64 protein-coding genes and 1 tRNA gene (1 of these 65 running past the window's edge) are annotated in these 55,133 nt (G+C 55.4%); 58 read left to right on the forward strand and 7 right to left on the reverse strand.

What is annotated here, in order from left to right:
• From J0X12_RS11630 to J0X12_RS11810, 37 genes are all read left to right on the forward strand, one after another.
• On the forward strand, positions 1–679 hold a 679-nt coding region (locus J0X12_RS11630; RefSeq protein ID WP_273543421.1), incomplete at its 5' end, for an EF-Tu C-terminal domain-related protein.
• A 57-nt stretch (positions 680–736) separates the two neighbouring features.
• Positions 737–1,051: a 30S ribosomal protein S10 gene (gene rpsJ, locus J0X12_RS11635; RefSeq protein WP_161315724.1), complete on the forward strand. Its 315-nt coding sequence runs from the start codon at positions 737–739 to the stop codon at positions 1,049–1,051.
• A 5-nt stretch (positions 1,052–1,056) separates the two neighbouring features.
• Positions 1,057–1,821 carry a 50S ribosomal protein L3 gene (gene rplC, locus J0X12_RS11640; protein ID WP_207045900.1) on the forward strand — a complete coding sequence of 255 codons (765 nt, stop codon included), beginning with the start codon at positions 1,057–1,059 and terminating at the stop codon, positions 1,819–1,821.
• Between the two features lie 12 nt (positions 1,822–1,833).
• Complete coding sequence (gene rplD, locus J0X12_RS11645) at positions 1,834–2,454, forward strand: 50S ribosomal protein L4 (protein WP_207045901.1); 621 nt, start codon at positions 1,834–1,836, stop codon at positions 2,452–2,454.
• The gene (locus J0X12_RS11650; protein WP_207045903.1) at positions 2,451–2,744 is read left to right on the forward strand and encodes a 50S ribosomal protein L23; all 294 of its coding nucleotides are present in this window, start codon (positions 2,451–2,453) and stop codon (positions 2,742–2,744) included. Before rplD ends, J0X12_RS11650 begins: the two co-directional genes overlap by 4 nt.
• A 3-nt stretch (positions 2,745–2,747) precedes the next feature.
• On the forward strand, positions 2,748–3,584 hold the full coding sequence (gene rplB / locus J0X12_RS11655) for a 50S ribosomal protein L2 (protein WP_207045905.1): 837 nt from the start codon (positions 2,748–2,750) through the stop codon (positions 3,582–3,584).
• Positions 3,585–3,593: 9 nt separating this feature from the next.
• The gene (gene rpsS / locus J0X12_RS11660) at positions 3,594–3,872 is read left to right on the forward strand and encodes a 30S ribosomal protein S19 (protein WP_207045907.1); all 279 of its coding nucleotides are present in this window, start codon (positions 3,594–3,596) and stop codon (positions 3,870–3,872) included.
• A 2-nt stretch (positions 3,873–3,874) separates the two neighbouring features.
• Positions 3,875–4,255 carry a 50S ribosomal protein L22 gene (rplV, locus tag J0X12_RS11665; RefSeq protein WP_207045916.1) on the forward strand — a complete coding sequence of 127 codons (381 nt, stop codon included), beginning with the start codon at positions 3,875–3,877 and terminating at the stop codon, positions 4,253–4,255.
• Positions 4,255–4,965 carry a 30S ribosomal protein S3 gene (gene rpsC, locus J0X12_RS11670; RefSeq protein WP_207045918.1) on the forward strand — a complete coding sequence of 237 codons (711 nt, stop codon included), beginning with the start codon at positions 4,255–4,257 and terminating at the stop codon, positions 4,963–4,965. The genes rplV and rpsC overlap by 1 nt, the downstream gene beginning before the upstream one ends.
• Positions 4,966–4,981: 16 nt before the next feature.
• Complete coding sequence (gene rplP / locus J0X12_RS11675) at positions 4,982–5,401, forward strand: 50S ribosomal protein L16 (RefSeq protein WP_161315716.1); 420 nt, start codon at positions 4,982–4,984, stop codon at positions 5,399–5,401.
• Between the two features lie 2 nt (positions 5,402–5,403).
• Complete coding sequence (gene rpmC, locus J0X12_RS11680; protein ID WP_207045920.1) at positions 5,404–5,595, forward strand: 50S ribosomal protein L29; 192 nt, start codon at positions 5,404–5,406, stop codon at positions 5,593–5,595.
• Positions 5,596–5,606: 11 nt separating this feature from the next.
• On the forward strand, positions 5,607–5,831 hold the full coding sequence (rpsQ, locus tag J0X12_RS11685) for a 30S ribosomal protein S17 (protein WP_207045923.1): 225 nt from the start codon (positions 5,607–5,609) through the stop codon (positions 5,829–5,831).
• A 47-nt stretch (positions 5,832–5,878) separates the two neighbouring features.
• Positions 5,879–6,247 (forward strand): 50S ribosomal protein L14, encoded by a 369-nt coding sequence (rplN, locus tag J0X12_RS11690; protein WP_207045925.1) that lies wholly within the window; start codon positions 5,879–5,881, stop codon positions 6,245–6,247.
• Positions 6,247–6,570, forward strand: coding sequence for a 50S ribosomal protein L24 (rplX, locus tag J0X12_RS11695; RefSeq protein WP_207045927.1), 324 nt, complete (start codon positions 6,247–6,249; stop codon positions 6,568–6,570). Before rplN ends, rplX begins: the two co-directional genes overlap by 1 nt.
• Before the next feature lie 11 nt (positions 6,571–6,581).
• Positions 6,582–7,130 (forward strand): 50S ribosomal protein L5, encoded by a 549-nt coding sequence (gene rplE, locus J0X12_RS11700; RefSeq protein WP_207045929.1) that lies wholly within the window; start codon positions 6,582–6,584, stop codon positions 7,128–7,130.
• A gap of 18 nt (positions 7,131–7,148) precedes the next feature.
• Positions 7,149–7,454 carry a 30S ribosomal protein S14 gene (gene rpsN / locus J0X12_RS11705; RefSeq protein WP_207045938.1) on the forward strand — a complete coding sequence of 102 codons (306 nt, stop codon included), beginning with the start codon at positions 7,149–7,151 and terminating at the stop codon, positions 7,452–7,454.
• A 12-nt stretch (positions 7,455–7,466) separates the two neighbouring features.
• A complete protein-coding gene (gene rpsH / locus J0X12_RS11710) occupies positions 7,467–7,865 on the forward strand; it encodes a 30S ribosomal protein S8 (protein WP_207045940.1) in 399 nt (132 codons plus the stop codon).
• Between the two features lie 8 nt (positions 7,866–7,873).
• Positions 7,874–8,407: a 50S ribosomal protein L6 gene (gene rplF, locus J0X12_RS11715; RefSeq protein WP_207045942.1), complete on the forward strand. Its 534-nt coding sequence runs from the start codon at positions 7,874–7,876 to the stop codon at positions 8,405–8,407.
• A gap of 9 nt (positions 8,408–8,416) precedes the next feature.
• Positions 8,417–8,779: a 50S ribosomal protein L18 gene (gene rplR, locus J0X12_RS11720; RefSeq protein ID WP_207045944.1), complete on the forward strand. Its 363-nt coding sequence runs from the start codon at positions 8,417–8,419 to the stop codon at positions 8,777–8,779.
• An 11-nt stretch (positions 8,780–8,790) separates the two neighbouring features.
• On the forward strand, positions 8,791–9,342 hold the full coding sequence (gene rpsE / locus J0X12_RS11725) for a 30S ribosomal protein S5 (protein WP_207045947.1): 552 nt from the start codon (positions 8,791–8,793) through the stop codon (positions 9,340–9,342).
• Positions 9,335–9,523: a 50S ribosomal protein L30 gene (gene rpmD, locus J0X12_RS11730; protein ID WP_207045949.1), complete on the forward strand. Its 189-nt coding sequence runs from the start codon at positions 9,335–9,337 to the stop codon at positions 9,521–9,523. The genes rpsE and rpmD overlap by 8 nt, the downstream gene beginning before the upstream one ends.
• Positions 9,524–9,556: 33 nt before the next feature.
• Positions 9,557–10,036: a 50S ribosomal protein L15 gene (gene rplO / locus J0X12_RS11735; RefSeq protein ID WP_207045950.1), complete on the forward strand. Its 480-nt coding sequence runs from the start codon at positions 9,557–9,559 to the stop codon at positions 10,034–10,036.
• 48 nt (positions 10,037–10,084) lie between these two features.
• Positions 10,085–11,431 carry a preprotein translocase subunit SecY gene (secY, locus tag J0X12_RS11740; RefSeq protein WP_207045952.1) on the forward strand — a complete coding sequence of 449 codons (1,347 nt, stop codon included), beginning with the start codon at positions 10,085–10,087 and terminating at the stop codon, positions 11,429–11,431.
• The gene (locus tag J0X12_RS11745; protein WP_207045954.1) at positions 11,428–12,078 is read left to right on the forward strand and encodes an adenylate kinase; all 651 of its coding nucleotides are present in this window, start codon (positions 11,428–11,430) and stop codon (positions 12,076–12,078) included. The genes secY and J0X12_RS11745 overlap by 4 nt, the downstream gene beginning before the upstream one ends.
• A gap of 104 nt (positions 12,079–12,182) precedes the next feature.
• Positions 12,183–12,551 carry a 30S ribosomal protein S13 gene (gene rpsM, locus J0X12_RS11750; RefSeq protein WP_207045955.1) on the forward strand — a complete coding sequence of 123 codons (369 nt, stop codon included), beginning with the start codon at positions 12,183–12,185 and terminating at the stop codon, positions 12,549–12,551.
• 1 nt (position 12,552) lies between these two features.
• On the forward strand, positions 12,553–12,942 hold the full coding sequence (rpsK, locus tag J0X12_RS11755; protein WP_207045960.1) for a 30S ribosomal protein S11: 390 nt from the start codon (positions 12,553–12,555) through the stop codon (positions 12,940–12,942).
• 98 nt (positions 12,943–13,040) lie between these two features.
• The gene (locus J0X12_RS11760) at positions 13,041–14,054 is read left to right on the forward strand and encodes a DNA-directed RNA polymerase subunit alpha (protein ID WP_207045961.1); all 1,014 of its coding nucleotides are present in this window, start codon (positions 13,041–13,043) and stop codon (positions 14,052–14,054) included.
• A 30-nt stretch (positions 14,055–14,084) separates the two neighbouring features.
• Complete coding sequence (gene rplQ / locus J0X12_RS11765) at positions 14,085–14,519, forward strand: 50S ribosomal protein L17 (RefSeq protein WP_207045962.1); 435 nt, start codon at positions 14,085–14,087, stop codon at positions 14,517–14,519.
• 154 nt (positions 14,520–14,673) lie between these two features.
• Positions 14,674–16,089 carry a DegQ family serine endoprotease gene (locus J0X12_RS11770; RefSeq protein WP_207045964.1) on the forward strand — a complete coding sequence of 472 codons (1,416 nt, stop codon included), beginning with the start codon at positions 14,674–14,676 and terminating at the stop codon, positions 16,087–16,089.
• Complete coding sequence (locus J0X12_RS11775) at positions 16,086–17,402, forward strand: replication-associated recombination protein A (RefSeq protein WP_207045965.1); 1,317 nt, start codon at positions 16,086–16,088, stop codon at positions 17,400–17,402. Before J0X12_RS11770 ends, J0X12_RS11775 begins: the two co-directional genes overlap by 4 nt.
• Complete coding sequence (crcB, locus tag J0X12_RS11780; protein WP_353890843.1) at positions 17,399–17,776, forward strand: fluoride efflux transporter CrcB; 378 nt, start codon at positions 17,399–17,401, stop codon at positions 17,774–17,776. The genes J0X12_RS11775 and crcB overlap by 4 nt, the downstream gene beginning before the upstream one ends.
• The gene (locus tag J0X12_RS11785; protein WP_207045969.1) at positions 17,776–18,774 is read left to right on the forward strand and encodes an RluA family pseudouridine synthase; all 999 of its coding nucleotides are present in this window, start codon (positions 17,776–17,778) and stop codon (positions 18,772–18,774) included. The genes crcB and J0X12_RS11785 overlap by 1 nt, the downstream gene beginning before the upstream one ends.
• Before the next feature lie 387 nt (positions 18,775–19,161).
• Positions 19,162–20,835 carry a 2-isopropylmalate synthase gene (gene leuA / locus J0X12_RS11790; RefSeq protein WP_207045971.1) on the forward strand — a complete coding sequence of 558 codons (1,674 nt, stop codon included), beginning with the start codon at positions 19,162–19,164 and terminating at the stop codon, positions 20,833–20,835.
• A gap of 55 nt (positions 20,836–20,890) precedes the next feature.
• The gene (locus tag J0X12_RS11795; RefSeq protein ID WP_207045973.1) at positions 20,891–21,571 is read left to right on the forward strand and encodes an HAD-IA family hydrolase; all 681 of its coding nucleotides are present in this window, start codon (positions 20,891–20,893) and stop codon (positions 21,569–21,571) included.
• An 89-nt stretch (positions 21,572–21,660) separates the two neighbouring features.
• Entirely contained in the window at positions 21,661–22,362 is a 702-nt protein-coding gene (locus J0X12_RS11800; RefSeq protein ID WP_207045975.1) for an ATP12 family chaperone protein, read from the forward strand.
• Positions 22,363–22,371: 9 nt separating this feature from the next.
• Positions 22,372–23,904, forward strand: coding sequence for an acyl-CoA carboxylase subunit beta (locus J0X12_RS11805; protein WP_207045977.1), 1,533 nt, complete (start codon positions 22,372–22,374; stop codon positions 23,902–23,904).
• 24 nt (positions 23,905–23,928) lie between these two features.
• Positions 23,929–25,896, forward strand: a complete 1,968-nt coding sequence (locus tag J0X12_RS11810) for an acetyl-CoA carboxylase biotin carboxylase subunit (RefSeq protein ID WP_207045979.1) — start codon at positions 23,929–23,931, stop codon at positions 25,894–25,896.
• Here the strand turns inward: J0X12_RS11810 and J0X12_RS11815 are convergent.
• Complete coding sequence (locus tag J0X12_RS11815; RefSeq protein ID WP_207045981.1) at positions 25,877–26,677, reverse strand: adenylate/guanylate cyclase domain-containing protein; 801 nt, start codon at positions 26,675–26,677, stop codon at positions 25,877–25,879. The two genes, J0X12_RS11810 and J0X12_RS11815, sit on opposite strands and share 20 nt — an antisense overlap.
• Before the next feature lie 82 nt (positions 26,678–26,759).
• A complete protein-coding gene (gene lipB / locus J0X12_RS11820) occupies positions 26,760–27,416 on the reverse strand; it encodes a lipoyl(octanoyl) transferase LipB (RefSeq protein WP_207045983.1) in 657 nt (218 codons plus the stop codon).
• Positions 27,417–27,537: 121 nt separating this feature from the next.
• On the opposite strand from lipB, the gene J0X12_RS11825 reads away from it, so the two are divergent.
• From J0X12_RS11825 to mgtE, 4 genes are all read left to right on the forward strand, one after another.
• Complete coding sequence (locus J0X12_RS11825) at positions 27,538–27,792, forward strand: FliM/FliN family flagellar motor switch protein (protein ID WP_207045994.1); 255 nt, start codon at positions 27,538–27,540, stop codon at positions 27,790–27,792.
• A 66-nt stretch (positions 27,793–27,858) separates the two neighbouring features.
• Positions 27,859–27,945, forward strand: a tRNA-Leu gene (locus J0X12_RS11830).
• 201 nt (positions 27,946–28,146) lie between these two features.
• Complete coding sequence (locus tag J0X12_RS11835; protein WP_207045996.1) at positions 28,147–30,474, forward strand: NADP-dependent malic enzyme; 2,328 nt, start codon at positions 28,147–28,149, stop codon at positions 30,472–30,474.
• 2 nt (positions 30,475–30,476) lie between these two features.
• On the forward strand, positions 30,477–31,874 hold the full coding sequence (gene mgtE / locus J0X12_RS11840) for a magnesium transporter (protein WP_207045999.1): 1,398 nt from the start codon (positions 30,477–30,479) through the stop codon (positions 31,872–31,874).
• A 6-nt stretch (positions 31,875–31,880) separates the two neighbouring features.
• On the opposite strand, the gene J0X12_RS11845 is transcribed toward mgtE, so the two are convergent.
• Positions 31,881–32,780 carry a LysR family transcriptional regulator gene (locus J0X12_RS11845; protein WP_207046000.1) on the reverse strand — a complete coding sequence of 300 codons (900 nt, stop codon included), beginning with the start codon at positions 32,778–32,780 and terminating at the stop codon, positions 31,881–31,883.
• A gap of 250 nt (positions 32,781–33,030) precedes the next feature.
• On the opposite strand from J0X12_RS11845, the gene J0X12_RS11850 reads away from it, so the two are divergent.
• From J0X12_RS11850 to J0X12_RS11865, 4 genes are read left to right on the forward strand one after another with little or no spacing between them, the layout of a single operon-like run.
• On the forward strand, positions 33,031–34,203 hold the full coding sequence (locus tag J0X12_RS11850; protein WP_237688132.1) for an isovaleryl-CoA dehydrogenase: 1,173 nt from the start codon (positions 33,031–33,033) through the stop codon (positions 34,201–34,203).
• Between the two features lie 42 nt (positions 34,204–34,245).
• Positions 34,246–35,433 carry an acetyl-CoA C-acyltransferase gene (locus tag J0X12_RS11855; RefSeq protein WP_207046002.1) on the forward strand — a complete coding sequence of 396 codons (1,188 nt, stop codon included), beginning with the start codon at positions 34,246–34,248 and terminating at the stop codon, positions 35,431–35,433.
• A 32-nt stretch (positions 35,434–35,465) separates the two neighbouring features.
• A complete protein-coding gene (locus tag J0X12_RS11860) occupies positions 35,466–36,602 on the forward strand; it encodes an acyl-CoA dehydrogenase family protein (protein ID WP_207046004.1) in 1,137 nt (378 codons plus the stop codon).
• Positions 36,603–36,614: 12 nt separating this feature from the next.
• Positions 36,615–37,220 (forward strand): 2-hydroxychromene-2-carboxylate isomerase, encoded by a 606-nt coding sequence (locus J0X12_RS11865; RefSeq protein WP_207046007.1) that lies wholly within the window; start codon positions 36,615–36,617, stop codon positions 37,218–37,220.
• A 68-nt stretch (positions 37,221–37,288) separates the two neighbouring features.
• On the opposite strand, the gene J0X12_RS11870 is transcribed toward J0X12_RS11865, so the two are convergent.
• Complete coding sequence (locus tag J0X12_RS11870; protein ID WP_207046009.1) at positions 37,289–38,071, reverse strand: SDR family NAD(P)-dependent oxidoreductase; 783 nt, start codon at positions 38,069–38,071, stop codon at positions 37,289–37,291.
• Positions 38,072–38,175: 104 nt separating this feature from the next.
• On the opposite strand from J0X12_RS11870, the gene J0X12_RS11875 reads away from it, so the two are divergent.
• Genes J0X12_RS11875 through J0X12_RS11895 form a run of 5 tightly spaced genes read left to right on the forward strand, consistent with a single transcriptional unit; the run spans position 38,176 to position 44,015 of the window.
• Positions 38,176–39,783 (forward strand): carboxyl transferase domain-containing protein, encoded by a 1,608-nt coding sequence (locus J0X12_RS11875; RefSeq protein ID WP_207046011.1) that lies wholly within the window; start codon positions 38,176–38,178, stop codon positions 39,781–39,783.
• A gap of 9 nt (positions 39,784–39,792) precedes the next feature.
• Positions 39,793–40,587 (forward strand): enoyl-CoA hydratase-related protein, encoded by a 795-nt coding sequence (locus J0X12_RS11880; RefSeq protein ID WP_207046013.1) that lies wholly within the window; start codon positions 39,793–39,795, stop codon positions 40,585–40,587.
• A 22-nt stretch (positions 40,588–40,609) separates the two neighbouring features.
• Entirely contained in the window at positions 40,610–42,631 is a 2,022-nt protein-coding gene (locus tag J0X12_RS11885; RefSeq protein ID WP_207046016.1) for an acetyl-CoA carboxylase biotin carboxylase subunit, read from the forward strand.
• Positions 42,628–43,533 (forward strand): hydroxymethylglutaryl-CoA lyase, encoded by a 906-nt coding sequence (locus tag J0X12_RS11890; RefSeq protein ID WP_207046018.1) that lies wholly within the window; start codon positions 42,628–42,630, stop codon positions 43,531–43,533. Before J0X12_RS11885 ends, J0X12_RS11890 begins: the two co-directional genes overlap by 4 nt.
• A gap of 47 nt (positions 43,534–43,580) precedes the next feature.
• On the forward strand, positions 43,581–44,015 hold the full coding sequence (locus J0X12_RS11895; protein ID WP_161315673.1) for a DUF1489 family protein: 435 nt from the start codon (positions 43,581–43,583) through the stop codon (positions 44,013–44,015).
• On the opposite strand, the gene J0X12_RS11900 is transcribed toward J0X12_RS11895, so the two are convergent.
• The gene (locus J0X12_RS11900; RefSeq protein ID WP_207046020.1) at positions 44,007–46,088 is read right to left on the reverse strand and encodes a molybdopterin oxidoreductase family protein; all 2,082 of its coding nucleotides are present in this window, start codon (positions 46,086–46,088) and stop codon (positions 44,007–44,009) included. The genes J0X12_RS11895 and J0X12_RS11900 overlap by 9 nt on opposite strands.
• A 196-nt stretch (positions 46,089–46,284) precedes the next feature.
• Between J0X12_RS11900 and J0X12_RS11905 the strand changes: the two genes are divergently transcribed.
• The 4 genes from J0X12_RS11905 to J0X12_RS11920 are packed head-to-tail and all read left to right on the forward strand — an operon-like array spanning position 46,285 to position 50,146.
• Positions 46,285–47,022, forward strand: coding sequence for a lysophospholipid acyltransferase family protein (locus tag J0X12_RS11905; RefSeq protein ID WP_207046022.1), 738 nt, complete (start codon positions 46,285–46,287; stop codon positions 47,020–47,022).
• Positions 47,022–48,293: a 3-deoxy-D-manno-octulosonic acid transferase gene (locus tag J0X12_RS11910; protein WP_207046024.1), complete on the forward strand. Its 1,272-nt coding sequence runs from the start codon at positions 47,022–47,024 to the stop codon at positions 48,291–48,293. Before J0X12_RS11905 ends, J0X12_RS11910 begins: the two co-directional genes overlap by 1 nt.
• Positions 48,290–49,273: a tetraacyldisaccharide 4'-kinase gene (gene lpxK / locus J0X12_RS11915; protein WP_207046026.1), complete on the forward strand. Its 984-nt coding sequence runs from the start codon at positions 48,290–48,292 to the stop codon at positions 49,271–49,273. The genes J0X12_RS11910 and lpxK overlap by 4 nt, the downstream gene beginning before the upstream one ends.
• Before the next feature lie 3 nt (positions 49,274–49,276).
• The gene (locus tag J0X12_RS11920; RefSeq protein WP_207046028.1) at positions 49,277–50,146 is read left to right on the forward strand and encodes a lysophospholipid acyltransferase family protein; all 870 of its coding nucleotides are present in this window, start codon (positions 49,277–49,279) and stop codon (positions 50,144–50,146) included.
• Between the two features lie 12 nt (positions 50,147–50,158).
• Here the strand turns inward: J0X12_RS11920 and J0X12_RS11925 are convergent, their stop codons facing one another.
• Both J0X12_RS11925 and J0X12_RS11930 read right to left on the reverse strand, forming a co-directional pair.
• Positions 50,159–51,226, reverse strand: a complete 1,068-nt coding sequence (locus J0X12_RS11925) for a Leu/Phe/Val dehydrogenase (protein ID WP_207046030.1) — start codon at positions 51,224–51,226, stop codon at positions 50,159–50,161.
• Positions 51,227–51,448: 222 nt separating this feature from the next.
• Entirely contained in the window at positions 51,449–52,558 is a 1,110-nt protein-coding gene (locus tag J0X12_RS11930) for an NAD(P)/FAD-dependent oxidoreductase (protein WP_207046032.1), read from the reverse strand.
• Between the two features lie 109 nt (positions 52,559–52,667).
• Here J0X12_RS11930 and J0X12_RS11935 point away from each other — a divergent pair, with 109 nt between their 5' ends.
• From J0X12_RS11935 to J0X12_RS11950, 4 genes are all read left to right on the forward strand, one after another.
• On the forward strand, positions 52,668–53,633 hold the full coding sequence (locus J0X12_RS11935) for a DUF3179 domain-containing protein (protein WP_420497078.1): 966 nt from the start codon (positions 52,668–52,670) through the stop codon (positions 53,631–53,633).
• A gap of 150 nt (positions 53,634–53,783) precedes the next feature.
• A complete protein-coding gene (locus J0X12_RS11940) occupies positions 53,784–54,665 on the forward strand; it encodes a division plane positioning ATPase MipZ (protein WP_288900947.1) in 882 nt (293 codons plus the stop codon).
• A gap of 31 nt (positions 54,666–54,696) precedes the next feature.
• The gene (locus tag J0X12_RS11945; protein ID WP_207046862.1) at positions 54,697–55,020 is read left to right on the forward strand and encodes an ArsR/SmtB family transcription factor; all 324 of its coding nucleotides are present in this window, start codon (positions 54,697–54,699) and stop codon (positions 55,018–55,020) included.
• A 105-nt stretch (positions 55,021–55,125) separates the two neighbouring features.
• Positions 55,126–55,133, forward strand: the beginning of a protein-coding gene (locus J0X12_RS11950) for a permease (protein ID WP_207046035.1). The gene runs 1,045 nt beyond the window's last position; only the first 8 of its 1,053 coding nucleotides appear in the window; its start codon is at positions 55,126–55,128; its stop codon lies off the right edge, out of view.

The following is a 55,133-nucleotide window of genomic DNA, read 5'->3' on the forward strand; positions in this document are numbered from 1 at the left end:
CGGTGGTTCAGCGCTTGCGGCGCTTGAAGGCCGGGACGACGAGATTGGCAAGGAAGCGATCCTGAAGCTGATGGCGGCGGTTGACGAATACATCCCGCAGCCGGAGCGTCAGATTGACAAGCCGTTCCTGATGCCGATTGAGGACGTGTTCTCGATTTCGGGTCGTGGTACGGTTGTGACCGGACGTGTTGAAAGCGGCATTGTGAAGGTTGGTGAGGAAATCGAGATTGTCGGCATTCGCCCGACGACGAAGACGACCTGCACGGGCGTTGAGATGTTCCGCAAGCTGCTTGACCAGGGTCAGGCTGGCGACAACGTGGGTGTCCTGCTGCGTGGTACGAAGCGTGAAGATGTTGAGCGCGGCCAGGTTCTGGCGCATCCGGGCTCGATCACGCCGCATACGAAGTTCAAGGCTGAGGCCTACATCCTGACGAAGGAAGAGGGCGGTCGTCATACACCGTTCTTCACGAACTATCGTCCGCAGTTCTATTTCCGGACGACGGACGTGACGGGTGTTGTGTCGCTTCCTGAAGGCACGGAAATGGTGATGCCGGGTGATAACGTGACGATGGATGTCGAGTTGATCGCACCGATCGCCATGGATGAAGGCCTGCGCTTCGCAATTCGCGAAGGTGGCCGTACCGTCGGCGCCGGCGTCGTCGCATCCGTAACCGAATAAATTAATTCTGGCAGCCCTTCGGGGCTGCCTTGTTTCTCTTCTGGAGTGACCAGAGTAATGGAAAACCAAAATATCCGCATCCGCCTGAAAGCGTATGATCATCGTGTTCTTGATGCTTCAACAGGTGAAATTGTAAATACGGCCAAGCGCACTGGTGCTCAGGTTCGTGGACCTATTCCGCTGCCGACGCATATTGACAAATATACGGTCCTGCGCGGCCCGCATATTGACAAGAAGTCGCGGGAGCAGTTCGAAATCCGGACCCACAAGCGGCTTCTGGACATCGTTGAGCCGACGCCACAGACGGTGGACGCTCTCATGAAACTGGACCTCGCAGCTGGTGTCGATGTGTCCATCAAGTTATTGGGGTGATCGAAATGCGTAGTGGATTGATCGCAAAAAAACTGGGGATGACCCGGGTGTTCGCGGAAGATGGTACCCATATTCCGGTAACCGTTCTCGCCGTTGACAACTGTCAGGTTGTTGCTCACCGGACAACTGAAACGCATGGTTATAACGCGATGCAGCTCGGTGTTGGCAAGGCGAAGGTCAAAAACGTCAACAAGGCGTTGCGCGGCCATTTTGCCAAAGCCGAAGTTGAGCCGAAAATGAAACTGGCTGAATTTCGTGTCGGTGACGACGGATTTGTCGATGTCGGTGCAGAATTGACGGCAGATCACTTCGTGTCCGACCAGTTTGTCGATGTTGTCGGCACCAGTATCGGTAAAGGTTTTGCCGGTGCGATGAAGCGGCATAACTTTGGTGGTATGCGGGCGTCTCATGGTGTGTCTGTTTCGCATCGTGCACATGGTTCAACTGGCCAGTGTCAGGATCCGGGCAAAGTCTTCAAAGGAAAGAAGATGGCCGGTCACATGGGTGCAGCACGGGTAACGACGCAGAATTTGAAAGTGGTCTCTACAGATAAGGATCGCGGCCTGGTTCTCCTGAAAGGAGCCGTTCCTGGTTCCAAGGGATCCTGGGTTTATATTGCCGACGCAGTGAAAAAGCCGCGTCATGGCGATGCTCCCTATCCGGCCGCATTCGTAGCTAAAGGCGGAGCGTCGGAGTCGGTTGAAGAAACCGCCCCGGCAGATACACCTGTCGAAGAAACCTCCGCTGCCGATACGGCAACGGAAGAGTAAAGGACGGCTGAGATGAAGGTAAATGTAATTAACCTCGAGAATAAAAAAGCCGGCGATATTGAGCTGGCGGAAGAGGTCTTTGGCTTGGCTCCGCGTGCCGATCTGCTGCAGCGCATGGTGCGCTACCAGTTGGCAGGTCGTCGGGCTGGCACCCACAAGATCAAGGGTGTCGCGGAAGTTTCCGGTACCGGTCAGAAGCCGTTCAAGCAAAAAGGCACGGGTCGTGCCCGTCAGGGTCAGAAACGTGCTCCGCATCAGCGCGGCGGTGGTGTGGCCCATGGGCCGGTTGTTCGCAGTCACGCGCATGACCTGCCGAAGAAGGTTCGCAAGCTTGCGCTTAAAACAGCGCTTTCCACAAAGCACGCTGAAGGCAAGCTGATCATTGTGGATGAGCTGAAAGCCAAGGACATCAAGACCAAAGAAATGGCCGGAAAGTTCAAGGCGCTCGGTTGGGATTCGACCCTGATCGTAGATGGTTCGGAAATGGAAAAGAATTTTGCGCTTTCCACCCGCAACCTGCCAAGAGTGGACTTGCTGACGTCAAACGGCGCCAATGTCTATGACATTCTTCGCCGCGACACACTCGTGCTGACGAAAAGCGCAGTAGAAAGCCTGGAGGCTCGACTGAAATGAACCAGGAAAATCTATACGACATCCTGCTGGGCCCGGTTGTGACTGAGAAGTCGACGATGGGATCAGAGTTTAATCAGGTGACATTCCGTGTCGCACTGGATGCGACGAAACCTCAGATCAAGCAAGCAGTTGAAAAACTGTTTGATGTCAAGGTCACGAACGTAAACACCAACCGCGTCAAAGGTAAGGTTAAGCGTTTCCGGGGCCATGTTGGCAAACGGTCTGATTACAAGAAGGCAGTGGTGACCCTTGCCGAGGGTCAGGCCATCGATGTGACGGCGGGGATTTAAACTATGGCGTTGAAGAATTATAAACCGACTACTCCTGCGCAGCGTGGATTGATCCTTGTTGATCGGTCTGACCTGCATAAGGGAAAGCCGGTCAAGACCCTGACAGAAGGGTTGTCTGGAAAAGGCGGTCGCAATAATTATGGGCGGATCACGGCACGTCGTCGTGGTGGCGGGCACAAGCGGACCTACCGTATCGTAGACTTCAAGCGGAACAAGTTTGACGTCCCGGCAACGGTGGAACGGCTTGAGTATGACCCGAACCGGTCTGCCTTTATCGCATTGATCCGTTATGAAGATGGCGAGCAAGCCTACATCCTTGCGCCGCAGCGGATCTCCGCCGGTGATAAGGTGATTTCAGGCAAGAATGTCGATATCAAGCCGGGCAACGCGATGCCCATGAAGAACATGCCGGTCGGTACCATCATCCATAACGTGGAGATGAAGCCGGGCAAGGGTGGCCAGATGGCACGTGCCGCAGGTACCTATGTTCAGCTGATCGGCAAGGATGCAGGTTATGCCCAGCTTCGCCTGGCGTCTGGTGAACAGCGGATTGTCCCCGGCGAATGCATGGCAACGGTCGGTGCGGTATCCAACCCGGATCAGAAGAACATCAAATTGGCGAAGGCGGGACGGTCCCGTTGGCTCGGCAAGCGTCCGTCGGTTCGCGGCGTCGCGATGAACCCGGTGGATCATCCACATGGTGGTGGTGAAGGCCGGACTTCCGGTGGTCGCCATCCGGTATCTCCTTGGGGTGTACCGACAAAGGGTAAACGGACTCGTTCAAACAAGTCCACGGATAAAATGATTATGCGGCGCCGTCCGCTCAAGCGGAAGAAGTAGGAGCGCAACATGGCACGTTCTGTATGGAAAGGTCCTTTTGTCGACGGCTATCTGCTGAAGAAAGCGGAAGCTGCGCGCGAGGGCGGCAGAAAACAAGTAATCAAGACCTGGTCTCGCCGGTCAACCATTCTCCCGCAGTTTGTGGGGCTAACCTTTGGCGTATACAACGGCCAGAAGTTTGTTCCGGTGTTGGTGGATGAGGACATGGTGGGTCACAAGTTTGGGGAATTCTCTCCCTCACGGACATATTACGGCCACGCGGCTGATAAAAAGGCTCGGAGAAACTAATCATGGGTAAACCCTCACTCAAGCGGCAACTAAAAGACACGGAAGCGCGCGCCGTTGGCAATCGCATTCGTGTGAGCCCGCAGAAAATGAACCTGGTAGCCGGCCTCATTCGTGGCAAGTCCGCGGAAGCGGCACTGACCGAACTCAGCTTCTCCAAGCGGGGAATTGCACCGGAAGTTCGGAAAGTGTTGCAGTCCGCAATTGCTAATGCGGAAAACAACCATCAGCTGGACGTAGATCAGCTCTATGTCTCCGAAGCCTATGTCAGCAAGTCCCTGGTGATGAAGCGCATGCGGCCACGGGGGCGGGGGCGTTCCAGCCCGATCCTGAAACCTTTCAGCAATATCACGATTATTGTTCGTGAGCGCGAGGAGCAAGAGTAATGGGTCAAAAAGTAAATCCAATTGGCCTTCGGGTCGGCATTAACCGGACTTGGGATTCGCGTTGGTACGCCAAAGATGATTACGCCAAGCTGTTGCATGAAGATGTCCGCATCCGCGAATATCTTGAAAAACAGCTGGAGCAGGCGGGCATCAGCAAGATCGTGATTGAGCGTCCGGCCAAGAAGGCCCGGATCACCATTCATTCCGCGCGTCCCGGCGTTATCATTGGTAAGAAGGGTGCAGACATTGAAAAGCTGCGGTCTGCGATTGCCAAGATGACAAACTCCGAAGTGCATTTGAATATCGTCGAAGTCCGCAAGCCGGAAATCGATGCGAAGCTTGTCGCCGAGAATATCGGTCAGCAGCTGGCACGCCGTGTCTCTTATCGTCGGGCAATGAAGCGGGCTGTTCAGTCGGCGTTGCGTCTCGGTGCGGAAGGTATCCGGATCAACTGTGCCGGCCGGCTGGGCGGTGCAGAAATTGCCCGGACAGAATGGTATCGTGAAGGTCGGGTGCCGCTGCATACGCTTCGCGCGAACATTGACTATGGAACCGCATCGTCTTTGACCACTTATGGGATCATCGGGATCAAGGTCTGGATCTATAAAGGCGAGATTCTTGAGCACGATCCAATGGCTCAGGACAAACTTGCAGAAAAACAACAGGCTGGTGGCCGCCCTGCGGGTCGTCCCGGCGCCCGTCGGAATTAAGTAAAGGGGTGATGTCATGCTTCAACCGAAGCGCACAAAATTTCGTAAAGCGCATAAAGGGCGCTTGAAGGGAGTCGCAACTTCAGGTACAACGCTGAACTTCGGCGCCTATGGCCTGAAAGCTGTTGAGCCCGGACGTATTACCGCACGGCAAATCGAGGCGACTCGACGTGCAGTAACACGCCATATCAAACGTGCTGGACGTGTCTGGATTCGTATATTCCCGGATGTGCCTGTATCCAAAAAACCAACCGAAGTTCGGATGGGTAAGGGTAAGGGCTCACCGGAATATTGGATGGTTCGTGTTCAGCCTGGAAAAATTATGTTCGAACTTGACGGTGTCCCGCTCGAAATCGCTCGTGAAGCGTTCGAGAGGGGCTCGGCGAAATTGCCGATTAAAACCCGTTTCGTGACCCGCATAGGTGAAGGAAATTGACCATGAAAGCACAGGATTTACTGGGCAAAACGGCTGATGAACTAAAGGCGGAACTGCTTCAACTGAAAAAGGAGCAGTTTAATTTGCGCTTTCAGAAAGCCAGTGGCCAATTGGAGAATACGGCGCGCCAACGCCAGGTGCGGCGGGATATCGCCCGCATTAAAACGGTGATGTCAGCTAGCGCTGCGTCTTAGGAGAGAAAACGATGCCAAAGCGTATCCTGCAAGGAACAGTTGTCAGCGACAAGAATAACCAGACTGTCGTTGTCAAAGTCGAGCGTCAAGTGATGCATCGGCTATATAAGAAATACATAGGCCAGTCGAAAAAGTACCACGCCCATGACGAGAAGAATCAGTTCAAGGTAGGCGATACAGTCCGTATTCAGGAATGTGCGCCCTATTCGAAACTGAAGCGTTGGGAAGTTCTTTAAGCGTCGCTTAAGTAAACAGTGTTGATACCAAACGAAGGTAAACGACTATGATTCAAATGCAAACCAACCTGGAGGTCGCCGATAATTCCGGTGCAAGGCAGGTGCAGTGCATTAAAGTTTTGGGTGGTTCAAAACGGAAAACCGCTTCCATCGGAGACGTGATTGTTGTCTCCGTGAAAGAAGCGATTCCGCGCGGCCGCGTCAAAAAAGGTGACGTTCAGAGAGCTGTCATCGTGCGCACAAAGAAAGAAATTCGCCGCGCTGACGGATCGGCAATTCGCTTCGATTCCAACGCCGCTGTCTTGATTAACAAGCAGGGCGAGCCCGTCGGGACCCGTATTTTCGGCCCGGTGACACGTGAACTCAGAAGCAAGAATTACATGAAAATTATCTCTCTTGCGCCGGAGGTTCTCTAATGGCTGAAAAATTCGCAGTGAAAAAGGGCGACAAGGTTGTTGTCCTCACGGGCAAGGATAAGGGCCGTACTGGTGAGGTTCTGAGCGTTCTTCGCAAGGACCGTCGTGTGCTTGTTTCCGGCATCAACATGGTGAAACGCCATACGAAACCGAGCCAGGCAGACCAGGGTGGCATCGTCGAGAAAGAAGCGACGATCCATATCTCCAATATTGCCCTGCAGGATCCGAAAGACGGCAAGGCAACCCGTGTTGGCTACAAAAATCTTGATGACGGCCGGAAAGTTCGCTTCGCCAAGCGCTCCGGCGAAGTCATTGATATATAGAGGGCAGTTCGATGACGACGCCAAGACTTAAGAAATTTTACAATGAAGAGCTGCGTAAGCAGCTCCAGGAAAAATTCGCCTACGCCAACGAGATGCAGATTCCAAAACTGGAAAAGATTGTCATCAATGTTGGGTGCGGGGAAGCGGTTGCCGATTCGAAGAAAATCAAATCGGTAGAGAGTGAACTGGCTAAGATCTCCGGTCAGAAGCCAGTTGTCACGACCGCCAAGAAATCCGTCGCGACCTTCAAATTGCGTGAAGGAATGCCGATCGGAGCGAAGGTGACGCTGCGCAAGAACCAGATGTATGAGTTTCTTGACCGGCTAATCAATATCGCGCTCCCGCGTGTTCGGGATTTCCGCGGTGTTTCTGAAAAGAGTTTTGACGGCCGGGGCAACTATGCCATGGGCCTGAAGGAACAAATGGTCTTCCCGGAAATCCATTACGATGATGTTGTGGATGTACGGGGAATGGATATCGTAATCTGTACGACAGCCAAAACCGACGCAGAAGCGCGTGAGCTTCTGAGTGGTTTCAGCATGCCGTTCAAGATTAATTGATCCAAGGAGTTAATTGAAATGGCTAAGAAAAGTGCTGTCGAGAGAGACCTGAAGCGCCGCCGTTTGGTCGAGAAATACGAAGCCAAGCGTGCAGAGCTGAAGTCGATCAGCAAGAACGAGGAATTGCCGCAGGAAGAACGTTTCGCTGCGCGGCTTAAGCTGGCGGAACTACCGCGGAATTCTTCCAAGACCCGTGTCCGCAATCGTTGTGAACTGACAGGTCGTCCGCGCGGTGTATACCGTAAACTGAAACTTTCCCGTATTGGCCTGCGCGACATGGCGTCCAATGGTCAAATTCCGGGCATGGTTAAATCGAGCTGGTAGGGAGATACAGAAATGTCATTAAGTGATCCCCTCGGCGATATGCTGACCCGTATCCGTAATGGTCAGCGGGCCATGAAAAGCTCCATCAAGAGCCCGTCGTCTAAATTGCGGCTGAGTGTGCTGGAAGCGCTGAAGCGTGAAGGTTACATTCGCGGCTATGAAGTGGCAGAGCCGGAAAAAGGCAAGCCGGAAGTTACCATTGAACTGAAATATTATCAGGGCAAGGGCGTGATCGAGCATGTCAGCCGGGTGTCGAAGCCTGGTCGTCGGGTTTATACCGGCGTGAAGGACCTGCCGACCATCCGTAACGGACTGGGTGTAGCCATTCTTTCCACCCCTAGCGGTGTTTTGTCAGACAATGAGGCACGTGATGCCCATGTCGGTGGCGAAGTACTGTGTAAGTTGTATTAGGAGGTATCATGTCTCGAATTGGAAAACATCCGGTGACGATTCCTTCTGGTGTGGATGTCCAGCTCTCCGGTAGTGATGTAACAGTCAAAGGCAGCAAGGGCGTGATGAGCATGACCTTTGTTGATGAAGTTGTTGTCAGCCGTGAAGATGACAAGATCTGGGTCAAGCCGCGCACAGACAATATCCGTGGCCGTCAGATGTGGGGACTGCAGCGGACGTTGCTGAACAACCTGGTAGAAGGTGTCTCTAATGGGTTCACCAAAACGCTGGAAGTTGTTGGCGTTGGTTACCGTGCCGCGGTACAGGGCAAGACATTGAAGCTGAACCTCGGTTTCAGCCATGATGTCGATTTCCCGATCCCGGACGGAATTGAGATCAAATGTCCACAGCCGACGACGATTGAGATTTCGGGCGCCGACAAGCAGCGGGTTGGCCAGGTAGCGGCCGTTATCCGTTCTTACCGGAAGCCAGAGCCCTACAAGGGCAAGGGTGTCAAATATGCGGACGAATATATCTTCCGCAAAGAAGGCAAGAAGAAGTAGGAACCGACCATGGCAAACTCAAAAGAATTGTTCGACCGCCGTCGGCGGAGAAATCGGACCCAGCTTCGCAAGGTGTCTTCAGGCCGTCCGCGGCTGTCAGTGCACCGTACGCTACAGCAGATTTATGTTCAGGTTATTGACGATGCTGCAGGCAAGACTCTCGCGTCTGCCTCCAGCCTCGAAAAGGACCTGCGCAACACGCTGAAAAGCGGCGGTAACAAGGAAGCCGCTGCCGCTATCGGCAAGTTGATTGCCGAGCGGGCCATCAAGGCTGGCGTCAAGGAAGTCGCGTTCGATCGCGGCGGTTACAAATATCATGGCCGGGTCAAAGCCCTTGCCGATGCTGCCCGTGAGGGCGGCTTGTCCTTCTAGGGGAATTGACGATGTTGAGACCTGATCAAAACGAAAAAGGCGATTCAGAATTCGTCGATAAGCTGGTTTACATTAACCGTGTGGCCAAGGTTGTAAAAGGTGGCCGTCGGTTCGGCTTTGCCGCACTGGTTGTCGCCGGTGACCAGAAGGGCCGCGTTGGCTACGGTCACGGTAAGGCCCGTGAAGTACCGGAAGCCATTCGCAAGGCGACTGAAGCCGCGAAACGCAACATGGTGCGGGTGCCGCTCCGTGAAGGCCGGACGCTGCATCATGACGTACAGGGACGCTTCGGTGCGGGCCGTGTGGTTCTTCGTTCAGCACCTGCTGGTACCGGTATTATCGCCGGTGGTCCGATGCGTGCCGTTTTCGAGACCCTGGGCGTGCAGGATGTGGTGACGAAGTCCATCGGGACATCCAACCCTTACAACATGGTCAAGGCGACGTTCGAAGCTCTGAAAGCGATGAACTCCCCTAGAATGATTGCGGCGAAACGCGGCAAGAAGGTCTCCGAGGTAGTGGGTCGCCGTGGCGCCGATGCAGGAAAGGAAAAGGTCGATGGCTAAATCAACGATCAAAGTCACCCAGACGGGTAGCCCGATCGGCCGCCCGAAAAACCAGCGGGCGACGTTGGTTGGATTGGGTCTGAATAAAATGCACCGCACGGTAGAGGTAGAAGACACCGACGCCGTGCGCGGTATGATCCGCAAGGTGAATCACCTGGTACAGGTTGACGAGTCCAAATAGGACCCGAACCGGTCTGATTAAGGAATATTGAACATGCGTTTAAATCAACTAGCCGACAACGAAGGCAGCACCAAGAATCGGATGCGCGTCGGTCGGGGTATCGGTTCCGGCAAGGGCAAAACTTCCGGATCCGGCCAGAAGGGTCAGAAATCACGTTCCGGCGTTGCCATCAAGGGATTTGAAGGCGGCCAGATGTCGATCTACCGCCGGCTGCCGAAACGCGGCTTTAAAAATATCTTCAGCAAGAACTTTGCTGTCGCTAACATCGGTCGGGTACAGACGGCAATTGACGCCGGCAAGCTGGACCCGAAACAGACGATTACGGCAGAGCTGCTGCAGCAGGCCGGTGTTGTCGGAAAAATCGGTGATGGCGTTCGTCTCCTTGCAAAGGGTGAATTGAAGGCCAAAGTTAACTTCGAGGTTGCTGGTGCGTCGAAATCCGCACTTGAAGCAGTCGAGAAGGCCGGCGGCAAAGTCACTCTTCTGGCGGCAAAAGCGGCAACAAGCGAGTAAATACATCGGCGGGGCGGTTTGAAGCCGTACCTTCGGGAGAATTTTTAAATGGCGTCAGCAGCAGAGCAAATGGCTTCCACCATGAGTTTCGGTGCCTTTTCCAAGGCAACGGAACTCAAGAAGCGTTTATGGTTCACGCTCTTTGCCCTGATCGTTTACCGGATCGGGACCTATATTCCAATTCCCGGTGTCGATCCGACGATCCTGGCTGACGTCTTTGCGCAGAATTCCGGGGGCATCCTCGGAATGTTTGACGTTTTTGCGGGCGGTGCCCTCGGCCGCATGACGATTTTTGCGCTTAACATCATGCCCTATATCTCGGCGTCGATTATCATGCAGCTGATGACGTCGATTTCGCCGCAGATGGCCCAACTTAAGAAAGAGGGCGAGGCCGGACGCAAGAAGATCAATCAGTATACGCGCTATGGCACGGTTTTGCTGGCGGCATTGCAGGGTTACGGTATTGCCGCAGGTATTGAAGGGCTGACATTGTCCAACGGACAGTCGGCTGTTATCGATCCGGGCATGCATTTCCGTATGATCACGGTGGTAACGCTTGTTTCCGGTACCGTTTTCCTGATGTGGCTGGGTGAGCAGATAACGGCGCGCGGCGTCGGTAATGGTATCTCGCTGATTATTTTTGCCGGAATTGTTGCGGAATTGCCAAGTGCGCTTGTCGGGACATTGGAACTCGGCCGGACTGGTGCGTTGTCAACTTTTGTTATTTTGCTGCTCCTGGTTATGGCGGTTGCGGTCATCGCGTTCATCGTCTTTATGGAGCGGGCGCAGCGGCGGATCCTGATTCAGTACCCAAAGCGTCAGCGCGGCAACAAGACCTATGGTGGCCAGAATTCGCATTTGCCGCTCAAACTGAACACGGCGGGCGTTATTCCTCCGATTTTCGCCTCCTCGCTGTTGCTGATGCCGACGACGGTCGCAAGCTTTAGCGCCGGTTCCGGTCCGGATTGGCTGAACAGCCTGACAGCGATGCTGGGTCATGGGCAGCCGATCTATCTGATGCTATACATCGCGGGGATCGTGTTCTTCTGCTTTTTCTATACGGCAGTCGTATTCAATCCTGATGATACGGCGGATAACCTGAAGAAGCATGGCGGCTTCGTGCCGGGTATTCGTCCCGGAAAACGGACGTCGGAATATCTAGATTACGTACTGACGAGATTGACGGTAGTCGGCGCAGCATATCTTTCTCTGGTTTGTATCCTGCCGGAAATTCTCGTCTCTCAATGGGCCGTTCCTTTTTACTTCGGCGGAACTTCCCTCTTGATCGTGGTGTCTGTCACCATGGATACGGTGGCGCAGATTCAAAGCCATCTTGTCGCCCATCAGTATGAAGGGCTGATCAAAAAGTCAAAGCTCGGGGGACGGCGTAAATGATTTTGATTCTTTTGGGGCCACCAGGTGCCGGGAAAGGAACCCAGGCACAGCGGTTGCAGGACAAGCATGGCTTGGTGCAGCTCTCAACGGGGGATATGTTGCGGGCGGCTGTTGCTGCGGGAACGGAAGTCGGTAAAAAGGCCAAGGCTGTGATGGAGCGGGGCGAGCTTGTGTCCGACGACATCATGACGGGAATCATTTCAGATCGACTGGATCAGCCGGATTGCAAGAACGGCGTGATTCTGGACGGTTTTCCGCGGACTGAAGCGCAAGCCGAAGCACTGGATAGGATGCTGGCTGAAAAAGGCCTCAAGCTGAATGCCGTTATTGAGATGAAAACCGACGACGACATTCTGGTCGAACGGATCACGGGTCGCTATACTTGCGCGAACTGTGGCGCCGGATACCATGATATATTCCTGAAACCGAAGGTCGAGGGAGTTTGCGATAAATGCGGTGGCACCGAGTTTACCCGCCGCAGCGACGATAATGCCGAGACGGTAAAGTCTCGGCTCACAGCCTATCATGAGCAGACGGCTCCCTTGCTCCCGTATTACCGGGGCAAAGGTATCCTGAAGCAGGTCGATGGCATGGCTGGTATTGATGAAGTGACAGCAGAAATAGAAGCGGCCCTGCCGACAATCTAAACTGTTGACTAGGTAACACAAAATTATATAATCGCGCGCTTCTCAGGAGGCGCTTGAGATAACCGGGTCAGGACGACCCGTTTTGGTGATGAGGAGAGACTAGCGTGGCTCGTATTGCTGGTGTAAATATTCCGACGAATAAGCGGGTATTGATTGCACTGACCTATATTCATGGAATTGGCCCTGCAAAGGCTAAAGAAATCTGCACGACCGTCGGACTGGCGCCGGAAGTGCGTGTGAACGCGCTCAGCGACGCTGAAGTTGTGAAGATTCGCGAGACCATTGACAACGACCATATCGTTGAAGGTGATCTGCGCCGTCAAACCTCAATGAATATTAAGCGTCTGATGGATCTTGGTTGTTACCGTGGCCTGCGCCATCGTCGTGGCCTGCCGGTCCGTGGTCAGCGTACCCATACCAACGCCCGCACCCGTAAAGGTCCGGCCAAAGCTATCGCTGGAAAGAAGAAGTAACATGGCACGTGAGAAGACACGCGTTAAACGCCGCGAACGTAAAAACATTATTTCAGGTGTCGCACATGTAAGCGCCTCCTTCAATAATACGAAGATCATGATCACAGACGCCCAGGGCAACGCCATCGCCTGGTCATCGGCGGGATCACAGGGCTTTAAAGGGTCACGTAAATCGACTCCGTTTGCCGCACAGATTGCTGCGGAAGACGCGGGTAAAAAGGCCATGGATCATGGTATGAAAACCCTTGAAGTAGAAGTCAAGGGTCCTGGTTCCGGGCGCGAATCGGCGTTGCGGGCATTACAGTCAGTGGGCTTCAATATCACGTCAATCCGTGATGTGTCTCCCATTCCGCACAATGGATGCCGTCCGCCAAAACGCCGCCGCGTTTAACGGATTAATGCATATCGATACGGGCCTAGTGCCTGTATTGCTATTTGTCTAGATGTCGCAGGTCCAAGGTGGGCCTGCAAAACTATGAGGTCAATACCGTGATTCAGCAAAACTGGAAAGATCTGATCCAGGCGAACCTCTCCGTAGAGCCGGGTGAGCAGAGCGATCGGGAAGCCACGATTATTGCGGAACCTTTGGAAAGAGGGTTTGGTTTGACATTGGGCAACGCGCTTCGTCGCGTTTTGCTGTCGAGCCTTCAGGGCGCCGCCATCACGTCCATTCAAATCGATAATGTTTTGCATGAATTTTCCTCGATCGCCGGTGTGCGCGAGGATGTGACGGATATCGTTCTGAACCTGAAAACACTGGCCATCCGGGCGCATTCCGATGGCCCGAAGCGCATGGTGCTGAAAGCTTCAGGTCCGTGCGAAGTAACAGCTGGCATGATCGAAACCGGCCCGGATATCGAGATTATGGATCCGGACCTGGTTCTCATGACCCTGGATGACGGTGCCTCCATCTCTATGGAGATGAATGTCGACACCGGCAAGGGCTATGTACCGGGCGTCAATAATCATCCGGAAGATGCGCCGATCGGGTTGATCCCGATGGACAGCCTCTATAGCCCGGTTCGCAAGGTTAGCTACAAGGTCGAAGCGGCCCGCGAAGGGCAGGTTCTTGACTATGATAAGCTGACGTTGAAGGTGGAAACCAACGGCACAGTATCTCCCGAAGACGCGGTGGCATTTGCTGCGCGTATTCTGCAGGAGCAGTTCCAGCTCTTCGTGAACTTCGATGAGCCGGAAGAAGTTGTCGTCAAGGAAGAAAGCCAGGAACCTGAATTCAACAGGAACCTGCTTCGCAAGGTCGATGAACTTGAACTTTCCGTTCGGTCGGCGAACTGCCTGAAGAACGACAACATCGTCTATATCGGTGATCTCATCCAGAAGACCGAAGCGGAAATGCTGCGGACCCCGAACTTCGGCCGCAAGAGCTTGAACGAGATCAAGGAAGTTCTGGCACAGATGGGCCTCCATCTCGGCATGGAAGTGCCGAACTGGCCGCCGGAAAATATTGAAGACATGGCCAAACGGCTGGAAGAACCTTTTTAGAACAGCAACACTCGCTGTGGAGTAAGAAAAATGCGGCATCGTAAATCCGGGCGTAAGCTCAACAGATCATCTGCTCATCGTAAGGCGATGTTTGCCAATATGGCAGCATCCCTGATCAAGCATGAGCAAATCCAGACGACACTGCCTAAGGCGAAGGAACTGCGTCCTATCGTCGAAAAGCTGATTACGCTTGGCAAGCGCGGCGGTCTTCATGCACGTCGGCAAGCTTTGGCTGAGCTGCATGAGAAATCGGCAGTCGACAAGCTCTTCTCTACGCTGAGTGAGCGGTATGCGGAACGCAACGGCGGATATACCCGTGTCCTGAAGGCGGGTTTCCGTACAGGCGACGCGGCCCCGATGGGCGTTATCGAGCTGGTTGAACGGGACGTGGATGCCAAGGGACAGGATTCCGGTCCAGACCAGAACGCAGATATGGACGAATTAGAAGCGGAAGCCGTTGCGTAAGACGGCTCCACTATAGAATTGAAAAAGGCAGTCCCCGGGGCTGCCTTTTTTTTCGGCTAGGTGCCCGGCAGGCTGACAACGGCTTGAAAAACACGCTAGTATGGGCATCTATACAGAGACATAGCGTACATCACTAGAATCCGGTTTTACACGAATGAACAGATATTTCCGGCAACTGACATCCGGTATTTTCCTGGCCGTCTTGGTTGCAGCAGGCGCTCCCGCCCAGGCTGAGGATGTGGTCCCCCAGAACCAGGCGCAAATCATGCTCTCCTTCGCCCCGCTGGTTAAGAAGGCTGTGCCTGCGGTTGTCAATATATTCACCAAGACCCGCGTGACCCAGAGCCGGCCCAGCCTGTTTGATGACCCATTCTTTAAGCGCTTCTTTGGTCATAATTTCGGGCCACAGCGTCAGCGGCAACATATCCAGAATTCACTGGGTTCAGGGGTGCTGGTGGACGGCGAGGGTGTCATCGTTACCAATTATCATGTTGTCAACGGGGCCGATGAGATTACGGTGGCGCTTTCCGACCGCCGTGAGTTTGATGCGCGCGTGATTATTTCGGATGAACGGACCGACCTAGCGGTCCTGAAAATAGATGTGGAGGGGGAACGGCTCCCGTTTCTGGAGTTTGCTGATTCCGATACCCTTGAAATCGGTGATCTTGTTATCGCCATTGGCAACCCGTTCGGGGTTGGACAGACAGTGACCAGCGGTATCATCTCCGCTCTTGATCGAAGTGCGGGCGTCGCCAATGATATCCAGTCCTTTATCCAGACGGATGCCGCGATTAACCCGGGAAATTCCGGCGGCGCACTCCTGACAATGGAAGGAAAGATTGCCGGCATAAATTCGGCGATTTTCAGCAAAAGTGGCGGCTCCCTCGGTATTGGGTTTGCCATTCCCGCCAATCTGGTGAAAGCCGTGCTCACGAATGGCCTTGCAACAGGTAAGGTCGTGCGCCCCTGGCTTGGTGCAAGCGGGCAAGAAATCACGAGTGATGTCGCCGATGGCCTCGGCCTTGAAAAGCCGGGCGGCGTCCTGGTCAATCGCATCCATCCAAACAGTGCGGCTTATCAGGCCGGCCTGCGTGTCGGTGACGTAATTATCTCGATTGATGATAAAGAGGTTTTGAACCCGGAAACATTGCTCTTTCGGGTAGCCGCCAGTCCTCTCGGCAAGACGGCACGTCTTGGGGTCTATCGGGACGGGACACGGACAACAATTGAGATGGAACTGCAGCCGGCGCCCGAAATTCCGGCACGAGCCATAGAGACATTGACCGGACGCCACCCCCTGTCAGGATCAGTGGTCGGCAACCTGTCGCCGGCTTACGCACTTGAACTGGGGCTTGCCGCTTTCTCGGAAGGGGTTGTTGTCGCCGGTACAATTAAGGGGAGCGTTGCCGAAAGGTATGGTCTGCGACCAAGAGATATTCTGGTCCGGGTCAACGGCGAAAAAATCACGAATATCGAACAGGCGAAAAAAGTCCTTGAGGCGGCACAGGGAAGCTGGCAAATCGCTATCCGGAGGAACGGCCGGACATTGTCTTTCAAGGTTAGTTTATGACCAGCCTGTTCGATACGGGCCTGCCGGAGGCAAGTCCCGACAGGCCGCTCGCAGATCGTCTGCGCCCGTCACGTCTTGATGAAGTCGTTGGCCAGGATCATCTGCTGAAAAAGGATGCGCCCCTAAAACGTATGCTCGATGGGGGTTGGCTCGCGTCGATTATCTTCTGGGGACCGCCGGGGTCGGGCAAGACGACCATCGCGAGACTTCTTGCGAAAGAAGTGAATATGCATTTTGAGCAGATTTCCGCCGTCTTTTCTGGTGTGGCAGATCTGCGAAAAGCCTTTGACGCCGCGAAAATGCGCCGGCAGGACGGCAAGAGGACCCTTCTGTTCGTCGACGAGATCCATCGCTTCAATCGTTCGCAGCAGGATGGTTTCCTGCCCTTTGTCGAGGATGGCACGATCACCTTGATCGGGGCAACGACCGAGAATCCCTCGTTTGAACTGAACGGCGCCTTGCTCTCGCGCTGTCAGGTCCTGGTCCTCAATCGCCATGATGAGGCGTCCCTTCGCGTCCTGATGGACCGGGCTGAGGAATTAGAGGAACGGCCAGTCCCTCTCGATGACGCGGCGAAGACGGCGTTGGTACAGCTTGCTGACGGGGATGGCCGCTTTTTCCTGAATATGGTCGAGGCTGTTTTCCATTCCGGTGAGGAAATGCTTGATCCAGACGCGTTATCGCAGGTGATCTCAAAACGTGCGCCCGCCTATGACAAGGACCGTGACGGTCATTATAACCTGATCAGCGCGCTGCATAAGTCGCTGCGTGGTTCGGACGTGGATGCGGCGCTGTACTGGTTCTCGCGCATGATGGATGGCGGGGAGGATCCGTTCTATATTGCGCGTCGGCTTGTCCGTTTTGCGGTCGAGGATATCGGCATGGCGGACCCGAATGCGCTGGTGCAGGCCAATGCCGCAAAGGAGGCGTATCAGTTTCTTGGCTCCCCGGAAGGGGATCTCGCCATTGCACAATCGGTTATCTATCTCGCCACCGCGCCGAAATCGAACGCTGCCTATCGTGCCTTTAAGCAGTCAAAGCAGGCGGCGCGCAAGCATGGCTCCCACATGCCGCCCAAGCATATCCTGAACGCGCCGACGGGCATGATGAAGGATATGGGCTATGGCAAGGATTACGCCTATGATCATGACGCGGAAGACGGATTTTCGGGCCAGAGTTATTTTCCCGATGAAATGAAGCGCGAGCAGTATTATTCTCCGGTTGAGCGCGGGTTTGAGCGCGATATAAAGAAGCGCCTTGAATATTGGGCGCGGCTGAGGGCGGAGAGACGGGGCGGAAAGACGGACAAATGAATATGTTTCTATCAGTAGCGATTGGCGGTGCGCTTGGCGCCTGCGCGCGGTATGGCGTGGCTCAGGTGATGCTGCGTCAGCTGGGGCCGGGCTACCCTTACGGAACCTTGTTCGTCAATATTGTCGGTTCCTTCCTGATTGGGGTATTGATCGAGGTCATCGCACTGCGCTGGTCGCCCTCGCCGGAGCTTCGGGTCTTCCTGGTAACTGGGTTTCTGGGCGGCTTTACAACTTTTTCTGCTTTCTCCCTGGATGTCGCCTTGATGGTGCAAAAGGGAGAGACATTGTCAGCGGCGAGTTATGTCCTGATGTCCGTCCTGCTTTCGGTCGCGGGGCTTTTCGCAGGTCTGCATTTAATAAAGGCGGTATTGTAATGAGTCGGGTACAGCATCTGATTGTCACTGAGGATGAAGCGGACCAGCGGCTTGATCGCTGGTTCAAGGCGCATTTTCCGGGCCTTACCCATGGGCAGCTGGAAAAGCATCTCAGAAAAGGCGATATCCGCGTCGACAAGAAACGATCCAAGGCAAATGACCGCCTGGAGGCTGGACAGACCGTAAGGGTGCCTCCATTGCCGGATGATATCTACAAGCCGGTGCAGGCAGGGGGTGCCCGCCCGCCGGAGTCCGAGAAACTCTCGGATCGGGATGTGGCGGACATTCGGCAAATGATCCTGCATATGGACGACTCGGTGATTGTACTGAACAAGCCGGCGGGTCTGCCGGTTCAGGGCGGCAGTGGCCAGAAGCGGCATATTGATGGCCTGCTGGAGGGGCTGCGGTTCGATTATCCGGAAAAGCCACGCCTCGTGCATCGACTGGACAAAGATACGTCCGGTGTACTCGTGCTCGGTCGGACGCGTCAGGCGGCGAAGCATCTGGCAGAAGCGTTCAAGCGCCGGACAACGCGGAAGATATACTGGGCCTTGCTTGCCGGAGTGCCAAAGCCACGCGAAGGGACGATCAGTTACAATCTGGCCAAGATCGTCACGTCGAACGGCGAAAAGGTAGTTGTCGATCGGGAAGGGCAGAAGGCGATTACCGATTACTCCGTTGTTGAACTGGCGGCACAGAAGGCAGCTTGGGTCACGTTCAAACCACTTACCGGGAGGACGCATCAACTTCGTGTTCATGCCGTGGCGCTTGGCACACCGATCGTCGGGGATGGCAAATATGGCGGCCCGGAGGCTTTTCTCGACGGGATCGTCAGCAAGAAAATGCATCTGCATGCGCGGGAGATTACCATATCCCATCCCGATGGCGATGACCTGACGGTCAGTGCACCGTTGGATCGACATATGGCTGAGAGCTGGAAACTTTTCGGATTTCACGAAAATGACTATGAAGATCCGTTTCTGGATATGGGCCTGTAGGGCCACGGGTGGGATATTTCCCGCTTTTGGCTTGACTAATGACTTTGAATCGCTAGATTTTCACGCATGACAATTTCGAACCGACTATTGAGCCTACGACTTATTGGCCCGGCACTCTGAACTTGGTGCCGGGGCGAAAGCTGTCCTATTCTCAAATTTGTCGGGTAAACGAATGTATGCAACGAAGACCTCCGGGTCGCCCATCTCTGAAAATTTAAACGGTTTACGGCAGGAAGAGTATCTTGGCTCCTCCGGGGGGCTCTCTCGACTTCCTTGCGGTCGTACGGGTAGGCGCGGCACCCGGCGACCGTATGCAGGCTGCATTAAACCGACTATAAAATGAAATTGAGGCGCCCAGCGTCCAAAGCGATACAAGAGGAATTCAACATGACTTTCACACCCGGCGAAAAATACAAGCCCTTCGCGCCGATTGATTTACCGGACCGACAATGGCCGACAAAGGTCATCGAAAAAGCACCGATCTGGTGCAGCGTGGATTTGCGGGATGGGAACCAGGCCCTGATCGAGCCAATGGGGCATGAGCGCAAGCTCCGCATGTTCCGCCATCTGGTCGAGCTCGGTTTCAAGGAGATCGAGGTTGGTTTCCCGTCGGCTTCGCAGACGGACTTTGATTTTGTCCGCTTCCTGATCGAGGAAGGCGAGATTCCGGATGACGTAAAAATCCAGGTCCTGACCCAAGCGCGCGAAGAGCTGATCCGTCGTACCTTTGAGAGCATCAAAGGGGCGAAACAGGCCATCGTCCATCTGTATAACTCGACCTCCACCCTTCAGCGCCGGGTGGTGTTCGATCTCGATAAGGTCGGGATCAAGCAGATCGCGATTGAAGGCGCGAAGCTGGTCCGGCAACTTGCCGATGAAATGCCGGAAACGCATATCCAGATGGAATATTCGCCGGAAAGCTTTACCCAGACGGAACTCGATTATGCCTGCGAGGTATGTGCGGCGGTAATGAAGATCTGGAAGCCGACGGTCGACAACAAGATCATCATCAACCTGCCGGCGACGGTTGAGGTTGCCAGCGCTAATATATATGCAGACCAGATCGAATGGATGCACCGTAACCTGCCGGACCGGGACAAGGTACTCCTGAGTCTGCATCCCCATAACGACCGTGGTACGGGCGTTGCGGCCGCGGAATTCGGTATCATGGCCGGTGCGGATCGGGTGGAAGGCACCTTATTTGGTAATGGCGAGCGGACAGGCAATGTCGATGTGGTCAATATTGCCATGAATATGTACACCCAAGGCGTCGATCCGAAGCTGGACTTTAGCGACATCAACGAGGTTGTCCGGACGGTTGAATATTGTAACCAGCTGCCGGTGCATCCGCGGCATCCTTATGGCGGAGATCTTGTCTTCACGGCTTTCTCCGGATCGCATCAGGACGCGATTAAGAAGGGGTTCGGCGCGATGAAGAAATCCAATGATCCGCTCTGGGCAATTCCCTATCTGCCGATTGATCCGGCGGACCTCGGCCGGAACTATGATGCGGTAATCCGGGTCAACAGCCAGTCGGGCAAGGGCGGTGTCGCCTACCTGCTGGAAGAGGACTATGGCATAGAGCTTCCGCGGCTTTTGCAGGTTGAATTCAGCAAGGTTGTGCAGGGCGTGACCGATGCGACGGGCAAGGAACTCTCCTCGGCGACAATCTACGAGATCTTCGAGAATGAATATCTCAACGCCAAGGGGGATATCGAGTTTATCGATCATCATACAACGGTGGACACCCACGCCTCCGAGCGGCGCAAACTGGTCGCGACGATCCGCGAAAAGGGTAAGGAACGCACAGTCGAAGGTATTGGGACAGGGCCGATAGACGCCTATATGTCGGCGCTCAAGCAGGCCTATGGTTTTGATCTCAAGGTCAATGACTACCGGGAACATACAACCGGCTTCGGCTCTGATGCCGTGGCGGTCGCCTATGTTGAAATGCGCGATGATAACGGTGAGCCGATCTTCGGCGTTGGCCGACATGCAAATATCGTAACGGCCTCACTCAAGGCGATTACAAGCGCGGTCAACCGTTCCAAAAACCAATAGAGCAATTGGGGCCGGTGATTCTTCATCGGCCCGTTTTGTCAAGCAGCAGGTATAAATGACGAATTCGACTCCTGATATCCTGGTAGTCTTCGATTGCGATGGCACGCTGGTGGATAGTGCACATAATGTCATTGCCTGCATGCGAACAGCATTTGAAGAAACCGGGCTGCCCGTGCCGACGGACCTGGACATCCGCCGGTCCATCGGTCTAAATCCTGACGTCGCGGTGCGCCATCTTGCGCGTGAGCCACTGAGCGATTCACATCTGGAGCAGATTGTCACTGGTTATAAAACGGCGTTTTTTCATCGCCGGCTTCGCGTAGATCATCACGAGCCTCTGTTCGAGGGCGTGCGGGAGATTCTGGAGAATCTTGCAAGCCGGAAAATCGCCATGGCGGTGGCTACGGGAAAATCCATGCGGGGCGTGAACGCCGTGATCACGCAACATGGCCTTGACGGGTATTTCGGCTCCCTGCAGACCCCGGATCACAACCCCGGGAAACCACATCCCCAGATGCTTGAAAAGGCGATGGCGGTAGCCTGTACGAAGCCGGAGCAGACTTATATGATCGGCGATACCAGTTTCGATATGATGCTTGCGAAAAATGCCGGCTGCCGGGGCGTTGGTGTGACCTGGGGCTATCATGATGAGGCGGAACTGCTGGAGAGCGGGGCGGAGACTCTTATCAATCGTTTCGAGGAACTGCTGGAAATCATTGAGACGCACCGGGAGTAGTTCAAAAATTCAAGTCTGAACTTGCTTTTTCTCGCGTAATCTCTATAAACCAAACGACTGTTAGGTTGAGGGCGCGAATACGGGTAGGGATGAAACGCTTTTACAAAAAAGTGACGGCAGAAGAAGAGGGCGGAGCTTACTCCGTTCTGCTTGATGGGCGGGTGATCAAGACACCGGCGAAGGCGCATTTGCGCTTGCCAACCCATGCCCTTGCAGAAGCCATCGCTGAAGAGTGGGACGCGCAGGAAACAGAAATCCGTCCCTCGAAAATGCCCTTGATGCAAGCTGCCGCAACGGCCATAGACCGGGTTACACCGCAGCGGGATAAAGTTGTTGACGAAATCTCGAACTTTGGCGAAACGGATCTGGTCTGCTACCGGGCAACCTATCCAACGAGTCTGGTTGCGAAGCAGTCAGCGGCCTGGGATCCGATGCTGAGCTGGATCGAGGCACGGCATCAGGTGACCTTGAAGGTCTGCCAGGGCGTGATGCATATTCCACAGCCACCTGAAGCACTTGAGAAAATGCGATCGGTGGTCGCAGCGCAAAATGACATGACGCTTGCGCCCCTTCACAATATTACCTCATTATGTGGGTCTCTGGTGATCGCGCTGGCGGCACTGGATGGCCATATTACCGCAGAGAAAGCCTTCGAGATCAGTGAACTTGACGAAACCCACGTCATGGAGTTCTGGGGGGCGGATGCGGAAGCTGTTAACCGACGAAATAAAAACAAGGAAAGCCTGGCGGCAAGCGTGCGCTTTCTAAAATTAAGCGGCATTATTACCTGAGGAGGGGACATGCAGGATATCATTCAGCAGCTTGAAGAAAAGCGGGCAAAGGCGCGGCTTGGCGGTGGTCAGAAGCGGATCGACTCGCAACATAGCAAGGGAAAACTTACCGCGCGCGAACGGATCAGCCTGCTCCTTGACGAAGGTTCCTTCGAAGAATGGGATATGTTCGTCGAGCATCGCTGCGTCGATTTCGGCATGCAGGAAGAAACGGTCATTGGTGATGGCGTCATCACCGGACACGGCACGATCAACGGCAAGCTGGTGTTTGTTTTCAGTCAGGACTTCACGGTTTTTGGAGGTTCCCTCTCCGAATATCATGCCAAGAAAATCTGCAAGATCATGGACAAGGCTGTTCAGGTTGGCGCACCGGTCATTGGCCTGAATGATTCCGGCGGGGCCCGTATTCAGGAAGGAATCGATAGCCTTGCAGGGTATGCCGAAGTGTTCCAGCGCAATGTGATGGCGTCCGGCGTCGTCCCGCAAATCTCGGTCATCATGGGCCCCTGCGCAGGCGGTGCGGTGTATTCCCCGGCGATGACAGACTTCATCTTCATGGTGCGCGACAGTTCCTACATGTTCGTGACAGGCCCGGATGTGGTGAAGACGGTGACCAACGAGACCGTGACGGCGGAAGAACTCGGCGGCGCAAGCACACATACCAGCAAGTCTTCCGTTGCGGATAACGCCTATGATAACGACATGGAAGTGCTGACGGAAGTCCGCCGTCTTGTCGACTTCCTTCCTTCCAGCAATCTTGAATCCTCGCCCGTTCGTGAGACCTTTGACAATCCGAACCGCAAGGAAGAATCGCTCAATACGCTGGTCCCGGCCAACCCCAACAAGCCCTATGATATGATGGAGCTGGTGGAAAAGCTGGTCGATGAGGGAGACTTCTTCGAAATCCAACCGAACTTCGCGAAGAACATCATCACCGGTTTTGGCCGGATGGAGGGGCAGACCGTCGGTATCGTTGCCAACCAGCCGATGGTTCTGGCCGGATGTCTGGATATCGACAGTTCCAAGAAGGCGGCGCGCTTCGTCCGCTTCTGCGACTGCTTCAATATCCCGATCGTGACGCTTGTCGACGTTCCCGGCTTCCTGCCCGGCACGTCGCAGGAATATGGCGGTATTATCAAGCATGGCGCGAAGCTGCTCTATGCCTATGCCGAGGCAACGGTGCCGAAAGTCACCGTCATTACCCGCAAAGCCTATGGCGGGGCGTATGACGTGATGGCGTCCAAACACTTACGCGGGGATGTCAATTACGCGTGGCCATCCGCGGAAATCGCGGTGATGGGCTCCAAGGGGGCTGTTGAGATTATTTTCCGTTCCGAAATTGGCGATGAGGAGAAAATCCAAAAACGTACCGATGAATATCAGGCACGTTTCGCCAACCCGTTCGTCGCTGGCCATCGCGGCTTTATCGATGACGTGATCATGCCGAACAACACCCGGCACCGGATCACCACATCGCTCCGCATGCTGAAAAACAAACAACTGGAAAATCCGTGGAAAAAACACGGCAATATTCCGCTATAGGGTCGAAGGTAGAGGGAAAGAAAAATGTTTAAAAAGATCCTGATAGCCAACCGTGGCGAAATCGCCTGTCGTGTTATCCGCTCCGCCCGTGCCATGGGCATCAAGACCGTTGCTGTCTATTCCGATGCGGATGACGGCGCTGTACATATGAAGATGGCGGATGAAGCCGTTCACATTGGACCGGCGGCGGCGTCCGAGAGTTATCTCGTCATCGAGAAAATCATCAAAGCCAGCAAGGAAACCGGCGCAGAGGCCGTGCATCCGGGTTACGGTTTTCTGTCCGAAAACCAGGCGTTTGCCGATGCGCTGGATGCGGCGGGAATTGCGTTTATCGGTCCGGGCAAAAAAGCGATCGCCTCCATGGGCGACAAGATCGCCTCTAAAAAGCTCGCGCTGGAGGCTGGTGTCAATACTGTTCCGGGTCATATGGACCTGATCGAGGATGCGGAGCACGCCGTCAAGATTTCCAAGGAAATCGGCTACCCCGTCATGATCAAGGCCTCCGCTGGCGGAGGCGGGAAGGGCATGCGCATCGCGCATAATGACGCGGAGGCGCGCGAAGGCTTCCAGTCGGCCAAGAATGAAGCAATCAGTAGCTTCGGTGATGACCGGATTTTCATCGAGAAGTTCGTTGTCGACCCGCGCCATATCGAAATTCAGGTGCTGGCCGACAAGCATGGCAATTACCTCTATCTGGGGGAGCGCGAGTGTTCCGTCCAGCGGCGCCACCAGAAAGTAATTGAGGAGGCGCCAAGCCCCTTCGTTGATGAGAAGCTCCGTAAAGCGATGGGCGAACAGGCTGTCGCGCTGGCCAAGGTAGTGGATTATCACTCCGCCGGCACGGTCGAGTTCATTGTTGGCAGTGACAAGAGCTTCTATTTCCTTGAAATGAATACCCGTCTGCAGGTGGAGCATCCGGTGACGGAGCTGATCACCGGAATCGACCTTGTCGAGCAGATGATCCGCGTTGCCTATGGCGAGAAGCTTACCCTGACACAGAAAGACATCAAGCTTACTGGCTGGGCGCTGGAAAGCCGACTCTATGCCGAGGACCCTTACCGGGGCTTCCTGCCGTCTATCGGTCGCCTGAGCCGCTACAAGGTGCCGAAAGGGGACAACGTCCGGGTCGATACCGGGGTCACGGAAGGCTCCGAAATTACCATGTTCTACGACCCGATGATTGCCAAGCTTGTTACCTACGGCAAGGATCGTGATGAGGCGATTGAGGAGATGGGCCGCGCACTCGATGCCTATGAGGTGAGCGGTATTGCCCACAACATCAACTTCCTGAATGCGGTTTGCAACCATCCACGCTTCAAGGCGGGCAACCTTACCACCGGTTTTATTGCCGAGGAATATCCGGAAGGTTTCCATGGTGCGCCGCTCAGTGAGGAAACCTACGAGAAACTGGTCGCTGTTGCCGCCCTTGTTCATCTGCGGTCCGTCAGCCGGTCGCTGAAAGATGTGGTGGCGAAGACTGCCGAAAAGTGGGTCGTCAGCGAAGGTAAGGAAAAATCGGTCGAGATTTCCGTCGAGGATGCAAAAGGCGGCATTGATGTCCAGATCGGTGATCGCGTGATCGCCGTGCGGTCCAAATGGGAGCCGGGTAAACGCCGGATCAAGGCCAAGGTAAATGGCGTCAAGATGATTGCTCAGTTGCAGTTATTCCGGGGTGCCGTCCGTCTCACCCATGGCGGTGCGGAAGTTAATCTTGCGGTGCGGACACCGAATGCGGCAGCGCTCGCAGAGATTATGCCGATCAAGGTTGCGGCGGATATGTCGAAATTCCTTCTTTGTCCGATGCCGGGCATGGTCGTCTCTGTCAATGTCAGTGAAGGCGATGAAGTGAAGGCCGGTCAGGCGCTGGCTGTGGTTGAGGCCATGAAAATGGAGAATATCCTTCGGGCTGAGCAGGACGGTGTCGTTTCCGCCGTGAAGGCGGGTGCCGGTGACATTCTGGCCGTGGATGACGTTATCCTGGAATTCGAGTAACCGGAATTGAACGGACCTGTAGCGGGTCCTTCTTTCCTTTTACCGTTAAGGTGAAAGGTTTGACGTCTGGATATTGGTCGGCGACTGCAGAAAATGCCCGTTCGCCGACAAATATCTGGCCCGGCCCCGCGAACGCCTGAATGCGCGCCGCGGTATTTACTGGATCCCCAAGGGCAGTGAAATCGAGAATTTCCTCGCCGCCGACATTTCCGACGAAAGCGATGCCTGAATCGATCCCGATCCCGACGGGGAGCGAAGGCTCCCTTGATCCGTCATAGCCGAGTTTTTGAAGGAGCTCCTGAGCCGCTTCTATCGCGGCACTCTTGAAATTGGGGCCAGTAAAACCGGGAATGAAAAAGGCCATCACCTCGTCGCCAATGAGCTTGTCGACTGTTGCATCATAACTTATCAGGATTTCGGTAGCAGTATTGTAGAACTGGTTGAGGGCATCGGCAAACTTCTCCGGGCCCAGCCGTTCTGCAAGTTCCGTTGATCCCCGGACGTCGGCAAACAGGATCGCCGTCTCGACTTCTGCGCCGCCTTTCGGCATTTTCTCACAGCAAAGCGCGCACATGCGGGGGTTTTTCTTCGACGGCCTGAAGCCAATGGCACGGCAGATATGTCCGCCAAAACCGCCAAATGGATTGTTGCAGGCCTTGCAACGGGGTGGTCCGGGTAGCAGGCGCATCAGCTTGCGCCAGTATTTTTTCCCAAGATGCCCCTCAGACAGCGTCTTCTGCCATTTTTCCCTGTTGATGTCTGTTTGCGAATGAGTTGCCATGCAAGGCCTTTCAAGAGCAACTCTATATATCATTAAAATCTAATGTTGTCACGCTGCCTTGGGTGACGGAAGGTTCTTGATGTCAGGAAACCACGGACCCAAGGTCGCCATTTTTCAGGAATACGCGCTTGAAGGCGGCCTTTAGTTCCATATCAAATTCAGACATGCTCACCGGGATGCCGAGGTTGACGAGGGACGTCACCCCATGTTCGGCAATCCCGCAGGGGACTATCCCGTCATAATGGCTGAGGTCGGGGTCAACATTGATCGAGATGCCGTGAAAACTCACCCAGCGGCGCACCCGGACCCCGATGGCGGCGATCTTGTCATCGCGAAAACCCCGGTCAACCCAGACGCCGACCCGCTCGCAGCGCTTTTCGCCCTTGATCTGATACTGTGCCAGCACGTCGATCACCCAGTCTTCGAGGTCCTGCACATAGGCACGGATATCCGCATTGCGTTTCTTGAGGTCCAGCATCACATAGGCGATACGCTGTCCGGGGCCATGATAGGTATATTGTCCGCCACGGCCGGCCTTATGAACCGGGAATCGGTCCGGATCCCTGAGATCGGCAATGTCTGCGCTGGTGCCTGCCGTATAAAGCGGGGGATGTTCCAGCAGCCAGACAAGCTCCCGGGCGGTGCCGTCCCGAATGGCGGCGACCCGCGCTTCCATGGTGGCGAGTGCCTCCTCATAGGGGATCGGGTCGTCCGAAATTTTCCATTCGATTTCCTGCATGCACGCTATATAGCAGTTTCCGGAGAAACAGCAATATTTGCGCGTTCCCGTGTGATGTTAATACCCTGTTAACCCTGATGGATGATAATGGCGTTACTTTGGAATGCGGGAAAGTATGGCCATGAACGAGGAAGACAAGGCGATTGAAGGCGTGGATGTGGAAATCTCGGTAGTCCTGGGAAAAGCCATCATGCCAATTCATCAACTCCTGAAAATGGGGCGCGGCGCGGTTATCGAACTCGATGCCAATGCGGATGACGACGCAGTCGTTCTCGCCAACGACAAACCTATCGCCTATGGCGGCATTATAATTGTCGATGATAATATCGGTATTTCGATCACCGACAGCGTCAAGAAAAATCTTCCGGAATTTTAATTCACCGAATTTTCAATTCAGTTGTTGCGTAGGGGGCAAACATTTGTTATTTCCCTGCTCCATTGTGCGGTCGTGGCGGAATTGGTAGACGCGCAGCGTTGAGGTCGCTGTCCGGTAACACGGGTGGAAGTTCGAGTCTTCTCGACCGCACCACTTATCTCATGCCCAGATATGGGCTGAGAAAGTTTTCCACAACATTTTCATGAAACTTTCCCCAACTACGCTATGATAGCGTGGTATAGGGATGTTCGCGTATTTCCTTAAAATATTGATGCCGATAAATAATTTTTGGTGGCGTCGTATTTTGTCATCGGGTAAACGCAGGCATCGATTTATTCGGGAGAGTTTGAAAGTATGGCGAAGGATATTTCTGAGAAGGCAATGGACTACCACCGGTTGCCGAGACCGGGAAAATTGACAGTTACGCCGACAAAGCCGATGGATACCCAGACTGATCTTGCGCTGGCCTATTCACCGGGTGTCGCGCATCCTTGCCTTGCTATCGCCAATGACCCCGTCCAGGCAGCCGAATTGACCGCCCGAGGAAATCTTGTCGGCGTCGTCACCAACGGCACGGCCGTACTCGGCCTCGGGGCAATCGGTCCGCTGGCCTCCAAGCCGGTGATGGAGGGAAAGGCGGTCCTGTTCAAGAAATTCGCCGGAATCGATGTATTCGATATCGAGCTCGCCGAGACAGATCCTGAAAAGCTCGTTGATATAATCTCGGCCATGGAGCCGACCTTCGGCGGCATTAATCTTGAAGATATCAAAGCGCCGGAATGCTTCGTGGTGGAAAAGCTCTGTCGGGAACGGATGAATATTCCGGTCTTCCATGACGACCAGCATGGCACGGCAATTTGCGTGGCGGCGGCGGTCTATAACGCGCTTCGCATAGTCGAGAAGAATATCACCGAGGTCAAGCTGACGGCCTGCGGGGCCGGGGCGGCGGCGCTTGCCTGTCTTAACCTGCTGGTCAGCCTCGGCATGCCGCGGGAGAATATAACGGTCTGCGATATCCATGGCGTTGTCTATGAAGGACGGACGGTCGAGATGGATCCGTATAAATCCGTCTTTGCGGTGGATACGAACAAACGCACACTTGCCGACGCCATGCAGGGAGCGGATATTTTCCTCGGCTGTTCCGGTCCCGGCGCGCTGAAGCCGGAAATGGTGGCGACCATGGCGGACAAGCCGATTATTCTGGCGCTGGCCAACCCGACACCAGAAATCCTGCCGGAGGATGCCAAGGCCGTGCGCCCAGACGCCATTATCGCGACGGGCCGGTCTGACTATCCGAACCAGGTGAACAATGTCCTGTGCTTCCCCTATCTCTTCCGAGGTGCCCTTGATGTCGGCGCGACGGAAATCAATGAGGAAATGAAGATCGCGGCGGTAAAAGCCATTGCCGATCTTGCCATGGCGGAACAGTCGGATATCGTTTCCAAGGCGTATGGGGCGACACAGGCGAGTTTCGGTCCTGACTACCTGATCCCGACGCCCTTCGATCCGCGGCTGTACCTGGAAGTTTCCTTCGCCGTTGCCAAGGCGGCGATGGATAGTGGCGTGGCCACCCGGCCCATAGAAGACCTTGAGAAATATCACCAGAGCCTGTCGCATTTCGTCTATCGCACGGGCTTTGTCATGAAGCCGCTGTTCGACCGGGCGCGTCAGGAAATGATGCGTATTGCCTATGCCGAAGGGGAGGAAGAGCGCGTCCTGCAGGCGGTACAGACGGTTGTCGATGAAGGGCTGGCGTCGCCGATCCTCATCGGACGGAACAAGGTCATCGAATACCGGATCGAGAAGCTTGGCCTCCGCATCAAGCCCGGCGTTGATTTCGAGATTGTCGATCCTGAGAATGATCCGCGGTACCGGGAGTACTGGCAGGCCTATCACAAACTGAGGGAGCGGTTTGGCGTGGATGTGGAGACGGCAAAGGCTCGCATACGTACCAACACAACGATCATCGGCGCGATGATGGTTCATCTGGGTCATGCGGATGGCATGATCTGCGGTACCTACGGCAAGTATGATCAGCATTACCGGCGTGTGTCCGATATTATCCCGTTCCGTGAAGGGGTTCGGGATGCCTCGGCCCTTCATTTGCTGATCATGCCTGACAGGACCCTGTTCTTTACCGATACCCAGATCAGTCACGAGCATACGGCGGAGGAACTGGCGGAACTGACAATTCTCTCGGCGGACGAGGTTCGACGCTTCGGGATTGAACCCAAGGCAGCCCTGTTGTCCTATTCCAATTTCGGATCGACGGATATGCCTTCTGCCCGGCGTGCACGTAAGGCCCTCGCGATGATCGAGAAACTGGCTCCGGAGTTGGAGGTTGAAGGGGAGATGAAGGCCGACTCAGCCCTGATCCCGGCGATCCGCGAGACGATATTTCCCAATTCCCGGCTACAGGGAGCGGCCAATCTCCTGGTCATGCCCAATCTGGATGCGGCGAATATCAGCTATAATATTGCGAAGAGCATCGGGCACGGGATTGCTGTCGGCCCGATCCTGATCGGTATGTCTAAATCTGTTCATGTGACGGCGGCCTCCATCACCGTGCGCGGACTCGTCAATATGACGGCTATCGCTGCCGTCGATGCACAGGATCACAAGGCTGGAAAAATGATGCCGGGACCGGTCGCGAGAAGAGAGCGTCTTATAGATGAAGGTTGAATATGACCGATGCGCAGGACAACAGGGATGAGGCTGTCGAAGACGAGAACCTTGCGCGTTCATATGGCCTGAATGATGAAATTGTTCAGGAAATACAGGGCGCGATAGAGCGCGAAGACACCGCCTTTATTCACGACACGCTGCAGGATTGGCATTCTGCGGATGTGGCGGACCTGATCGAGCAGCTCAAGCCGAAGCTGCGTCTGCCGTTCTTGCAAATCATGGAAGGTCGTGTTGATCCGGATGTCTATTCCGATCTCGACGAAAATGTGCGTGAGCATCTGGTTGATGAAATGGAGCCGGCGGAAATCGCCGCCTTCCTGAATGAACTGGAACTCGACGACGCTGTTGACGTTCTGGAAAGCTTTCAGGAGGAAGAGCAGCGAGAGGTCCTGAACGAGATCCCCGTCGAGGAACGCGTTGTGTTGCAGGAAGGCCTGTCCTATGGGGAGGATAGTGCCGGCCGCCTGATGCAGCGTAACCTGATTGCGGTGCCGGAATACTGGAACATCGGCCAAACAATCGACTATATGCGCGATACGGACGATCTGCCGGAGGAATTCTACGAAATCTTCGTCGTGGATCCGCGTCATCACCCCATCGGAACGATTTCGCTGAACCGGGCCATGCGCAGCAAGCGCACTGTGCAGGTGCGCGACATCATGGATACGGAACAGAAACTGATTCCGGTCGATATGGACCAGGAAGAAGTCGCGTATCTGTTCCAGCAATACCGTCTTGCCTCCGCCGCGGTCGTCAATGAGGATGGCGCCTTGATCGGTGTGATCACCGTTGACGATATCGTCGACGTTATCAGCGAGGAGGCGGAGGAGGATATCCTGCGTCTCGGTGGTGTGTCCGAGGATGACCTGTTCGGCAGCGTCATGACGACAACGCGGGCCCGTTTTCTCTGGCTTTTTGTCAATTTACTGACGGCGATTGCGGCGTCCATCGCGATCGGCCTCTTTGATGCAACGATGGAAGCGATTATTGCCCTCGCGGTTTTGATGCCGATTGTCGCCAGCATGGGGGGCAATGCAGGGACCCAGACCCTGACAGTTGCGGTGCGTGCAATCGCAACCAAGGAACTCACGGCGGCCAACATGCTCCGAATCCTGAGTAAGGAAACCATGGTAGCCTTTCTAAATGGCAGTATTTTCGCTGTCCTGGTTGGTTTCACGGCCTGGTTCTGGTTTTCCAGCCTGCAAATCGGTTTGATTATTGCCCTGGCAATGGTCGTGAATATTATTGTGGCGGCGGTCGCGGGCATGATCGTGCCGGTGACCCTGGATCGGATGAAGATCGATCCCGCCATCGCGTCCAGCGTGTTTGTCACCACAGTGACCGATATTGTCGGCTTCGTCGCATTTCTCGGGTTGGCAACCGTTGTCCTGCTCTAGGAGCGGCTAACGGGCCCAGTCGAGGTTTTTCGCCGCGGATTTATCCGGATGCCAGTCGTGACTGGTCGCGAACATATGGAACGAGTGGATAAGATCCTTCTCGCTTTCCCGAAGCCAGATCAGGCCAATCACGCGATCGATATTAATCCCTTCCACCGGTACCAACGTGACGCCCGGTCCCGTCAGGATATCGGGCATCATACACAGGCCGAGACCCGCGCCGACATAGGCAAGGGCCTTCTCGTCCTGATCTGTCCTGAAGACGATATGCGGATTGACCCCGGCGCTGGAGAAGGATCGCGTCACCTCTGTTTCCCCTTCACAATGGGACCGATGCAGGAAATCAAGCCCATCCAGCTCTTTCAACGGTATTGCGTTGCGGTTCGCAAAGGAATGGGAGGACGGAACGGCGAGCATATATTTCCAGGTATAAAGGCGCGTAAACTGCGTGTTGCTGATATCTTCCGGCGGAAGGGAGATCGCGAGATCAATCCGACCTTCATCGAGCCAGCGTTGCAGCTGCGCCGGTGTGCCGTCCTTGATGGATATCTGGATATCGGGATGCGCCTTGCCAAAATCATTCAGCAAGGCGGCGATCCGGCTCGAGGGCGCGCTACGCAATAGTCCCAACTGTAATCGCTGAACCGGATTTTTCCGCGTGATATCTGTCTTTGCCGCGTTACATTCATAAATGATGGTGCGGGCATGGGGAAGGAAGCGGCGACCGGCCTCCGTCAGGGATATTTTCCGTGCGTCGCGGTTAAAAAGGGGCGCGCCAAGTTCCGTCTCCAGCTTTTTGATGCCAGTTGATAATGTCGGCTGGCTTACAAAGGCTCGCTCGGCCGCGCGGGAGAAGTTGCTGGTTTCAACGACGGCAAGGAAATAACGAAGCTGATAGATATCCATGTATTGATGATATCAATAACTATGATCGAAAGAAATGATTTTATCTATGAAAGGTAGGTGACTATACTCCCAAGGGTAAAAGATGCTGCTTGCGGGTTAGTCGATTTGCAGCAAAACTATGCAGGTAAATATACAAATACCGGGGCTAACCGGAGTGGGTGACAAATCGCTTATCAATAAATCCAGCTAGGGGGGTGCGTTAGGTCAGGAACGCGCAAAAACCACCTCTATTGCAAAAAGGAAACAGTAAATGTCAGCAATTCATTTTCCGGGTCTCAATTTTGGTCTTGGTGAGACAGCCGACATGATCCGGGATACGGTTTCGGGATTTGCGAACGAAGAACTCGCCCCGAGAGCAGCGGAAATCGACGCCACGAACGAGTTCCCCATGGATATGTGGCGGAAAATGGGAGATCTTGGCCTGCTCGGGATCACCGTGGACGAAGCCTATGGTGGCGCGGGTCTTGGCTATCTGGAACATTGCGTTGCTGTCGAGGAAATCAGTCGGGCGTCGGCGTCTGTAGGGCTTTCCTATGGGGCGCATTCAAATCTGTGTGTAAATCAGATATCCCGCAACGGAACCGAGGCCCAGAAAACCAAATATCTGCCCAAGCTGATCAGCGGGGAACATGTCGGCGCACTGGCAATGAGTGAACCGGGCGCGGGCTCTGATGTTGTCTCCATGCGGCTCAGGGCGGAGAAGAAAGGCGATCGCTACGTCCTCAATGGCAATAAATTCTGGATTACAAACGGCCCCGATGCGGATGTTCTGGTGGTTTATGCGAAAACAGTGCCCGATGGCGGCCCGCGCGGCATTACCGCCTTCATCATTGAAAAGGATTTCCCCGGGTTCTCTACCGCGCAGAAGCTGGACAAGCTTGGCATGCGCGGTTCGAACACCTGCGAGCTTGTGTTCGAGGACTGTGAAGTGCCGGAAGAGAATATTCTCGGCACCCTTAATGAAGGTGTACGCGTCCTTATGAGCGGCCTCGATTACGAGCGCGTTGTCCTGTCCGCCGGCCCTCTCGGTATCATGCAGGCCTGCATGGATGCGGTGATACCCTATATTCATGACCGTGAACAGTTCGGCCAGCCCATCGGGACGTTCCAGCTTATGCAGGGCAAGGTCGCGGATATGTACTCAACCATGAACGCCTGCAAGGCATATGTCTATGCGGTGGCAAAGGCCTGCGATCGCGGGGAGACGACGCGAAAGGACGCGGCGGGAGTTATCCTTTACGCGGCGGAAAAGGCCACCTGGATGGCGCTGGAGGCGATCCAGGCGCTGGGTGGTAATGGCTATATTAATGACTATCCGACCGGGCGGCTCTTGCGCGATGCTAAGCTCTATGAAATCGGGGCAGGCACAAGCGAGGTCCGGCGGATGTTGATCGGGCGCGAACTGTTTAATGAAACGGCTTAATGTCAGGAAAGAAATTCCTCGACTAATAACAAGGAGAATAAAATGAGTGAAGATCCAATTGTCATCGTTGGTATGGCGCGGACGCCAATGGGTGGTTTTCAGGGCGACCTTGCGGACGTCAAAGCGCCGGAACTCGGTGCAACGGCGATCAAGGCGGCGATGGATCGCGCAGGCGTCACCGGAACGGATATCGATGAAGTGATCATGGGCTGTGTGCTCCCGGCCGGCCTCGGCCAGGCACCAGCACGACAAGCATCCTTTGGGGCCGGTATTCCTGATAGCGTGGGCTGCACCACCGTGAACAAGATGTGCGGTTCCGGAATGCGCGCCGCAATGTATGCGTTCGACGCCATCAAGGCCGACAGCAACAATATCGTGGTCGCTGGTGGATTCGAGAGCATGACGAACGCCCCCTATATCCTGCCGAAAATGCGGACCGGCCTCCGGCTTGGTCATGGCGATGTGAAAGACCATATGTTCCTGGACGGTTTGGAAGACGCTTATGAGGAAGGTCGCCTGATGGGTAGCTTTGCTGAGGAAACGGCAGGCCTTTACCAGTTCACGCGGGAAGCGCAGGACTCCTATGCGATTGAATCGCTGCGGCGGGCGAAGCAGGCGACGGAAGACGGGACTTTTGCGGCGGAAATTACGCCGGTGACCGTCAAGACCCGCAAGGGCGACGTGACAATCGACAAGGATGAACAGCCACTTAAAGGCAACCCGGAGAAAATTCCGTCCCTGAAGCCTGCCTTTGCGAAGGACGGGACAGTCACGGCGGCGAACAGCTCCTCCATTTCCGACGGCGGCGCGGCGCTGGTTCTGATGAAGGAAAGCGAGGCAAAGCGGCGTGGCCTGAAGCCCATCGCCAAGTTCCTGGCCCACTCCACCCACGCTCGCAAGCCGTCCGAATTCACCATGGCGCCGATTGATGCGATTCAGAAAGTGATGGACAAGGTGGGCTGGACAAAAGACGACGTTGACCTGTTCGAGATCAACGAGGCCTTTGCTGTCGTAACCATGGCGGCGATGAATGACCTTGGACTGGATCATGAAAAGGTCAATGTGCATGGCGGCGCTTGCGCGCTTGGCCATCCGGTTGGCGCGTCCGGTGCGCGGATTGTTGTTACGCTTCTCTCTGCCCTGCAGAAATACGGCAAGACACGCGGTGTCGCCTCCCTCTGCATTGGCGGCGGTGAAGCGACAGCAATGGCGCTGGAACTCGTCAACTAAGCGCGGAAGAAACGGAAAAGGGAGGGAACCGGATGATTTTGACCGAAGAGCAGACCATGATCCGTGACATGGCGCGCGACTTTGCGCAAAATCGTCTGGCCCCTCATTCCGCCAAGTGGGAAGAAGACGGTGCCATCCCGCGGGACGTCCTGAGCGAGATGGGGGCGCTCGGCCTGATGGGCATGACGGTTCCGGATAGTTACGGTGGGGCCGAAGCGGATTATGTTTCCTATGCCCTTGCTCTGATGGAAATTGCGGGCGGGGACGGCGCTGTCTCCACGGTGATGAGTGTCAATAACTCCCCATGCTGTGCCGCCCTCCTGAAAGAAGGAACTGAGGCGCAAAAGCAGACCTTTCTTACGCCACTTGCCAAAGGGAAGGAGATCGGCGCTTTCTGCCTGACCGAACCGCAGGCGGGTTCGGATGCCTCCGCGCTCAAGACCCGGGCGCGAAAAGAAGGGGATCATTATGTCCTGAACGGAACCAAGCAATTCATTACCTCCGGCCGGATTGGCGGTATTGCACTGGTTTTCGCTGTGACAGATCCGGACGCCGGAAAGCGGGGGATCAGCTGTTTTATCGTTCCGACAATCAGTGAAGGGTATCGCGTTGTCTCGGTTGAGAAGAAGCTGGGTCAGAAAGCTTCTGATACCTGCCAGATCGCCTTTGATGACGTGCATATCCCGGCGGCGAACATGTTGGGGCCGGAAGGAGCGGGCTATCGCATTGCCCTTGCCAATCTCGAGACAGGCCGTATCGGAATTGCCGCGCAGAGCGTCGGCATGGCGGGTGCGGCGCTGGCCCATGCGCTGGCCTATGCAAAAGAGCGGAAGGCCTTTGAGAAAACAATCATTGAACATCAGGCGGTCGGCTTCCGCCTTGCGGATATGGCGACCAAGCTGGAGGTCGCGCGGCAGATGGTGCTGCATGCGGCCAGCCTGAAAGACGCGGGGCACCCCTGCCTGACGGAGGCCAGCATGGCGAAGCTCTTTGCGTCTGAAATGGCGGAGGAGGTTTGTTCCGGTGCGATCCAGACCCTTGGCGGAAACGGCTATATTGCCGACTACCCGGTCGAGAAGATCTATCGCGATGTTCGGGTCTGCCAGATTTATGAGGGCACATCGGATATCCAGAAGCTGGTGATTGCACGCAATCTGGCGGCAGGGTAATGGGCTGAAATCATGTCAAAAACGATAGATTTTTATTTTGATTTTTCTTCTCCCTATGCCTATCTCGGCAGTCGCCTGATTGAGGCTGTTGCCGCAAGGCATGACCGGGAGGTTGTCTGGCATCCCTTCATGCTCGGCGTGGCCATGCAGGGTGAGAAAACCTTTCCATTGACGCAATATCCGTTGAAAGGGGACTATTCGCGCATGGATTTTGAACGGACCGCCCGTTATCACAAGATCCCTTTTGTCATGCCGGCGGACTTCCCAAAACTGACCCTTGGGGCTTCCCGCGGGTTTCTCTGGATTGCCCGGCATGATCCGGCACAGGCCATCGCCTTTGCAAAGAAGGTTTTCGCCGCCTATTTCGTCTCAGGCAAGGATATTTCCGATATCGAGATCGTTGCCGAAATTGCAGAGGAAACCGGCGTTGATCGCGCCGCCTTCTCAGCGGCAATTCAGGATCCTGAAATCAAGGCGGCCTTCAAGGCCTCGGTTGAGGATACCGTTTTCAACAGGAAGGTTTTCGGCGCGCCATTCTTTATCGTCGAAGGAGAAAGATTCTGGGGCGCCGACCGTGTCGGTCAGCTTGATGAATGGCTGACGAGAGGGGGCTGGTAGTGGTTTTGCGGGCGCGGAAATATCGGCTGTCCGGCCCCGCAACCGCGGAGCCGGGATATGGGAATAACCTAGAAGAGGAAATAGCCGCCGTCGATCAGCATGGTATCACCCGTGTGATAGGCGCTGGCGTCCGACATCAGGTAAACGGCCATGCCGCCGAAATCCGCAGGCTGGCCCCAGCGGCGGGCGGGAATGCGCGGCTTCACCGCATCGGAGAATTTCTGCCAGGCGATCGCATTTTCCGTCATTGCGGTTTCGATCCAGCCGGGCAGGATCGCGTTGGCGGTAATGCCTTTGCCGGCGAATTCCACGGCCAGCGCACGGATCATGGAAATCACGCCGCCCTTGGTTGCGGCATAATGCTCGTTCCTCGCGGCACCGGAAATGGCGGCGAGACTGGCCGTCCCGACAAGACGTCCACCCGGATCCCCGTTCTCGGCGCGCTCCACCATATGTTTAGTAGCGGCCTGGAAGGTATAAAAGACACCATCCAGATTGATGTCGAGGATGCGGTGCCATTCCTTGTCGTCAATTTCAAGGAAGGATTTTTTGCCCGAGCTTACGCCCGCATTCGCGAAGCAGCCGTCAACACGACCAAACTGCGAGAGCGTCTCGGCAAAGCAGTCCTTGACTTCCTTTTCATCGGCGACATTGCAGATGAGGGAGGAAACGCGCGTGCCATGAGCTTTCAACTGCTCAACGGCAGCAGCGTTTTTGGTTTCGTTCGTCCCCCAGATGCAGACGTCGCCTCCCGCCTGTGCAATGGCGTCCGCCATGCCAAGGCCAATACCGCCGTTTCCGCCTGTGATAAGGGCGACCTTACCGGTCAGATCAAATGCATTATAGGCCATTCATGGCTCCTTTATTGTTTCTTGCGTAGAGGCAAATCCGTAACACAAAGGGCGACATTCGCCAAGCAATCGATTTTCGCGTGCTGAAAGGGAATATGAGATAGATGACTGTATTAAAAAGCAGCCTTAACACCCGGAGCGATGATTTCAAGGCTAACGCAGCGCATTTGGCCAACCTCGTCGAGGACCTGAAGGAAAAGGTGGCGATCATCAAGCAGGGCGGTGGGGAGCGGGCGCGTGAAAAGCATCTTTCCCGCGGCAAGCTTCTGCCGCGCGAGAGGGTTCGCAAGCTCCTTGATCCCGGATCGCCCTTTCTGGAATTCAGCCAGATGGCCGCCTGGGACATGTATGGCGGGGATATTCATTCTGCCGGCATCATCACCGGCATCGGCCGGGTGGAAGGACGTGAATGCGTCATCATCTGCAACGATGCGACGGTGAAGGGCGGCACATATTATCCACTGACCGTGAAGAAGCACCTCCGGGCGCAGGAAGTGGCGCTGGAAAATCGGCTCCCCTGCATTTACCTTGTGGATTCCGGCGGGGCGAACCTTCCCAACCAGCAGGATGTATTCCCCGATCGCGACCATTTTGGACGGAGCTTCTATAATCAGGCGAACATGTCCGCCCTCGGCATCCCGCAAATTGCGGTGGTCATGGGCTCCTGCACCGCCGGCGGTGCCTATGTCCCGGCGATGTGCGACGAAAGCATTATCGTGCGCAATCAGGGCACGATCTTTCTCGCCGGTCCGCCACTGGTGAAGGCAGCAACCGGTGAAGTGGTCTCGGCTGAGGATCTTGGCGGGGCAGAGGTTCACTCCCGCACATCCGGTGTGACAGACCATATGGCGGAGAACGATCTACACGCCCTGCAGATTGCACGGAGCTGTGTCGCCAACTTCAACAAGCCAAAGCCAATGCAGCTTGAGGTGAGGAAGCCCAGGCCACCGCTTTATGACCCGAAGGAGATTTACGGCCTGATCCCGAAGGACATGCGCACGCCCTTTGATGTGCGGGAGATTATCGCCCGCGTTGTAGACGGCTCTGAGTTCGACGAATTCAAGAAAAACTACGGCACGACGCTTGTCACCGGCTTTGCCCATATTCACGGCTATCCCGTCGGTATTCTTGCTAATAACGGCATTCTTTTCTCGGAATCTTCCGTGAAGGGGGCGCATTTCATTGAACTCTGCTGCCAGCGGAATATCCCGCTTGTATTTCTGCAGAATATCACCGGCTTCATGGTTGGCCAGAAATACGAGGCAGGCGGCATCGCGAAAGACGGCGCCAAGCTGGTAACGGCTGTGGCGACCGCCAAGGTGCCGAAATTCACGATGATTTTCGGGGGCTCTTTCGGGGCGGGGAACTATGGCATGGGTGGTCGCGCCTACAGCCCGCGGCTCCTCTGGATGTGGCCGAACGCGCGCATCTCCGTGATGGGCGGGCCGCAGGCCGCCGCCGTTCTTGCAACAGTCAAGCGGGATGGAATGGAGGCGCGCGGCGAAAGCTGGAGTGCCGAGGAGGAAGCCGCCTTCAAGGCGCCGATCGAGGCGCAATATGAAGAGGAAGGCCATCCTTATTTCGCCAGCGCCCGCGTTTGGGATGATGGTATTATCGACCCGGCGGAAAGCCGGATGGTATTGGGGCTCGGTATTTCTGCCGCCCTCAACGCGCCCATTGAGCCGACGAAGTTCGGCCTGTTCAGAATGTAGGAGACTTTTATGAGTGAAGAATCAGCGGTATTGCACTTTTCCACCGATGGAATCGCGACCATCACCCTTAACCGGCCGGAGGTGCATAACGCTTTCGATGAGGAGCTGATCGAGCGCCTGGGGGACATGTTTCTCGATGTCGGCCATCAGGAAGGGGTGCGGGCAGTTGTTGTTGCCGCGGCCGGCAAGAGCTATTGCGCGGGCGCGGATCTTAACTGGATGAAACGGGCGGCCCATTTCACCGATGAGGATAACCGCGAGGACAGTATTGCTCTCGGGAGAATGCTGAAAAATCTTCATGCCATCCCGAAGCCAACCATCGCGCTGGTCCAGGGGGCGGCCTATGGCGGCGGACTCGGTCTTGTCGCTGCCTGTGATATTGCCATCGGTGTGAAAGCGGCAAAGTTCTGCCTGTCCGAGGTGAAGCTCGGGATTCTGCCGTCCGTGATCTCGCCCTATGTGGTGGAGGCAATTGGCATTCGCGCCTGTCGCCGTTACTTCCTGACGGCGGAAGTTTTTGATGCGGCAGAAGCCCATCGTCTGGGCTTGCTGCATGAGGTGGTTGAGGATGTGCATCATCTCGCGGAAGCGCGGGATAACCTGTTGGAACAGATCATGAAGAATGCCCCGGGCGCCATGGCGGAATCAAAAGACCTGATCTATGCGGTCGCGAACCGTCCCATCGACCAGGATATGATTGAGGACACGGCGGAACGCATTGCCACCCGCCGGGCGACAGAGGAAGGGAAGGAAGGTGTGGAGGCCTTCCTTGAGAAGCGCAAACCCAACTGGCATATAATTTAACCTATGATTGGACTTATAACCGGTGTTTAAAAAAATACTCATTGCAAATCGCGGGGAGATCGCGTGCCGGGTCATGGCCACAGCGGCGAAGCTCGGCATCCGGACGGTAGCCGTCTATTCCGAGGCGGACGCCAATGCCCGCCATGTCGAGATGGCGGATGAAGCCGTCCTGATTGGTCCGGCGGAAGTCTCGGCGAGTTACCTGAAGGGCGATACTCTGCTTGAGGTCGCGCGCAATACCGGGGCGGAGGCAATCCATCCCGGTTATGGCTTCCTGTCCGAGAACGCGGGATTTGCGGAGAAATGTGCAGACGCCGGTATTGTCTTTATTGGGCCGCCTGCCGATGCAATCCGTGCCATGGGCCTGAAGGATGCCGCGAAGGCCCTGATGGTCAAGGCCGGGGTGCCGGTCGTGCCCGGCTACCATGGAGAAGGCCAGGATCCCGATATGCTCGCGGCGGAGGCTGAAAAGATCGGATATCCGGTGTTGATCAAGGCGGTCGCGGGCGGCGGCGGCAAGGGCATGCGGAGCGTGAGTTCACCAAAGGAATTTCCGGCGGCGCTTGCCTCCGCCCAGCGGGAGGGGCAGTCGGCCTTTGGGGATAGTCGCGTTCTGATCGAGAAATTTCTGACCAAGCCACGCCATATCGAAATTCAGGTGTTTGCCGATTCCCATGGCAATGCGGTGCATCTGTTCGAGCGCGATTGCTCCCTGCAACGGCGGCATCAGAAGGTGATCGAGGAAGCACCGGCGCCGGATATGCCTGAGGCAATGCGAGAGGCCATGGGGGCCGCAGCCGTCGCAGCGGCCAAAGCGATTGGGTATGTTGGGGCAGGCACCATTGAATTTATCGCCGATGTTTCCGAGGGATTGAAGGAGGACGCCTTCTACTTCATGGAGATGAATACCCGCCTTCAGGTGGAGCATCCGGTTACCGAAATGATCACCGGGCAGGATTTGGTGGAATGGCAGTTGAAGGTTGCTGCGGGGGGTGAACTCCCTTGTGCGCAGGAAGACCTCTCCATCTCCGGCCATGCGTTTGAGGTGCGGCTCTATGCCGAAGATCCGGCCAATGACTTTCTGCCTGCGACGGGGCAGTTGCTCCGCCTGAAGCCACCACGGGAGAGGGACGGCGTGCGCATTGATACCGGTGTGCGGGAAGGGGACACGGTGACGCCGTTCTATGACCCGATGATCGCAAAGCTGATTGTCTGGGATAAAACCCGCGATATGGCGCTTCAGAAGCTGAGTGCCGCGCTTGATGAGTATCAGGTGGCTGGCGTTGCAACGAACCTCGCCTTCCTTGGAAATATTGCCGCCCATCCGGCCTTCGCGGCGAAGGATCTTGATACTGGATTTATCGACCGTTTCAAGACGGATCTGGTGCCGGAGCCGCTTACCCCGACGGATAAAGATATGGCGATTGCCGTGGCGCATCTTCTGCTGGAGCGCGAGAAAGCCCACAAGGCAACGCGGTCCGCAACAAACGATCCGTATTCACCGTGGGATGATCTCACCGCATGGCGGCCCAATGATACCGGCCATGATGATTTCAAGTTCGAGATTAACGGGATGGAAGTGACCGCTCATATTGTTTATGAGAATGGCGGCTACCTGATCGACCTGCCGACGGGCGTGCTCCCCGTGCAGGTGGAGCGCACAGCGGATGGGGGTATTCTCGCGGATATCGCCGGACACAAGCTGTCGGCCGCCGCGGTTACCCAGGGCGACAAGATTATCGTCATGACGACAGGTCGGCAGGTCGAGCTGACGCAGATCACCAATGATTTCGATGATGCTGACAGTGACTCGGGGGCCGGTGCCATTACCGCGCCGATGCCCGGAAAGCTGATACAGATATTTATCGATTCTGGTGCGACCGTTGCCAAGGGGGATCCGCTGGTGGTTCTGGAGGCCATGAAAATGGAGCATACATTGACGGCCCCCCGAGATGGCACAATTGAAGACATCTTTTTCGAGGTTGGGGACCAGGTGGATGAGGGTACAGTGCTTGTCCGCTTCGAAAGTGAGGAAACATCATGACACTTCCCTCCAAGGTGCGTATTTTTGAAGTCGGTGCGCGGGATGGCCTGCAGAATGAAAAGCAGATGGTGCCAGCTGATATCAAGGTCGAGCTGATCGAACGCCTGGTCGATGCGGGTGTTGCCGCCGTTGAGACCGGCAGTTTCGTCTCCCCGAAATGGGTGCCGCAGATGGCTGATACCGCCGATGTGATGGCGAAGCTCTCGCGCCGGGAAGGCGTTACCTATGCCGTGCTGACCCCGAATATGAAGGGATATGAAGGCGCGATCGCCTCCAAGGCGGACGAGATCGAGATTTTCAGCGCCGCTGCCGAAATGTTCAATCAGCGCAATATCAACTGTTCCATCGCCGAGAGCCTGGAACGATTTGCGCCGGTGACGGAAGCGGCAAAAGCTGCGGGCATTCCCTATCGGGCCAGTGTGTCCTGCGCGCTTGGCAGCCCGTTTGAGGAAGAGGTGACGCCTGAAGCCGTCGCTGATGTGGCAAAGAAACTCTATGATATGGGGTCTTATGAAGTTTCCATCGCGGATACAATCGGCGTGGGGACACCCCTTCGGACAAAAAAGGTGATCGAGGCCGTTGCCAAGGTTATGCCGCTCGAGGCAATCGGGGTGCATTTTCATGATACCTATGGTCAGGCGCTGGCGAACTATCTTGCGGCACTGGAAATGGGCATCTCGAAACTTGATAGCTCCGTCGCCGGTCTTGGTGGATGCCCTTACGCACCGGGCGCGACCGGCAATGTTGCGACGGAGGATGTCGTCTATATGCTTGATGGAATGGGGATCGACAGCGGGATCGATCTTAAAAAACTGGTCAAGACAGCCTGGTTTATTTCTGACTATCTAGGTCGTTCGCCGGTCTCCAGCGTTGCAAGGGCCCTTAAGAGCAAAATCGACTAAACGTTGATTTCTGGACAAGCGGGGCCCTTTCGGGGTATCTATTAGCCATGGCAGTACATCTTCTAATCGTTAGCGTCGGCAATACGTCGGTCGATCAACTTCGCGCGAATCAGTCTCGACGGCTGATTGCAGGGCCTTTGTGCCATGTCACCAAGCAGCGTCCAACCCGTGAAGCGGAGCTGCTTGACGGCGGTTCTGTCTATTGGATTATCAAGGGCCATATCGCCGCCCGTCAGAAGGTCGTGGAGCTTGAACGGCTGTTCGATACCGAAGGCGAGAAATGCGGCCTGATCCTTGATTCAGAATTGATCGAGACGGAACTGTTTTCGCGCAATCCGCATCAGGGCTGGCGCTATCTGGAAGCAGAGGATGCACCGCGTGACCTGCGCGACCTCGTGGAGGAAAGCGAAGCTGACGACGACAGCGAAGGTGAGCTGTCCGAGGAAATGGCCGCCGAATTACGCTCTCTTGGGCTACTCTGACGGCGCAGATTCCGGCCTGATCCATACGGCCGTATCATGAAAGACTGCCCCGCCGTTTGGTTTGGCGGCCTCGGCGCTGATCAGGATGTTGATCCCGACTTTCTCGATGAAATGCTTGCCGGGCCAGACGCCTTCTGAAATTACCGTTCCGGGCTGAACCCCGTCAAATATTTCAACATGAATGAGCAGGGAGCCCTGCCTGTTGCCCAACCGGACAATGGCGCCGTCCTCGGTGCCGAGGCGAGCTGCGTCACTGCCATGTATCTTAACGGTCGGCCGTTTCTCCTTTTTCAGGGACGTCGGCGTTGCGGTGAAGGAGGAATTGAGAAAATTTCGCGCCGGTGCCGTCACCATACGAAACGGATGTTCCGCATCCGTCTGGTCGATAACCTCCCAATGGTCGGGCAGGGACGGCATGCCGTCAAAATTTGGTCCCATGCGAGACCAGTCCGGTGTGAAGTGGAATTTCTTGTCCGCGTGCCCAAAGCCATTGAGATAATGCGCTTCCTCATAGGGAATCTGGCAGTCATGCCATTTACTCGCGGTGAGGCTCGCGGCGTCCGGCCAACCCGATATTTTCAAGGTGTCGTCGATTATCTCCATTTCCGTCATCTCGAAACCGCGATGGTTTGCGCCCAGCCGCTTTGCAAGGCCGCAGATAACCTCATGGTTTGATCGGCACTCCCCGAGTGGCTCGATAATCTTCCCGCCCATCATGATGTGATTCTGTCCGCCGCCCTGATAAAAATCGTCATGCTCGACGAAGGTCGTGGCAGGCAACAGGATATCCGCCATTTTGGCCGTTTCCGTCATGAACTGTTCATGCACACAGACGAAAAGATCGTCACGCGCGAAGCCGGCATGAACTTTCGTGAGATCCGGGGCAACATCCATGGGGTTCATATTCTGGATAAACAGGCCCGTGATGGGGGGACCGTCACCGAGATCTCGCTTATCGCCTGTCAGGACCGGGCCGATACGGGACATATCAAGCACGCGGATATTCGGGTCCACCGCATCCAGCCCTTCAATCAGGGTTTTGTTCCAGTGGTAGATAGCACCGTTATTATGAAATGCTCCGCCGCCCTCATGCTGCCAGGCGCCAGTTACTGCGGCAAGGCAACTTGCGGCATGCATATTGACGGAGCCATTCCGACTGCGGGAAAAGCCATAGCCGAGCCGGAGGAAGGATTTCTTCGTTTGGCCATAAAGCCGGGCAAATTCATATATTTCCTCTACCGACAAGCCCGTTATGTCGGCGGCCCATTCCGGTGTCCGGGTTTTAAGATGCTCTTCCAGCTCTGCAGCACCCTTGGTGTATTTTGCTATATAGGCACGATCCGCCATATTCTCCGCAAAGAGGATATGCATCACTGCGCATGCAAGCGCGCCGTCCGTGCCGGGCCTGACGCATAGGTGCATATCCGCGGCAATGGCGGTGGCATTGCGATAGGGATCGATGACGACAATCTTTGCGCCTCTCTCTTTGCGGGCGCGGGTCGCATGGGTCATGACGTTGATCTGGGTGTGAACAGCGTTGGTGCCCCATATGACCACGAGATCGGATTTCGCCATTTCCCGCGGGTCGGTCCCGTGCAGCGAACCGGTGCCGACATTCCAGCCAGTCCAGGCCAGCGTTGTGCAGATAGTGGAGTGCTGCCGTGAGTATTTCTTGACATGGCGCAGCCGGTTGATCCCGTCCCGCTGTACCAGGCCCATGGTTCCCGCATAGTAATAGGGCCAGATGGTTTCGCTGCCATATTCGGCTTCGCGCTTGAGAAAGGCCTCCGCCACTTCGTCGAGGGCGTCGTCCCAGCTGATCCGTTGCCACTCGCCGCTGCCTTTTTCGCCGACGCGACGCATCGGGTGCATCAGGCGATCCGGATGATGTGTCCGTTCCGTATATCGGGCGACCTTCGCGCAGATGACGCCCGCCGTATAGCTGTTATCCGCAGCGCCGCGCACCCGGCCGATCTGTTGTGGCCCCAGCCGCTCAATCTCCAGCGCGCATGTGGACGGGCAATCATGCGGACAGGCGGAGGGGAGAATTTCAGACTGAGTGGAACTTGTCATAGCGGGATATTTTTCTTTTCTTGCTGCTTTCGCTGCAGGTTTCTGTAATTGATGATTAACTGGTAGATTAGTGAGATATTGAATACGCCGCAATCCATGACATTGGAAAATAGTCGATTTTTGGTGAATAGGCTGGAATTGACGGGGCGGGCAAGATATATCGGGGCGTGAGCTAACCCGGTGAAAGCTAAGTAATTTGAAGGTAGTTAAGAAAATACTGAAAGGCGACGGTGCCAAGGCTGTGATCAGTCTGCTGGCGGCAGGCTATATCTGGCTTGTCTACCGCACAAGTCGCTGGCAGGTGATCAATGGGGAAGCCCCTCATTCCCTGATGACCGAGGGGAAGCCCTTTATCCTTGCTTTCTGGCATGGCCGCCTGCTGATGATGCCGATTTCCGTGCAGCGCAAGACACCGGTTCACGTCATGATTTCCCATCATGGCGACGGCGAGATCATTGCCCGGACGATCAAGCATTGGGGGCAGGAGAGTATCCGGGGATCTGCGACCAAAGGCGCGGCGGCCGCGATCAAGCAGATGCTGAAGGTCCTGAAGAAGGGTGAAGTCGCCGTTATCACGCCGGACGGTCCGCGCGGGCCCAGAATGCGCGCGCAAGAAGGAGTGGTGCGCCTGGCGGCCATGTCCGGCCTGCCCGTCTATCCGGTCAGCTTTTCTACGACACGAGGAAAAGTTCTCGGCAGTTGGGATCGTTTTTTCCTGGCCGCGCCGTTCAGCCGGGGGGTTGTTATCTGGGGCGACGGGATCGAGGTTCCAAAGCGCGATGAAGACGGCGCCTTTCAGCAGGCACGCGATGCGATCGAGAACAGCCTCAATGACATTACCCATGCTGCGGACACGGCCTGTGGACGCGAAACAGTTGTACCGGAGCCGCGCGATAAACCGGTCAAGCCGCACAAAAAGGTGGCGGAACTCTGATGCAGATGGCTCTTTACAACGGCCTCCTGTGGATTGGTGCGCCGGTCCTGCGACGGCATATGAAAAAGCGCCTCGAGTCGGGCAAGGAAGACCCGGACCGGTTTCAGGAGCGTCTCGGCACTGCGTCTCTTCCACGACCGGAAGGAGAGCTGATCTGGATCCATGCGGCCTCCGTCGGGGAATCGATTTCTGCATTGCCGTTGATCGAGGGGCTCCTTAAATCAGCAGGTGACCGGAAAGTCCTGGTTACCACCGGCACGCGCACGTCAGCGGAAATCATGGCCTCCCGATTGCCGGACCGCACCCTTCATCAGTATGTCCCGATTGACATGAAACGCGCGGTGCGTTGCTTCCTCGATCACTGGCGACCGGACCTGGCGATCTGGATAGAATCGGAAATCTGGCCCAACCTGATTGTGGAAAGTGCCGAGCGCGGTATTCCAATGATGATGGCGAACGCCCGGATTACAGAGAAATCCTTTCAGATTTGGCAGAAATCGCTTGGCTTTTCCCGAAAGCTCCTCCGGAATTTTCACTTTTGTTCCGCGCAATCGGAAGACTCTGCCGCGCGATTGCGGGAACTCGGGGCGCATTCTGTGGAATGTTTTGGTAATCTCAAATTTGCGGCGGAACCGCTGCCCGTTGATCCGGTGGCGCTCGCAACACTGACCAAGGAGATTGCGGGACGGCCCCTCTGGCTTGCGGCCAGTACCCACCGCGGAGAGGACGAGTTCGTTCTCGCAGCGCATGGACGTTTGCGACAGAAATATCCCGATCTTCTGACAATTATTGTTCCCCGACATCCCGAACGCGGTGGGGAGGTGGCAGCCCTTGCGGCGGATCTAGGGATAAACGCGGCGCAACGGTCCAGAGCGGGGGAGATAGAGACGGGAACGGGCGTATATGTCGCCGACACCATTGGGGAACTCGGCCTTTTTTACCGGTTAGCAAAGATCGTTTTTATTGGCGGGTCGCTGGTGCCGACGGGCGGGCAAAACCCGTTGGAGGCCGCGCGCCTGGACTGCGCCCTGCTGCATGGTCCCCATATGGACAATTTTGCCGATGTGATGCAGAGCTTCGATGAACATGCGGCGAGTGTGAAAGTGACCGATGAAGAGACGCTGGCGGTTGCAGTCGCAGGCTATATGGATGATCCGGCAACGCGGGACGAGATGGCCGAGCGCGCGTCCAGGGTTGTCGCAGGTGGCGAGGTGACTCTTCAAAAAACACTCGAACAGGTGGAAGCGCTATTGTCGGGAGGGGCGCGATGAAGACGCCACAGTTCTGGCAGCGCGACAGTAACAGCTTCCTTCCTCTTCTGTTGACGCCGGCCGCCTGCCTTTACGGAGGGATCAGCCGCTTTCACCGTTCCCTGCAAAAAGGGGAGCGGGTGTCCGTACCGGTCATCTGCATCGGCAATGTTGTGGCGGGCGGTGCGGGCAAGACCCCGGTCGCGGTTGCCGTCGCCCGGCTATTTCTCAGTGTCGGGAAAAAGCCGCATTTTCTGTCGCGGGGGTATGGGGGTACGCTTGCGGGCCCTACGCGCGTTGTCCTTGATGTCCATACATTTCGGGAGGTCGGGGATGAACCGCTCATTCTCGCCGAGACCGCACCAACCTGGATCGCTCGGGACCGGGCTGCCGGTGCGCGTGCCGCGGAAGAAGCCGGGGCAGATGTGATCATCATGGATGACGGATTCCAGAACCCGTCGCTGGTAAAGGATCTTTCCCTGCTTGTGCTCGACGCTGACTATGGTGTGGGTAACGGGCGCCTGATTCCGGCAGGCCCGCTTCGGGAACCGCTCGCTGCGGGGCTCAGTCGGAGCGAGGCGGTTATTCTTGTTGGCCGCAACAATGATCAAAATATATTAAACCAATTAAATACATTTAAACCGGTTTATAATTCTTATTTGGTCCCGCGACCTTCTGCGGAGGCCCTCAGCGGTGAGAGAGTGGTGGCATTCGCTGGAATCGGCCGCCCGGAGAAATTTTTCAACAGTCTTCGAGAGGCTGGTTGTGACTTGATAGATCACTTTAGCTATGCCGACCACCATGTTTATAAAAAAGAAGAAATTATGACTATGGTTGAGAGCGCTGCGACGCAGAATGCTGCCCTTGTCACTACCCGGAAGGACTTTGTCCGGCTCCCGGCGGAGGCGAGAATGATGGTCACCGTATTTGATGTAGATATGGCGTTCGAGACGCCGGAGGCGTTGAAATCCCTCCTTCTTTCTGTCCTGAAAGAGGGGTAATGCATGAAAAAAGTATCACTAAAATACCGACTGGAATGGATCGCAGTCAGGATCGTGATGGCGATTTTCCGCCTGCTGGGCCGGAAAAATGCCGCGAGTTTTGGAGGCTGGCTCGCCCGCAAGATTGGTCCCCGTTTGGGCGTTCATCGTGTTGCACGGGAGAATATGACCACCGCGTTGCCACATCTCACCGGGCGGGAGGTTGAGGAGAATCTCATGCGAATGTGGGAAAACCTTGGCCGCAATGTCGGGGAGATACCGTTTAACCGCGACATCCTGAGTGATACGGAATCTGTCGAAATCGTCGGAGAGGAATATCTCGATGCCTATTTGGACAGTGGCAAGTCGGCCTTCTTCGTTACCGCGCATTATGGGCCATGGGAACTGGTGGCGCTGGTCGGGCGGCGTTTGGGCGCGCGGGCGACCGGAATTTACCGGGCGGCCAATAATCCGTTGGTCGAGGATTTCTTTCAGGAAATGCGGGCCGATCCCAATTACAGCTTTGTTCCGAAAGGGAATGAAGGCGCACGGACCATTCTCAAGGCGGCGCGAAATGGCGGGGCGATCGTTCTGTTGAATGACCAGAAGCTGAATAACGGCCTTGCTGTCCCTTTTTTCGGACGGGATGCCATGACCGCACCGGCAGTGGCGGAGATTTCCTACAAGATGGATGTCCCGATTTATCCGATGCGGGCTGAACGTCTGGAGGGTGGCCGTCGCCGCTTTACCATATATCCCGCGCTCGACGTTCCCAAGACCGGCGACAAGGCGACGGATGTATATGCGCTGCTAAAGGCGATCAACGAAACCTATGAGCTCTGGATAACCGAGCGGCCGGACCACTGGTTCTGGGTCCATAACCGCTGGTCCTGACGTATCACTGCCCTAACTGGCGAGGGCGAGGCGCGCCTTTTCATTCCGGACATTTTCGAGACGCTCAAGCGCAATCTTGTCGGCGATCTCGGCGGTTGTGACATTCTCCCGCTTCGCCCGCTCGAAGATGCTGAGACAGGTGTCATGAATGCCCGCCACCTGCTGCATGGCTTTGTCGCGCTTAAAATTCGGTCCTTCATGGCTGATGATGATGATCCCGCCAGCGTTGATTGCGTAATCCGGGGCATAGAGGATGCCTTTTTCCATCAGCATCTTCGCATGGCGATCCTCGGCCAGCTGGTTATTGGCAGACCCGGCGACAACACGAACCTTTAGTCTGGCAATGGAGTCATCATTAAGGATGGCGCCAAGCGCGCAAGGCGCAAAAACATCGGCGTCCTGGTCGTAGATTGCCTCGATGCCAACTGCTGTGGCGCCCAAATTCCTGACGGCTTTATCCACCGCGGCTTCATGGGGGTCCGCGACGATCAATTCCGCCCCGGCATCTTTCAGGAGCTCGCAAAGACCATAGCCGACGTTGCCAAGGCCCTGCACAGCAACCTTCACACCGGTAAGGTTGGTCTTATTCAGTTCAAACTGGACCGCCGCGCGCAGGCCGTGAAAGACGCCCCAGGCGGTCGCGGGGGATGGATCGCCGCTATTACCTTCGCTGATCCCGGCGATATGGCGAGTAGACCGGCGGGCAATTTCCAGATCCGGTACCGTCGTACCGACGTCTTCCGCCGCAATATAGGTGCCGCCTAATTGATCGACAGCCCGGCCGAACGCCTCAAAAAGTTCTGGCGTCTTGTCGGTGCGTGCGTTGCCGATAATAACCGACTTGCCGCCACCGAGATTTACCCCAGCGAGAGAGGACTTGTAGGTCATTCCGCGGGAAAGCCGCAGCACATCGGCAATGGCCTCTTCCTCATTCTGGTAATCCCACATGCGCGTGCCGCCGAGGGCCGGGCCGAGAGTCGTGTCATGAACGGCGATAATTGCCTTCAGGCCGGATTTTTCATCATGGAAAAACAATATGTCTTCGTGGTTGTCGAACTCTTTCGCAGAAAATACTGTCATGTCGCACCCCAAAAAAATATGTAACGAATATAATGTCTTGACCTTGATATTTTCCTAATATTGGCTGAAATCAATTCAAATTTTATCGATTTTCAAACTTCGCAGCATACTTTCGCCAAAATATGCAAAGGATTTGCAAAGTTTCTGCCGGGTGTGACGAAAAGAAATAAAAATCTGCCTCGAAAATCCGGGATTGGTGGGATTGAGGTTAATTTTTGCGATTCATAAGCGATCCGTTTGGGAAAGAACATCCTTAACGGCGTCACCAATTCTCAGGCTGGACGTCAGTCCCGGGCTCTCCATTCCGAACAGATTGACCAGGCCCGGAACGTCATGGTCCGGCTCCCCGGAGAGCACGAAATCGGCTGCTGCGCCATCGGGGGTCTGGACCTTTGGGCGGATACCGGAATAGGCCGGGATCAGGCTGTCGTCGGGAAGGGCCGGGAAATATCGACGAATTGCCTTGTAGAAATCACGACAGCGGGTGGGGTCAACTTCATAGTCGATTTGGTCCACCCATTCCTGATCGGGGCCGAACCGGATCTGCCCGGCAAGATCGATGGTCACATGAATACCAAGGCTTGCCGTATTCGGTACCGGATAGATCAGCCGGGAAAATGGGGACCGGGCGGTCATGGTGAAATAGCTGCCCTTGGTGAGATAGCGTGTCGGGATATGCGCTGATGCAAGGTCGGCAATTCGTTCCGCGACGCCTTGCGCGGAAAGCCCGGCCGAATTGATCAGGTTCCGGCATTGCACTGTCGTCCCGCCGGCGGTGACGGCAAACCCTTCCGCTGTTCTTTCGGCTTTATCAAATGCGGTGTTATAGGCAATCGCCCCGCCATTGTCCTCAATTTCTCCGATATAGGCGAGCATGAGCTGATGACTGTCGATAATCCCGGTGGAGGGTGAGAGGAGCGCCGCCGTGCAGTTGAGCGATGGCTCCATCTTCAAGGCCGCATCGCGCGCTAGATACTGGATGTCGTCAACGCCATTGGCGGCCGCCTTCGCCGCGAGGGAATCGAGCGTTTCCAGCTCCGCTTCCGAGGTCGCGACGATCAGCTTGCCGCATCGCCTGTGGGGAATATGACGGGTGGCGCAATAGTCATAGAGCTGATGCTTTCCCTCAACACAATATCGCGCTTTCAGGCTGTCTTTAGGATAGTAGATACCCGCGTGGATAACCTCGCTGTTGCGCGATGACGTTTCCTCCCCGAAATGCGCTGATCGTTCCAAAACAAGCACGTCACGGCCGGCAACCGCAAGGGTCCGGGCGATGGCGAGGCCGATAACGCCGGCGCCAACAACGATATTTTCAACATCCAAAGACATAGCCGTCCCTAACACTTTTTTATTTCATTCACAAAGGGTTGATTTTACCTGCGCGCGGAAGCGTTTACGATAAGGTATGAGACAAATTTTCGCCATCGTCTTTCTTGCCATGTTCGGACCGTTTCTCGGTGCCTTGCCGGCGAACGCCAATCCGGAATTATGGGCGAAGTACTGGCCACGGACGGATTTTTCCCGAAGCGAAGTGCCCTTTGATGAAATCCTGAATGGCGGTGTCCCGAAAGACGGCATCCCGTCCATTGATAACCCGAGGTTCATTCCGGTCGCCGAGGCCGATCATCTCAAGGCGACGGAGCCCGTAATCGGTGTTGTCGTGAATGGCGAGGCGAAGGCCTATCCCCTGCAGGTCCTGATCTGGCATGAAATTGTGAATGACGAGATCGGCGGTGTGCCTGTTGCCGTGACTTTCTGTCCGCTCTGTAATGCCTCCTTGGTGTTTGATCGGCGGATCAACCACCCGGAGAAGGGGGAAATAGAGCTCGAGTTCGGGACGACCGGCAAGCTCCGACATTCCGACCTGATCATGTATGACCGACAGACGGAAAGCTGGTGGCAGCAATTTGTCGGTCGGGCGATCATCGGAGAGTTGCTTGGAGCTGAGCTGGACATGCTCCCTGTGAGAATCGAATCCTTCGCCAAATTCAAGGAACGCCTGCCAAGCGGCCTGGTTCTTGTCCCGACCGAGGAAAATTTTCGCCGCTACGGGATGAATCCTTACCAACAGTATGACAGTGCCTGGCAACCTTTCCTGTATAACGGGGACCTGCCGGATGTTGTCCCGCCGCTTTCCCGGGTTGTTGTGGCGGAGGGGCGTGCTTGGGCGCTGGATTTTCTACGTGAGAAAAAGCGCATCGAGACGCCTGACGGCCTCATTCTGGAGTGGGAGAAAGGGCAGAATTCTGCGCTTGATGCCGCGATAATCGGGGAGGGTGTCGATATCGGCAACGTAACCGTGCGCCGCCGGGCAGGGACAGGATATGAAGATATCCTCTACACGGTCGATTTCGCCTTCGCCCATCATGCTTTTCATCCTGACCAGCCGATCATCTTCGAGTGAGGAAGATTTCCGCGATCCGTCAACTTTTTGTAAATGCGATCCAGATATGGTGCTTGTCTTGTATCGGTGGCTGGTTTACTAAATTACCGCATCATATCAGATCATGGATGCCAGTTGGCGGCGGTGAGAATTGCTGGGGGCGAATAGAACGTGTCAAACGTGACAGTGACTTTGGACGACTCAAATCCTGAAAAAGAAGAACAGCCTACCCGCGCGCATATTATTGTGGTGGGAAATGCCAAGGGCGGGTCGGGTAAATCCACAACCGCCATGCATATCATCATTTCGTTGCTGACGATGGGTTTCAAGGTGGGGGCCATCGATCTGGACGGGAAACAGAAAACCCTCGGTCGATATATCGAGAATCGCCAGAACTTTATCTCGAAGAAGAATATCAAGCTGCCGATGCCATCCCTCAAGGTGATTGAGCCAAGCCCCAAAAAGAATATGGACGAGGCGCAATCGGATGAGCGGGCAAGGTTTGTCGCGGCGCTTCAGGAACTGGTTTATGAGAATAACTTTGTCGTCGTCGATTGTCCCGGCGCTGACAGCTTCATTTCCAAGCTCGGGCATTCTTTTGCCGATACCCTGCTGACACCGATGAACGACAGTTTTATCGATCTTGATTTGCTGGCGACGGTAAACGGGACCAGCCTGGAGGTCGAAAAGCCGAGCTGGTATAGTGAAATGGTCTGGGAGCAGCGGAAGAGACGGGCGCTGATCGATAATCACAAGATTGACTGGGTGGTCATGCGCAACCGGCTTTCCCATACCGATGCCCATAACAAGCGGCATATCGAGAAAATTCTGAAAAAGCTGTCGTCACGCATTTCCTTTCGCGCGGCCCCGGGGTTCGGCGAGCGCGTTGTGTTTCGGGAGCTGTTCCTGAAGGGCCTGACGATGCTCGATTTGAACAAGAAAGGTATTGGCGTTAAAATGTCTATGAGCCATGTTGCCGCGCGTCATGAATTGCGCCACCTGATCAAGTCACTGAACTTGCCTGGCCTTGACGACAAAGTGGAAAAGCTCTGACAACGATCCGCTAAGAAAGAGACCTGAAATGATGGAGACCGAAGAGGCCGCGGTTGCGCTCGCGAAGCTTGGTCATCCTGTCCGGCTTAGGATAATTCAGTATCTTGTGCAGGCAGGAGAGGCGGGGCTGTCTGTGGGTGAAATTCAGGTGCTTCTGGATATTCCCGCATCCACGCTGTCGCATCACATTTCCCATCTGGTTAGCGGCGGTCTGATCCGACAGGAGCGGGAAAGCCGCACCCTGCGCTGTTTCGTCAATTACAAGAAGGTGGAAGGGCTCGTCGAGCTTTTGACCGATAAATGCTGCATGGGCGTCGAGCTGCCTGCGACAGCTTCGGCCGACGAAGAACGTTGACCTGACCCAGAATTTTATAATTCGACAATTATCGAAATTATAACTTGCAATCCATCAAGGCGGATGTTACCTATCAGATAATTCGATAAATCTGGAATTATGGATATGTCAAT

It is taken from the genome of Sneathiella sedimenti (assembly GCF_017313765.1).
GTDB lineage: Bacteria > Pseudomonadota > Alphaproteobacteria > Sneathiellales > Sneathiellaceae > Sneathiella > Sneathiella sedimenti.

Bases quoted from the DNA above. Each gene is read 5' to 3' on its own strand.
- J0X12_RS11810 (WP_207045979.1), top strand. From the start codon at position 23,929: ATGTTTAAAAAGATCCTGATAGCCAACCGTGGCGAAATCGCCTGTCGT.
- mgtE (WP_207045999.1), top strand. From the start codon at position 30,477: ATGACCGATGCGCAGGACAACAGGGATGAGGCTGTCGAAGACGAGAAC.
- J0X12_RS11935 (WP_420497078.1), top strand. From the start codon at position 52,668: ATGTTCGGACCGTTTCTCGGTGCCTTGCCGGCGAACGCCAATCCGGAA.
- J0X12_RS11865 (WP_207046007.1), top strand. From the start codon at position 36,615: ATGTCAAAAACGATAGATTTTTATTTTGATTTTTCTTCTCCCTATGCC.
- rpsQ (WP_207045923.1), top strand. From the start codon at position 5,607: ATGCCAAAGCGTATCCTGCAAGGAACAGTTGTCAGCGACAAGAATAAC.
- J0X12_RS11900 (WP_207046020.1), bottom strand. From the start codon at position 46,088: ATGACAAGTTCCACTCAGTCTGAAATTCTCCCCTCCGCCTGTCCGCAT.
- J0X12_RS11815 (WP_207045981.1), bottom strand. From the start codon at position 26,677: ATGGCAACTCATTCGCAAACAGACATCAACAGGGAAAAATGGCAGAAG.
- J0X12_RS11795 (WP_207045973.1), top strand. From the start codon at position 20,891: ATGACGAATTCGACTCCTGATATCCTGGTAGTCTTCGATTGCGATGGC.
- rplO (WP_207045950.1), top strand. From the start codon at position 9,557: ATGCGTTTAAATCAACTAGCCGACAACGAAGGCAGCACCAAGAATCGG.
- rpsS (WP_207045907.1), top strand. From the start codon at position 3,594: ATGGCACGTTCTGTATGGAAAGGTCCTTTTGTCGACGGCTATCTGCTG.
- J0X12_RS11910 (WP_207046024.1), top strand. From the start codon at position 47,022: ATGCAGATGGCTCTTTACAACGGCCTCCTGTGGATTGGTGCGCCGGTC.
- J0X12_RS11770 (WP_207045964.1), top strand. From the start codon at position 14,674: ATGAACAGATATTTCCGGCAACTGACATCCGGTATTTTCCTGGCCGTC.
- secY (WP_207045952.1), top strand. From the start codon at position 10,085: ATGGCGTCAGCAGCAGAGCAAATGGCTTCCACCATGAGTTTCGGTGCC.
- J0X12_RS11875 (WP_207046011.1), top strand. From the start codon at position 38,176: ATGACTGTATTAAAAAGCAGCCTTAACACCCGGAGCGATGATTTCAAG.
- crcB (WP_353890843.1), top strand. From the start codon at position 17,399: ATGAATATGTTTCTATCAGTAGCGATTGGCGGTGCGCTTGGCGCCTGC.
- rplV (WP_207045916.1), top strand. From the start codon at position 3,875: ATGGGTAAACCCTCACTCAAGCGGCAACTAAAAGACACGGAAGCGCGC.
- J0X12_RS11775 (WP_207045965.1), top strand. From the start codon at position 16,086: ATGACCAGCCTGTTCGATACGGGCCTGCCGGAGGCAAGTCCCGACAGG.
- J0X12_RS11925 (WP_207046030.1), bottom strand. From the start codon at position 51,226: ATGACAGTATTTTCTGCGAAAGAGTTCGACAACCACGAAGACATATTG.
- lipB (WP_207045983.1), bottom strand. From the start codon at position 27,416: ATGCAGGAAATCGAATGGAAAATTTCGGACGACCCGATCCCCTATGAG.
- rpmC (WP_207045920.1), top strand. From the start codon at position 5,404: ATGAAAGCACAGGATTTACTGGGCAAAACGGCTGATGAACTAAAGGCG.
- rpsJ (WP_161315724.1), top strand. From the start codon at position 737: ATGGAAAACCAAAATATCCGCATCCGCCTGAAAGCGTATGATCATCGT.
- rpsN (WP_207045938.1), top strand. From the start codon at position 7,149: ATGGCTAAGAAAAGTGCTGTCGAGAGAGACCTGAAGCGCCGCCGTTTG.
- J0X12_RS11945 (WP_207046862.1), top strand. From the start codon at position 54,697: ATGGAGACCGAAGAGGCCGCGGTTGCGCTCGCGAAGCTTGGTCATCCT.
- rplN (WP_207045925.1), top strand. From the start codon at position 5,879: ATGATTCAAATGCAAACCAACCTGGAGGTCGCCGATAATTCCGGTGCA.
- rplX (WP_207045927.1), top strand. From the start codon at position 6,247: ATGGCTGAAAAATTCGCAGTGAAAAAGGGCGACAAGGTTGTTGTCCTC.
- rplQ (WP_207045962.1), top strand. From the start codon at position 14,085: ATGCGGCATCGTAAATCCGGGCGTAAGCTCAACAGATCATCTGCTCAT.
- rplP (WP_161315716.1), top strand. From the start codon at position 4,982: ATGCTTCAACCGAAGCGCACAAAATTTCGTAAAGCGCATAAAGGGCGC.
- rpsC (WP_207045918.1), top strand. From the start codon at position 4,255: ATGGGTCAAAAAGTAAATCCAATTGGCCTTCGGGTCGGCATTAACCGG.
- J0X12_RS11860 (WP_207046004.1), top strand. From the start codon at position 35,466: ATGATTTTGACCGAAGAGCAGACCATGATCCGTGACATGGCGCGCGAC.
- rpsH (WP_207045940.1), top strand. From the start codon at position 7,467: ATGTCATTAAGTGATCCCCTCGGCGATATGCTGACCCGTATCCGTAAT.
- J0X12_RS11895 (WP_161315673.1), top strand. From the start codon at position 43,581: ATGGCAGTACATCTTCTAATCGTTAGCGTCGGCAATACGTCGGTCGAT.
- J0X12_RS11835 (WP_207045996.1), top strand. From the start codon at position 28,147: ATGGCGAAGGATATTTCTGAGAAGGCAATGGACTACCACCGGTTGCCG.
- J0X12_RS11855 (WP_207046002.1), top strand. From the start codon at position 34,246: ATGAGTGAAGATCCAATTGTCATCGTTGGTATGGCGCGGACGCCAATG.
- J0X12_RS11745 (WP_207045954.1), top strand. From the start codon at position 11,428: ATGATTTTGATTCTTTTGGGGCCACCAGGTGCCGGGAAAGGAACCCAG.
- J0X12_RS11850 (WP_237688132.1), top strand. From the start codon at position 33,031: ATGTCAGCAATTCATTTTCCGGGTCTCAATTTTGGTCTTGGTGAGACA.
- J0X12_RS11930 (WP_207046032.1), bottom strand. From the start codon at position 52,558: ATGTCTTTGGATGTTGAAAATATCGTTGTTGGCGCCGGCGTTATCGGC.
- J0X12_RS11920 (WP_207046028.1), top strand. From the start codon at position 49,277: ATGAAAAAAGTATCACTAAAATACCGACTGGAATGGATCGCAGTCAGG.
- rpmD (WP_207045949.1), top strand. From the start codon at position 9,335: ATGGCTAAATCAACGATCAAAGTCACCCAGACGGGTAGCCCGATCGGC.
- J0X12_RS11880 (WP_207046013.1), top strand. From the start codon at position 39,793: ATGAGTGAAGAATCAGCGGTATTGCACTTTTCCACCGATGGAATCGCG.
- rplR (WP_207045944.1), top strand. From the start codon at position 8,417: ATGGCAAACTCAAAAGAATTGTTCGACCGCCGTCGGCGGAGAAATCGG.
- lpxK (WP_207046026.1), top strand. From the start codon at position 48,290: ATGAAGACGCCACAGTTCTGGCAGCGCGACAGTAACAGCTTCCTTCCT.
- rplB (WP_207045905.1), top strand. From the start codon at position 2,748: ATGGCGTTGAAGAATTATAAACCGACTACTCCTGCGCAGCGTGGATTG.
- J0X12_RS11785 (WP_207045969.1), top strand. From the start codon at position 17,776: ATGAGTCGGGTACAGCATCTGATTGTCACTGAGGATGAAGCGGACCAG.
- rplD (WP_207045901.1), top strand. From the start codon at position 1,834: ATGAAGGTAAATGTAATTAACCTCGAGAATAAAAAAGCCGGCGATATT.
- rplF (WP_207045942.1), top strand. From the start codon at position 7,874: ATGTCTCGAATTGGAAAACATCCGGTGACGATTCCTTCTGGTGTGGAT.
- rpsE (WP_207045947.1), top strand. From the start codon at position 8,791: ATGTTGAGACCTGATCAAAACGAAAAAGGCGATTCAGAATTCGTCGAT.
- rplC (WP_207045900.1), top strand. From the start codon at position 1,057: ATGCGTAGTGGATTGATCGCAAAAAAACTGGGGATGACCCGGGTGTTC.
- J0X12_RS11650 (WP_207045903.1), top strand. From the start codon at position 2,451: ATGAACCAGGAAAATCTATACGACATCCTGCTGGGCCCGGTTGTGACT.
- J0X12_RS11805 (WP_207045977.1), top strand. From the start codon at position 22,372: ATGCAGGATATCATTCAGCAGCTTGAAGAAAAGCGGGCAAAGGCGCGG.
- J0X12_RS11800 (WP_207045975.1), top strand. From the start codon at position 21,661: ATGAAACGCTTTTACAAAAAAGTGACGGCAGAAGAAGAGGGCGGAGCT.
- rplE (WP_207045929.1), top strand. From the start codon at position 6,582: ATGACGACGCCAAGACTTAAGAAATTTTACAATGAAGAGCTGCGTAAG.
- J0X12_RS11845 (WP_207046000.1), bottom strand. From the start codon at position 32,780: ATGGATATCTATCAGCTTCGTTATTTCCTTGCCGTCGTTGAAACCAGC.
- leuA (WP_207045971.1), top strand. From the start codon at position 19,162: ATGACTTTCACACCCGGCGAAAAATACAAGCCCTTCGCGCCGATTGAT.
- J0X12_RS11825 (WP_207045994.1), top strand. From the start codon at position 27,538: ATGAACGAGGAAGACAAGGCGATTGAAGGCGTGGATGTGGAAATCTCG.
- J0X12_RS11870 (WP_207046009.1), bottom strand. From the start codon at position 38,071: ATGGCCTATAATGCATTTGATCTGACCGGTAAGGTCGCCCTTATCACA.
- J0X12_RS11890 (WP_207046018.1), top strand. From the start codon at position 42,628: ATGACACTTCCCTCCAAGGTGCGTATTTTTGAAGTCGGTGCGCGGGAT.
- rpsK (WP_207045960.1), top strand. From the start codon at position 12,553: ATGGCACGTGAGAAGACACGCGTTAAACGCCGCGAACGTAAAAACATT.